The organism is Gracilibacillus kekensis (assembly GCF_900143085.1).
GTDB classification, from domain to species: Bacteria; Bacillota; Bacilli; order Bacillales; family Amphibacillaceae; genus Gracilibacillus; species Gracilibacillus kekensis.
In genome coordinates this window covers 1-56,049 of record NZ_FRCZ01000012.1, presented here as the reverse complement: position 1 = coordinate 56,049, position 56,049 = coordinate 1, and the positions used below count along the sequence as shown (strand labels likewise).

At 36.9% G+C, this 56,049-nt stretch carries 54 protein-coding genes, 1 tRNA gene and 1 rRNA gene; 54 read left to right on the top strand and 2 right to left on the bottom strand.

Features of this window, described 5'->3' with window-relative positions:
- Positions 1–638 precede the first annotated feature (638 nt).
- The 12 genes from BUC25_RS18870 to rsmI all read left to right on the top strand — a co-directional run bounded on the left by BUC25_RS18870 (position 639) and on the right by rsmI (position 9,108).
- On the top strand, positions 639–1,394 hold the full coding sequence (locus tag BUC25_RS18870) for a class I SAM-dependent methyltransferase (RefSeq protein WP_073203411.1): 756 nt from the start codon (positions 639–641) through the stop codon (positions 1,392–1,394).
- A gap of 110 nt (positions 1,395–1,504) precedes the next feature.
- On the top strand, positions 1,505–1,693 hold the full coding sequence (locus tag BUC25_RS18865) for a sigma factor G inhibitor Gin (RefSeq protein ID WP_073203410.1): 189 nt from the start codon (positions 1,505–1,507) through the stop codon (positions 1,691–1,693).
- A 101-nt stretch (positions 1,694–1,794) separates the two neighbouring features.
- On the top strand, positions 1,795–3,249 hold the full coding sequence (locus tag BUC25_RS18860) for an aminotransferase class I/II-fold pyridoxal phosphate-dependent enzyme (RefSeq protein WP_073203409.1): 1,455 nt from the start codon (positions 1,795–1,797) through the stop codon (positions 3,247–3,249).
- Positions 3,246–3,866 (top strand): dTMP kinase, encoded by a 621-nt coding sequence (gene tmk / locus BUC25_RS18855; protein WP_073203408.1) that lies wholly within the window; start codon positions 3,246–3,248, stop codon positions 3,864–3,866. The genes BUC25_RS18860 and tmk overlap by 4 nt, the downstream gene beginning before the upstream one ends.
- A gap of 31 nt (positions 3,867–3,897) precedes the next feature.
- Positions 3,898–4,227, top strand: coding sequence for a cyclic-di-AMP receptor (locus BUC25_RS18850; RefSeq protein ID WP_073203407.1), 330 nt, complete (start codon positions 3,898–3,900; stop codon positions 4,225–4,227).
- 18 nt (positions 4,228–4,245) lie between these two features.
- Complete coding sequence (locus tag BUC25_RS18845; protein ID WP_073203406.1) at positions 4,246–4,686, top strand: YaaR family protein; 441 nt, start codon at positions 4,246–4,248, stop codon at positions 4,684–4,686.
- A gap of 93 nt (positions 4,687–4,779) precedes the next feature.
- Positions 4,780–5,769, top strand: a complete 990-nt coding sequence (gene holB, locus BUC25_RS18840; RefSeq protein ID WP_073203405.1) for a DNA polymerase III subunit delta' — start codon at positions 4,780–4,782, stop codon at positions 5,767–5,769.
- Between the two features lie 6 nt (positions 5,770–5,775).
- Positions 5,776–6,603, top strand: a complete 828-nt coding sequence (locus BUC25_RS18835; protein WP_073203404.1) for a PSP1 domain-containing protein — start codon at positions 5,776–5,778, stop codon at positions 6,601–6,603.
- A 15-nt stretch (positions 6,604–6,618) separates the two neighbouring features.
- Positions 6,619–6,960 (top strand): DNA replication initiation control protein YabA, encoded by a 342-nt coding sequence (gene yabA / locus BUC25_RS18830; RefSeq protein WP_073203403.1) that lies wholly within the window; start codon positions 6,619–6,621, stop codon positions 6,958–6,960.
- A gap of 274 nt (positions 6,961–7,234) precedes the next feature.
- Entirely contained in the window at positions 7,235–7,981 is a 747-nt protein-coding gene (locus tag BUC25_RS18825) for a tRNA1(Val) (adenine(37)-N6)-methyltransferase (protein ID WP_425292882.1), read from the top strand.
- Complete coding sequence (locus BUC25_RS18820) at positions 7,965–8,270, top strand: GIY-YIG nuclease family protein (RefSeq protein WP_073203401.1); 306 nt, start codon at positions 7,965–7,967, stop codon at positions 8,268–8,270. Before BUC25_RS18825 ends, BUC25_RS18820 begins: the two co-directional genes overlap by 17 nt.
- Complete coding sequence (gene rsmI / locus BUC25_RS18815) at positions 8,242–9,108, top strand: 16S rRNA (cytidine(1402)-2'-O)-methyltransferase (protein ID WP_073203400.1); 867 nt, start codon at positions 8,242–8,244, stop codon at positions 9,106–9,108. Before BUC25_RS18820 ends, rsmI begins: the two co-directional genes overlap by 29 nt.
- A 37-nt stretch (positions 9,109–9,145) precedes the next feature.
- Here the strand turns inward: rsmI and BUC25_RS18810 are convergent, their stop codons facing one another.
- Complete coding sequence (locus tag BUC25_RS18810) at positions 9,146–9,424, bottom strand: transition state genes transcriptional regulator AbrB (protein WP_058305635.1); 279 nt, start codon at positions 9,422–9,424, stop codon at positions 9,146–9,148.
- A gap of 402 nt (positions 9,425–9,826) precedes the next feature.
- Between BUC25_RS18810 and metG the strand changes: the two genes are divergently transcribed.
- From metG to BUC25_RS18675, 26 genes are all read left to right on the top strand, one after another.
- Positions 9,827–11,776, top strand: a complete 1,950-nt coding sequence (gene metG / locus BUC25_RS18805) for a methionine--tRNA ligase (RefSeq protein ID WP_073203399.1) — start codon at positions 9,827–9,829, stop codon at positions 11,774–11,776.
- 61 nt (positions 11,777–11,837) lie between these two features.
- The gene (locus tag BUC25_RS18800) at positions 11,838–12,605 is read left to right on the top strand and encodes a TatD family hydrolase (RefSeq protein WP_073203398.1); all 768 of its coding nucleotides are present in this window, start codon (positions 11,838–11,840) and stop codon (positions 12,603–12,605) included.
- A gap of 183 nt (positions 12,606–12,788) precedes the next feature.
- Positions 12,789–14,039 (top strand): resuscitation-promoting factor, encoded by a 1,251-nt coding sequence (locus BUC25_RS18795; RefSeq protein ID WP_084543537.1) that lies wholly within the window; start codon positions 12,789–12,791, stop codon positions 14,037–14,039.
- A gap of 365 nt (positions 14,040–14,404) precedes the next feature.
- Positions 14,405–14,965 (top strand): ribonuclease M5, encoded by a 561-nt coding sequence (gene rnmV, locus BUC25_RS18790; protein ID WP_073203397.1) that lies wholly within the window; start codon positions 14,405–14,407, stop codon positions 14,963–14,965.
- On the top strand, positions 14,965–15,858 hold the full coding sequence (gene rsmA, locus BUC25_RS18785; RefSeq protein ID WP_073203396.1) for a 16S rRNA (adenine(1518)-N(6)/adenine(1519)-N(6))-dimethyltransferase RsmA: 894 nt from the start codon (positions 14,965–14,967) through the stop codon (positions 15,856–15,858). The genes rnmV and rsmA overlap by 1 nt, the downstream gene beginning before the upstream one ends.
- A gap of 210 nt (positions 15,859–16,068) precedes the next feature.
- Complete coding sequence (veg, locus tag BUC25_RS18780; RefSeq protein ID WP_058305641.1) at positions 16,069–16,332, top strand: biofilm formation stimulator Veg; 264 nt, start codon at positions 16,069–16,071, stop codon at positions 16,330–16,332.
- Between the two features lie 327 nt (positions 16,333–16,659).
- A complete protein-coding gene (locus BUC25_RS18775) occupies positions 16,660–16,839 on the top strand; it encodes a small, acid-soluble spore protein, alpha/beta type (protein ID WP_073203395.1) in 180 nt (59 codons plus the stop codon).
- Positions 16,840–17,062: 223 nt separating this feature from the next.
- A complete protein-coding gene (gene ispE / locus BUC25_RS18770) occupies positions 17,063–17,932 on the top strand; it encodes a 4-(cytidine 5'-diphospho)-2-C-methyl-D-erythritol kinase (RefSeq protein ID WP_073203394.1) in 870 nt (289 codons plus the stop codon).
- 54 nt (positions 17,933–17,986) lie between these two features.
- Positions 17,987–18,805, top strand: coding sequence for a pur operon repressor (gene purR, locus BUC25_RS18765; protein WP_073203393.1), 819 nt, complete (start codon positions 17,987–17,989; stop codon positions 18,803–18,805).
- Positions 18,806–18,962: 157 nt separating this feature from the next.
- Positions 18,963–19,253, top strand: a complete 291-nt coding sequence (gene spoVG / locus BUC25_RS18760) for a septation regulator SpoVG (RefSeq protein WP_073203392.1) — start codon at positions 18,963–18,965, stop codon at positions 19,251–19,253.
- Between the two features lie 340 nt (positions 19,254–19,593).
- Positions 19,594–20,958: a bifunctional UDP-N-acetylglucosamine diphosphorylase/glucosamine-1-phosphate N-acetyltransferase GlmU gene (glmU, locus tag BUC25_RS18755; protein WP_073203391.1), complete on the top strand. Its 1,365-nt coding sequence runs from the start codon at positions 19,594–19,596 to the stop codon at positions 20,956–20,958.
- 18 nt (positions 20,959–20,976) lie between these two features.
- Positions 20,977–21,930, top strand: a complete 954-nt coding sequence (locus BUC25_RS18750) for a ribose-phosphate diphosphokinase (RefSeq protein ID WP_139251871.1) — start codon at positions 20,977–20,979, stop codon at positions 21,928–21,930.
- Positions 21,931–22,052: 122 nt separating this feature from the next.
- Positions 22,053–22,685 carry a 50S ribosomal protein L25/general stress protein Ctc gene (locus tag BUC25_RS18745; RefSeq protein ID WP_073203389.1) on the top strand — a complete coding sequence of 211 codons (633 nt, stop codon included), beginning with the start codon at positions 22,053–22,055 and terminating at the stop codon, positions 22,683–22,685.
- 612 nt (positions 22,686–23,297) lie between these two features.
- A complete protein-coding gene (pth, locus tag BUC25_RS18735; protein WP_073203387.1) occupies positions 23,298–23,858 on the top strand; it encodes an aminoacyl-tRNA hydrolase in 561 nt (186 codons plus the stop codon).
- Positions 23,859–23,942: 84 nt separating this feature from the next.
- Entirely contained in the window at positions 23,943–24,173 is a 231-nt protein-coding gene (fin, locus tag BUC25_RS18730) for an anti-sigma-F factor Fin (protein ID WP_073203386.1), read from the top strand.
- A gap of 268 nt (positions 24,174–24,441) precedes the next feature.
- Positions 24,442–27,975: a transcription-repair coupling factor gene (gene mfd, locus BUC25_RS18725; protein ID WP_073203385.1), complete on the top strand. Its 3,534-nt coding sequence runs from the start codon at positions 24,442–24,444 to the stop codon at positions 27,973–27,975.
- A gap of 136 nt (positions 27,976–28,111) precedes the next feature.
- Complete coding sequence (gene spoVT, locus BUC25_RS18720; protein ID WP_073203413.1) at positions 28,112–28,648, top strand: stage V sporulation protein T; 537 nt, start codon at positions 28,112–28,114, stop codon at positions 28,646–28,648.
- A 715-nt stretch (positions 28,649–29,363) separates the two neighbouring features.
- On the top strand, positions 29,364–30,203 hold the full coding sequence (gene glcT, locus BUC25_RS18715; protein WP_073203384.1) for a glucose PTS transporter transcription antiterminator GlcT: 840 nt from the start codon (positions 29,364–29,366) through the stop codon (positions 30,201–30,203).
- A gap of 175 nt (positions 30,204–30,378) precedes the next feature.
- Positions 30,379–32,409, top strand: a complete 2,031-nt coding sequence (gene ptsG, locus BUC25_RS18710; protein WP_073203383.1) for a glucose-specific PTS transporter subunit IIBC — start codon at positions 30,379–30,381, stop codon at positions 32,407–32,409.
- 603 nt (positions 32,410–33,012) lie between these two features.
- Positions 33,013–34,572: a putative polysaccharide biosynthesis protein gene (locus BUC25_RS18705; RefSeq protein WP_073203382.1), complete on the top strand. Its 1,560-nt coding sequence runs from the start codon at positions 33,013–33,015 to the stop codon at positions 34,570–34,572.
- Positions 34,573–34,579: 7 nt separating this feature from the next.
- Positions 34,580–36,034: a bifunctional methyltransferase/pyrophosphohydrolase YabN gene (yabN, locus tag BUC25_RS18700; protein ID WP_073203381.1), complete on the top strand. Its 1,455-nt coding sequence runs from the start codon at positions 34,580–34,582 to the stop codon at positions 36,032–36,034.
- A 26-nt stretch (positions 36,035–36,060) separates the two neighbouring features.
- Positions 36,061–36,321: an RNA-binding S4 domain-containing protein gene (locus BUC25_RS18695; RefSeq protein WP_073203380.1), complete on the top strand. Its 261-nt coding sequence runs from the start codon at positions 36,061–36,063 to the stop codon at positions 36,319–36,321.
- 72 nt (positions 36,322–36,393) lie between these two features.
- Entirely contained in the window at positions 36,394–36,693 is a 300-nt protein-coding gene (gene yabP / locus BUC25_RS18690; RefSeq protein WP_058305658.1) for a sporulation protein YabP, read from the top strand.
- A complete protein-coding gene (gene yabQ, locus BUC25_RS18685) occupies positions 36,690–37,253 on the top strand; it encodes a spore cortex biosynthesis protein YabQ (RefSeq protein ID WP_073203379.1) in 564 nt (187 codons plus the stop codon). Before yabP ends, yabQ begins: the two co-directional genes overlap by 4 nt.
- Before the next feature lie 27 nt (positions 37,254–37,280).
- Positions 37,281–37,658 (top strand): FtsB family cell division protein, encoded by a 378-nt coding sequence (locus tag BUC25_RS18680; protein ID WP_073203378.1) that lies wholly within the window; start codon positions 37,281–37,283, stop codon positions 37,656–37,658.
- 74 nt (positions 37,659–37,732) lie between these two features.
- Positions 37,733–38,143, top strand: coding sequence for a S1 domain-containing RNA-binding protein (locus BUC25_RS18675; protein WP_073203377.1), 411 nt, complete (start codon positions 37,733–37,735; stop codon positions 38,141–38,143).
- 537 nt (positions 38,144–38,680) lie between these two features.
- Here BUC25_RS18675 and BUC25_RS18670 read toward each other — a convergent pair.
- Positions 38,681–38,754 (bottom strand) — tRNA-Met (locus tag BUC25_RS18670).
- A gap of 331 nt (positions 38,755–39,085) precedes the next feature.
- Between BUC25_RS18670 and spoIIE the strand changes: the two genes are divergently transcribed.
- The 16 genes from spoIIE to BUC25_RS18590 all read left to right on the top strand — a co-directional run.
- Positions 39,086–41,542, top strand: a complete 2,457-nt coding sequence (spoIIE, locus tag BUC25_RS18665; RefSeq protein ID WP_073203376.1) for a stage II sporulation protein E — start codon at positions 39,086–39,088, stop codon at positions 41,540–41,542.
- Positions 41,543–41,630: 88 nt separating this feature from the next.
- Positions 41,631–42,365, top strand: a complete 735-nt coding sequence (locus BUC25_RS18660) for a vWA domain-containing protein (RefSeq protein ID WP_073203375.1) — start codon at positions 41,631–41,633, stop codon at positions 42,363–42,365.
- Positions 42,337–43,281 (top strand): serine/threonine protein kinase, encoded by a 945-nt coding sequence (locus tag BUC25_RS18655; RefSeq protein WP_073203374.1) that lies wholly within the window; start codon positions 42,337–42,339, stop codon positions 43,279–43,281. The genes BUC25_RS18660 and BUC25_RS18655 overlap by 29 nt, the downstream gene beginning before the upstream one ends.
- Before the next feature lie 65 nt (positions 43,282–43,346).
- Positions 43,347–44,750: a tRNA lysidine(34) synthetase TilS gene (tilS, locus tag BUC25_RS18650; RefSeq protein WP_170862732.1), complete on the top strand. Its 1,404-nt coding sequence runs from the start codon at positions 43,347–43,349 to the stop codon at positions 44,748–44,750.
- 14 nt (positions 44,751–44,764) lie between these two features.
- Entirely contained in the window at positions 44,765–45,310 is a 546-nt protein-coding gene (gene hpt, locus BUC25_RS18645; protein ID WP_073203372.1) for a hypoxanthine phosphoribosyltransferase, read from the top strand.
- Between the two features lie 98 nt (positions 45,311–45,408).
- Entirely contained in the window at positions 45,409–47,448 is a 2,040-nt protein-coding gene (ftsH, locus tag BUC25_RS18640; protein ID WP_073203371.1) for an ATP-dependent zinc metalloprotease FtsH, read from the top strand.
- 754 nt (positions 47,449–48,202) lie between these two features.
- Positions 48,203–48,982 (top strand): type III pantothenate kinase, encoded by a 780-nt coding sequence (locus tag BUC25_RS18635; protein WP_073203370.1) that lies wholly within the window; start codon positions 48,203–48,205, stop codon positions 48,980–48,982.
- A gap of 18 nt (positions 48,983–49,000) precedes the next feature.
- Positions 49,001–49,873, top strand: coding sequence for an Hsp33 family molecular chaperone HslO (gene hslO / locus BUC25_RS18630; RefSeq protein ID WP_073203369.1), 873 nt, complete (start codon positions 49,001–49,003; stop codon positions 49,871–49,873).
- 12 nt (positions 49,874–49,885) lie between these two features.
- Positions 49,886–50,797 carry a peptidylprolyl isomerase gene (locus BUC25_RS18625; RefSeq protein WP_084543536.1) on the top strand — a complete coding sequence of 304 codons (912 nt, stop codon included), beginning with the start codon at positions 49,886–49,888 and terminating at the stop codon, positions 50,795–50,797.
- A 106-nt stretch (positions 50,798–50,903) separates the two neighbouring features.
- Positions 50,904–51,830 carry a cysteine synthase A gene (gene cysK, locus BUC25_RS18620; protein WP_073203368.1) on the top strand — a complete coding sequence of 309 codons (927 nt, stop codon included), beginning with the start codon at positions 50,904–50,906 and terminating at the stop codon, positions 51,828–51,830.
- A 111-nt stretch (positions 51,831–51,941) separates the two neighbouring features.
- The gene (folP, locus tag BUC25_RS18615; RefSeq protein WP_073203367.1) at positions 51,942–52,778 is read left to right on the top strand and encodes a dihydropteroate synthase; all 837 of its coding nucleotides are present in this window, start codon (positions 51,942–51,944) and stop codon (positions 52,776–52,778) included.
- Positions 52,771–53,133: a dihydroneopterin aldolase gene (gene folB, locus BUC25_RS18610; RefSeq protein WP_073203366.1), complete on the top strand. Its 363-nt coding sequence runs from the start codon at positions 52,771–52,773 to the stop codon at positions 53,131–53,133. The genes folP and folB overlap by 8 nt, the downstream gene beginning before the upstream one ends.
- The gene (folK, locus tag BUC25_RS18605; RefSeq protein ID WP_073203365.1) at positions 53,130–53,663 is read left to right on the top strand and encodes a 2-amino-4-hydroxy-6-hydroxymethyldihydropteridine diphosphokinase; all 534 of its coding nucleotides are present in this window, start codon (positions 53,130–53,132) and stop codon (positions 53,661–53,663) included. The genes folB and folK overlap by 4 nt, the downstream gene beginning before the upstream one ends.
- Complete coding sequence (locus tag BUC25_RS18600; RefSeq protein WP_073203364.1) at positions 53,615–53,857, top strand: helix-turn-helix domain-containing protein; 243 nt, start codon at positions 53,615–53,617, stop codon at positions 53,855–53,857. Before folK ends, BUC25_RS18600 begins: the two co-directional genes overlap by 49 nt.
- A 157-nt stretch (positions 53,858–54,014) precedes the next feature.
- Positions 54,015–55,496 carry a lysine--tRNA ligase gene (lysS, locus tag BUC25_RS18595; protein ID WP_073203363.1) on the top strand — a complete coding sequence of 494 codons (1,482 nt, stop codon included), beginning with the start codon at positions 54,015–54,017 and terminating at the stop codon, positions 55,494–55,496.
- A gap of 358 nt (positions 55,497–55,854) precedes the next feature.
- Positions 55,855–56,049 (top strand): 16S ribosomal RNA (locus tag BUC25_RS18590); the annotation flags it as partial.

Below are 56,049 nucleotides of genomic sequence, written 5' to 3'. Positions count from 1 at the left end.
ACACAGCAGTTAAGCTCTCCAGCGCCCATGGTAGTTGGGGCTCGCGCCCCTGCAAGAGTAGGACGTTGCCAGGCACACTGAAAACACCTTAGTCTTAATTAGACTAAGGTGTTTTTTATGCGCGTATTAAAGGTAACCTAACACCTCCAACCATTTTAATCAAGCGTACGAAGCTATTCTTGTAAGGTAAGAAAGTATAAAGGTTCACAGATGTCTAGCTCCGAGCACCCAGAAACTAGGTGACTTCACTTATCGCCTTACGATAAAGAAGACTTGCCGATTGGTGAAACCAGAGGCTTAGTCGCACTTATACCTTTAGGTGAAAGTCATCATCGGTTCGAAATGTAGGTGCATCTGTTAAGTTCGCCTACGTCCTGTAGGCAACACAGATGTCAACACTTCCTGTGTAAGTTCGTGATTCCTTTATCTCAGTTGATGCCGAAGTTGCTACGTTTCTAAGAGGACGCTCTGCGCTTATCTTACGATTCAAAAATATGATTCCCAAATTCCAGAATATGGTTTAATATTTATCATAACGCTAAACGTGTTTATAAGTTTTACTAATAAGCAGTGGGGATTAAAAACCTCCACAGAAAACAGTCTTGCTTTATAATTAAACGGAGGGAGAGGATCAGAAGATGGTAGATGAATGGCAGTCAAACTTGTATGATGATAAGCATCACTTTGTTTCTAAATATGGTAAAGGCATATTGGAATTACTAGAACCAATAAAAGATGAAAAAATCCTTGATGTTGGATGTGGTACAGGAGACCTTGCTGCTGAAATATCAAAAAGCGGTGCAATAGTGAGAGGTATTGATAAATCAGAAAGTATGATACAAACAGCGAAGTCTAAATATTCGCATCTGAATTTTGACACTGTCGATATTCTAAAAATGAATTTTAACGAAGAGTTTGATGCTATTTTTTCAAATGCTGCATTACATTGGTTACTTCAACCAAAAGAAGGATTACAAAAAATCTATCAAAGTTTACGTAAGGGAGGAAGATTTGTAGCGGAATTTGGTGGCAAAAATAATGTGCTGGAGATTAGAAATGCGCTTCAAGAGGCATATAATGATTTATTTCGTGATTATCCTCCTCTAAAGAATCCATGGTATTTTCCTAGTATTGCAGAATACACAACATTAATGGAAGAAGTAGGGTTTACTGTCCATTATGCTAGATATTATAGTAGACCTACCCCCCTTGAAGGAGCAGATGGTTTAGCTAATTGGCTTTCAATGTTTGGAGAAGGAATGTTAAAGCATTTGCAAACAGATGAAAAAAGAAGACTGATAGAGAATGTAGAAAAAAGGCTTAAGTCTACGCTATATGTAAACCATCAGTGGATAGCTGATTATTGTCGTATTCAGGTTATCGGGAATAAATAAGCTTAATATGTTTCACGTGAAAAAACTATAAAAATGTCGAAAAAACAAATCTAGTATTCTTTGTATATTTATTGCTAGATTGGCCATACTAACTAATGGAGGTGTGGCAAATGGGGAATAGCAGTAAACATGTTTGTGGTATATGTAATCAAACTAAAGAAGACGGAATCCATATATACCAGCTTTATATTTGTCGAGTGTGTGAGGAAGAGATCCTTTCTATTCATCCTAAAGATGATAATTATCAATATTATGTAGAAAAAATGAGAGCTATTAATCAAATAACATATACTATATAATGGAGTCACTATTGGTGATTCCATTTATTTTTATACAAATGAAAAACTACAAAGAATAACAAAACTTCAGCATTTGCTAAAAGAAAAAGCGAGGAAAAAAAATGAAGGAAAAGCAAACTAAGACACCACTCTATCAAAAACTTATCCATTTTGCTCAAAGTCAGCATACATCGTTTCATGTCCCTGGTCACAAGAGTGGTGCCATCTTTCCAGAAAACTATTCAGAATTCTTTAGCGAGATTCTGAAAATTGATTTAACAGAATTAGAAGGTTTAGATGATTTGCACGCGCCTGTCGGGGTTATTAAGGAAGCGCAAGATATTGCATCAGAGTGGTTTGGTTCTCTTTATACTTATTTTTTAGTAAATGGCAGTACGGTAGGTAATTTAGCCATGATATTAGCCACTTGTCAACCTGGAGATCAAGTGTTGGTGCAGCGAAATTGTCATAAATCGATTCTACATGGTATTGAATTAGCAGGGGTGCATCCCATTTTTTTACCACCAATGTTTGACGATAAAAAAGAAATGTATACGAATCCCTCACTACTATTAATGAAAGAAGCTCTATATAACTATCATAATGCTAAAGCAATAATTCTTACGTATCCTGATTATTACGGAAATGCATTTAATTTGGAAGAAATAGTAGAGAGTGCTCATCACAACAACACATTAGTGCTAGTTGATGAAGCGCATGGCTGTCACTTTTCTCTACCATTTATCGAAACTCCATCAGCAGTTGCATTAGGTGCAGATGTTGTTGTACAGTCAGCACATAAAATGACACCTGCTTTAACAATGGCAGCATACCTACATATTCAATCTACAAATATTGATCGGGAAAAAATGAATTATTATTTACAGATGTTACAGTCTAGCAGTCCTTCCTATCCAATCTTAGCGAGTTTAGACCTAGCTCGTTATTACCTAGCTACATTTTCAGAAGAAAAAATGCAGCTTTTATCTTCTCATATTGATGAAGTTATTACTTGTTTTTCAGACAGTGATGTTTGGTCACCGGAAACAAAGGGACAAAATGATGATCCGTTAAAACTTACGCTGAAAGTAAATCAGAATGTAGAAATTCAACAAGTAAAGTCCTCGTTTGAACAAGAAAAGTTATATCCTGAACTAATTACAGACAGACATATATTATTTATCTTTGGGCTCGAACCTATTATTGATCCAGTGAACTTAAGAAAGAAATTAGCAAGAATACATCAGGAATTAAAATTTTCTTGTAATCGTGCTACAATAGAAATTAATACTAACACTTATTATCATGACAAGATCCTTCCTTTGGCTATATCGTATGCTGAGATGAAAGATTTGCAAGCAAAATGGTCAGATTGGGAGAATGCAATTGGAAAAATTGCTGCTGAAGCAATCATTCCTTATCCACCTGGGATACCATTAATAGCTAAAGGGGAAAGAATCGACTTTGCAACAGTAGAACAAATAAAAAAATTATTTCAACAACAAATAAATTTTCAACCGAGTAATCGACAAACAGGTTTATATATATATGTTGAGGATGATACTAGAGGAGAATGAGCGTGTTTATAACTTTTGAAGGAGGCGAAGGTGCTGGAAAGACGACAGTTCTAAATCGACTAGCACAACGCTTAACAGAAGAGGGCTATCAAGTGATGACAACGAGAGAGCCAGGAGGAATACCAATTGCCGAGAGCATACGGGCTATTATTCTGGATAATAACAATACGATGATGGATGCGAGAACGGAGGCTCTTTTATATGCGGCAGCAAGAAGGCAGCATTTAGTAGAGAAAGTACAACCTGCCTTGGCAGAAGGAAGAATTGTCCTTTGTGATCGTTTTGTTGATAGCAGTCTTGCCTATCAAGGTGCTGCAAGAGGATTAGGAATAGAAGAAGTATATCAAATCAATCAATTTGCTATTGCGGATCAAATGCCTGATTTAACATTATTTTTTGACATTCAACCAGAAGAAGGATTAGCAAGGATTCAGCAAAATCAAGAAAGAGAACAGAATAGACTGGACCTGGAATCACTGTCGTTTCACCAGCAAGTATACCAAGCATATCAGCAACTACTTAGTAAATTTCCGAAACGAATCGAGAGAATTCAGGCAAACTTTGGTATAATAGAAGTAGAAGCACAAGCATATAAGAAGATAAAAGCAAGATTATAATAGTGGTCCATTAAAAAAGGAGGCGGCAAATGTGAAATTGATTATGGCGGTGGTCCAGGATAAGGATAGTAATCGTTTAATTGACGCACTTAGTGATCAACAGTTTAAGACGACAAAGTTATCATCTACAGGTGGTTTTTTAAAAGAGGGTAACACGACTTTAATGATTGGTTGTGAAGATGAGCATGTGGATGAGGCATTAGAAGTTATCCGAGATAACTGTAGTCAAAGAGAACAAATGGTTTCACCTGTCTCTCCTATGGGTGGCAATGCGGATTCTTATATTCCTCGACCGATAAATGTAGAAGTTGGTGGGGCAACCGTATTTGTCGTTCCAGTCGAATCGTTTCATCAATTCTAAAAGGTGGTATAGCAAGATATGAAAATTAGCCAGGACATGCGTACACAGTTGGATGCATTAAATAAAAAAGATCAACAAGCAAGGCCGCCATCACAAAGATTTGATACGCTTGTAAAGCAGCAATCGACCCAAATGCAACAGGCAGAGTTACAAAAATTAATGAGTGAACTAACGGCGCAAGGTCAGAAGATCGCTCGTTTTCGCTCTTTTAAAGATCTTGCAACCTATAAAAGAATGGTTAAACGTTTTGTGAAGGAAGCCGTTGATTATGGATTATCCTTAAAACAATCACACAGTTTTATGCTTGATGGTGATAACAGGAAATTAACGATAGTGGAAGAAGTAGATCAGAAATTAGTGGAATTAACCGAATCAGTGATGGACCAGGAGCAAAATTCCATACAAATTTTGGACCTTATTGGCGAGATCAAAGGACTTCTCATTAACCTATATACGTAGCACTGCATGAAGAGGATAGATTAGAGATGGTAACTAATCCATCCTCTTATTTTTACAAATTAGCAAAGCATATTTTAGAAAGTAGGCAATTAAATGGATTTAGTGTGGGAAGATATGTTGGAAAAACAACCTATCGTGAGTAAAATGGTGATGAATAGTATTAATAAATCGAGAATATCTCATGCCTATCTATTTCATGGTGATAAAGGCACAGGAAAATTTGAGTTAGCTCAATTATTAGCGATGAGTATTTTTTGTAAAAAGAGAACAACGTTGGATCCTTGCCACGAATGTAGTGATTGTCGACGCATTAAAAGTGGCAATCATCCTGATTTACATAAGATCATCCCAGATGGTGCAAGTATAAAGAAAGAACAAATATTACATTTACAAAAGGAATTTACTTATACAGGGTTAGAATCTAACAAAAAGGTATATATTATCTCACAAGCTGAAAAAATGACAGATAATGCTTCCAACCGTCTTTTAAAATTTTTAGAAGAACCAAGCCAGCAAACGACTGCAATTTTATTAACCGAAAACAGTCATGCGATTCTTTCCACGATTCGATCAAGGTGTCAAATGATTGCTTTTAAACCTCTGAACCCATTACAACTAGAAAAAAGCCTTCAATCAGAAGGATTAACGGAGGCAAATGCTCGATTGATGACTGCCATTACCAATAATGTATCAGAGGCAATCGAAAAGAGTAAGGATACTTGGTTTGCACAGGCACGAAAATTAGTGGTACAATTAATTGAAATGCTTCAACATAATCGAGGTGAAGTTCCAATATTTGTGCATACTCAGTGGATGCCACATTTTAAAGAACGTTCGCAATTGCAAGAGGGACTAGATTTATTATTAATATGGTTTCGAGATGTGGTTCATTGTCATCTTGAAGAAACCTCTGCCATCGTTTTTGCTAATCACCAAGATAAATTAGAAGCAGCAAGCATGTTTTGGTCATTAGGCCATGCTACAGAATGCTTGCAATTTATTATGGAAGCAAAACGAAAGTTAGAACAGAATGTGCACCCACAATTAGTATTGGAGCAACTAACACTTCAAATACAGAGGTGAATTTTTGTGATAGAAGTAATTGGTGTCCGTTTCAAGAAAGCGGGTAAAATATATTATTTTGATCCAAGTGACTTAAAAATCGATAAAGATGATTATGTCATTGTGGAAACAGTAAGAGGGGTAGAGTTTGGCAAGGTGGTTGTTGCCAATAAACACGTAGATGATGAAGATGTCGTTCTTCCATTGAAAAAAGTCATTCGCATTGCAAATGATAAAGATAAGCTTATCGTAGTGGAAAATAAAGAAATTGCCGAAGAAGCTTATCAAACGTGTCAGGCGAAAATTAAAGAACATCAACTCGATATGAATTTAGTTGATGTTGAGTACACATTTGACCGAAATAAAGTAATTTTCTATTTTACGGCAGATGGTAGAGTTGATTTTCGTAATTTAGTAAAAGATCTTGCATCTGTATTTAAAACTCGGATTGAGTTGCGTCAAATTGGTGTAAGGGATGAGGCTAAATTATTAGGAGGCATCGGTCCTTGTGGTCGAATGCTTTGTTGCTCCACTTTCCTCGGAGATTTTGAACCAGTTTCGATTAAGATGGCAAAGGATCAAAACTTATCATTAAATCCTTCTAAAATATCTGGTTTATGTGGTCGTCTAATGTGTTGTTTAAAATATGAGAATGATGATTATGAAACAGCTAAAAGGGAATTGCCAGACCTTGGTGAGAAAATAACTACTAGTTATGGTCATGGTAAGGTAGTTGGCCTCAATATCTTAGAACGTCTCATTCAAGTAGAGATTCCTGAAAAGGAACGAATGATTGAATATACGTTAGATGAGTTGATTGATGAAGGAGTTATTAAAACCCAGGCCACAGAATAATGGGGTGTAGGTGACGTGAAGAAAAAAGAACTATTTGAACAAGTTTCTGATATGGAAGAACAAATCGGCCAATTATATCAGCAATTAGGTGATTTGAAACAACAGTTAGGTGAAATGCTAGAAGAAAATCATCGAATAGAAATGGAAAATCATCACCTCAGACAACGATTGGATAATGAAACAGAAGGTCAAGAAGGTCATCAGCACGATGAAGATGACCCTGCATTAGGGGAAGGTTATGACAACTTAGCAAGACTTTATGAAGAAGGATTTCATATTTGTAATGTCCATTTTGGAAGTCCAAGACAAGAAGGCGACTGTTTATTCTGTCTGCTCTTCCTGAACAAAACAAAATAGAAAAACTAAAGGCTGACGCAAACCAAGTGTCAGCCTTTTCTCTAGAAAGTAAGTTATTAAATCTTTACAATAAACCTAAACTACGAAATAAGAGAAGTGAAAATTTTGAAATGATTATCTATTTGTTATCCGCTCCGGCTGCCCACTTCCCTTTCCGTGGGCAAGCCGTAGCGGCTGTTACGCAATTGCGCAGTTTGTGTCTCTATTAAGGGTGATATGATGTTGCTTGGGTCTTATTTGATGAGAAATGAATGTGTAATGAAGGAGTAAAATCATGATGTTAAAAAAAGATGAAAGAATCGATGATTTGTTGGCAGACCAAACGATGCAAATCATCCAAAGCCCAACTGTATTTTCCTTTTCAATTGATGCAGTATTATTAGCCGACTTTGCTTCCGCTCCTAAAACAAGAGGGAAGATTTTAGATTTGTGTTCTGGTAATGGAGTTATTCCCTTATTATTATCCCAGCGATCCGCTGTTCCGATAACAGGAGTAGAGTTACAAGCAAGGTTATATGATATGGCATGTCGAAGCATAAAATTAAATGATGTAGCGGAACAAATTAAGATGATACACGGGGATCTAAAGGAAATGCCATCTTATTTTAAAAACGATAAATTTGATTTAGTCACGGTGAACCCGCCTTACTTTAAAACCGATAATAAGAAACATCAAAATGCTAATGATTATTTAACGATCGCACGACATGAAATTTATTGTACACTAGAAGAAGTGATACAGTCCTGCAGTAAGCTAGTTAAGTCCGGAGGAAAAGTAGCGATGGTCCATCGTCCTTCTCGGTTTGTAGATATTGTCAGCTTATTCCGACAATATAAAATAGAACCAAAAAGAATTCAATTTGTCTATCCAAAGGAAGGTAAAGAAGCGAATATATTATTAATAGAAGGTATTCGGGATGGGAGTCCAGATTTGAAGTTTTTATCACCTTTATATACATTTGACCAAAAAGGAAATTATACGAAAGAGTTAGAGGGCATATTATATGGTAGAAAAAATTAATCATTATGTCTACATACTGAAATGTAAAGATGAAACATTATACACAGGTTATACCACTAATATAAAAAGAAGATTAAACATGCATGAACAAGGAAAAGGTGCTAAATATACAAGAGGAAGAGCTCCTTTCCAATTACAATGTTACCAACGGTGTGAGACAAAATCAGAAGCATTAAAATTAGAAGCAAAAATCAAGAAGCTTCCGAGAGCAAAAAAAATGCTTTTTATCAAGAAAAAGCAAACAGAAGGGTATGGCGCAGATGAAAATACAAAAAAGCTACCAGAATGAACAAGATAAAGGGATGCTGTATGTTGTGCCGACACCAATCGGTAATTTGGAGGATATCACTCTTCGTGCATTAAAGGTATTAGAGGAAGCGGATGCAGTATTAGCTGAAGATACAAGAAACACCGGGAAGCTTCTTCAACATTTTGAGTTAAAGAAAAAAATGATCAGCTATCATGAACACAATAAAATGATGAGACAGGATCAAATAATAGAAATGTTAAAAGAAGGCCAAATGCTAGCCTTGGTTAGTGATGCAGGCATGCCCGGTATTTCTGATCCAGGTTATGAAGTGATTAATGCTGCCATCTCTGCAGATTTAACGGTGGTGGTATTACCAGGAGCAAACGCTGCATTGTCAGCCCTGGTTGCTTCGGGATTACCAACAGACCATTTTTATTTCTATGGTTTTCTACCCCGAAAGAAAAAAGATCGGGATCATGCAATAAACATACTAAAGTCTATTGATACTACAGTGATCTTATATGAATCACCACACCGGATTAAAGAAACGATTGAGTATTTAGCAGAACAACTTGGTGACAGGAAAGTTTCTATTGCTAGAGAAATAACGAAACGGTATGAAGAATACATAAGAGGTAACCTTCAAGAGGTTGCCGATTGGTTAAGCGACCATCCAATAAAAGGTGAGTGTTGTATTGTTGTGGAAGGGATAAAAGAAGAGAATACATCCCAGTGGTGGACAAACCTTACACTAAAAGAACATGTAGAAAAAGTCATGGACTTAGAAAGTAATTCAAGCAAAGAGGCTATTAAACAAGTAGCTCAAAAAAGGAATTTGTCAAAACGAGAAGTCTATAGCGCCTATCATGTCGAATAAATAATAAAAAACGCGATCATTGGATCGCGTTTTTTTATTATTTATTCATTTTTTGTTGAATCTCATCAATTAGTGCTTGCGCGCCTTCTGGGCTAAGTACTAATTTGCCATCTGCTAACGTAAAGTTATCGTCAGAGATATCACCAGTAACGTGACATGTCATGTTTGGCTTATATTTTTGTAAGATGATACGCTCATCATCAACATAAATTTCAAGTGCGTCTTTTTCGTTAATTCCTAGTGTACGACGAAGTTCGATCGGAATTACAACTCGACCTAGCTCGTCTACCTTTCTTACAATACCTGTTGATTTCATTATTTATTCTCCCCTTTGATAAATAAATTCGGCAATATTCGACAACTATAGCGTTATAATACCATTAGTTGCCATTAATGTCAAACAAGAAATATCTATTTTTTTCAAACATTTATAAAAAAATTGAAAAAAAACAGGACTTTTTGATATTATGTTTTTTTGGTCTATGTAGTGTTTTAAGTGGTAGAAATTTAGGCGAAAATGTATAATCAGGACGTAGCTCGTTGGTAATACCTCAAAATCAAGATTCGAGTATCAGTTTAGATATTAAGTAAATTTACCATCCTGATAAGTTTCGTTAGCATTCCAAATTCTATCTTAATGATGGAAAAATGTTCGAAAAATCGCTACAATAAAAACAGACTGTTTATAAGTAAGAAAATTGCGTTGAGGAGGTATAACATGATAGAACAAAATAAAACTTTTTATATAACGACGCCTATCTACTATCCAAGTGGCAATCTACATATTGGCCATGCTTATAGCACGGTTGCAGGTGATGCAATGGCGCGATATAAACGACTGCGTGGATACGATGTTCGTTATTTGACAGGGACTGACGAACATGGCCAAAAAATACAAAAGAAAGCTGATGCAGCTGGAGTAACCCCACAAGCATATGTCGATGAGATCGTAAGTGGTATTAAAGATTTGTGGGAGAAGTTAGATATTTCCTATAGTGATTTTATTCGTACAACGGAAGATCGTCACAAACAAGTTGTCGAAAAGATCTTTGCGAAATTACTAGAACAAGGTGATATTTATTTAGATGAATATGAAGGCAGTTATTGTACATCTTGTGAGTCTTTCTTTACAGAACGTCAATTAGAAAACGGGCGGTGTCCTGATTGCGGTGGCCCGGTAGATCATGTGAAAGAAGAATCTTATTTCTTTAAAATGAGTAAGTATGTGGATCGTTTGCTTGCTTTTTATGAAGAAAATCCTTCATTTATCCAACCAGAAAGCCGTAAAAATGAAATGATCAATAATTTCATTAAGCCAGGATTAGAGGATTTAGCGGTATCCCGTACTACTTTTGATTGGGGGATTCAAGTTCCAGGTGATCCAAAGCACGTCATTTACGTATGGATTGATGCATTGTCGAATTATATTACCGCATTAGGATATGGAACAGATGATGATGAATTGTATCAAAAATATTGGCCAGCAGATGTCCACCTTATGAGTAAAGAGATTGTTCGTTTCCATACCATTTATTGGCCAATTATGTTGATGGCTCTGGATTTACCTTTGCCGAAGAAAGTATTTGCTCATGGTTGGATTTTAATGAAAGATGGAAAAATGTCGAAATCAAAAGGTAATGTCGTGAATCCAACTGATTTAACAGAGCGATATGGTCTGGATGCTTTACGTTATTACTTATTAAGAGAAGTACCGTTCGGTTCAGATGGTGTCTTTACACCTGAGGGATTTGTCGATCGAACGAATTATGACCTTGCAAACGACTTAGGGAATCTGTTGAACAGAACAGTGGCAATGATTAATAAATATTTTGATGGTCAAGTTCCTGCTTTTCGTGCTGCAGAGGATCAATATGATCAACAGCTAGAGAACTTAGCCGAAGAAACAGTGAACAATGTCGAAGAAGCACTTGATGAAATGGGCTTCTCTGTAGCATTGACACATATATGGAAATACGTAAGTAGAAACAACAAATATATTGATGAAACCGAACCATGGGTTTTAGCAAAGGACGATAGTAAAAAAGAGCGTTTAGGAAATGTAATGGCACACTTAGTAGATAGTTTACGTCGTATTGCGATTCTGTTACGTCCTTTCTTAACACAAACACCAGATCGTATTTTTGAACAAATAGGTGTTACAGATGAATCGAAACATACTTGGGAAAGTTTATTAGATTCTGGAAGTATAGAAGCTGGTACCAAAGTGGTGAAAAAAGACCCTATTTTTCCACGTTTAGATGTTGAGAAGGAAGTACAAATTATTAAAGACATGATGACCACACCGGAACCAGAAAAAAAAGCAAATAACAACGAGAAGTCTGAAGAAATTTCTTATGATGATTTTATGAAACTAGATTTACGAGTAGCAGAAGTGACACATGCTGAAAAAATGAAAAAAGCGGATAAATTATTACGTATTCAACTAGACTTGGGATCAGAAAAAAGACAAGTGGTATCTGGCATTGCCCAATACTATTCCCCGGAAGAGTTAGTTGGTAAAAAGGTGATCTGTGTGACGAACCTAAAACCGGTAAAATTACGTGGCCAACTTTCTGAAGGAATGATTCTATCAGGAGAAGATGAAGAAGGTTCTTTATCTTTAGCAACCGTAGAATCCGACCTGCCAAATGGGTCTGTAGTAAAATAACAAAGCAGAAAACGCTTATCATCTAACCCGTGATAAGCGTTTCCGTATTAGGAGGATAATTATGTTATTTGATACACATGTACATTTAAACGTTTCTCATTTTGATGATGATCGGGAAGAAGTGTTACAAAGAGCAAAAGATGCTGGTGTCGAAAAAATGGTGATTGTAGGGTTTGATCATGAAACAATACCTAAAGCAATCGAAATGGCAGAAAAATATGACTATATGTATGCAGCTGTTGGCTGGCATCCAGTAGATGCTATTGATATGACGGATAAAGAACTAGAATGGTTAGAGAAGCTTTCTTCGCATCCAAAAGTAGTCGCATTAGGTGAAATGGGACTTGATTATCATTGGGACAAGTCACCAAAGAATATTCAAATAGAAGTATTTCGTAAGCAAATTCAATTAGCTAAAAAAGTAAATCTCCCAATTATTATTCATAATCGGGAAGCAACAGAAGATATTATACAAGTATTACAGGAGGAAAAAGCAGAAGAAGTCGGAGGCATTATGCATTGTTACAATGACTCTGTCGATTACGTTGATGCATGTTTAGCGATGAACTTTTATATATCACTTGGAGGTCCTGTAACCTTTAAAAATGCAACATTACCAAAAGAAGTAGCTAAATATGTACCAGATGATCGTTTACTTATTGAGACAGACTGTCCCTTTTTAGCACCTCATCCTAATCGAGGCAAAAGAAATGAACCAGCTTATGTAAAATTGGTTGCGGAAAAAATTGCGGAACTACGAGAGCAAAGTTATGAAGAAATCAGTACAAAAACAACAGAAAATGCCAAAAGATTTTTTGGGATTAAATAGCGCTAAACACAGCTTATAATCAAATGTTACTGTATTGTAATCTATTTGAAATATTCATCAATAAAAAGCGGGAGAACTCTTGAACTCAAAGGATTCTCTCGCTTTTTTATTTATAATTTGAAGTTTGACACAAGAAAAGGATCTTTATATAATACAACGGCGAGTAAAAAGGAGGGGAAGTTCATGAAACGTCTCAAATTTAGTCGCCTTTTGAGTAATAAAGACTTCATTTATGCTTTGACATTATTAGCATTTATCGGATTTATCAGTTTCTCTTTTTATGAATTATCAAAAGCAGAAGTTACATATGCTCAGGACGACGAAATAACAACAGTTCGCACACATGCTAAGACTGTTGAAGATGTACTAAATGAACTAGAAATTAGTGTGGGGGAACATGATGATCTTTCACATCGTCTAGATGATCTCGTTACATCAGATATGGAAATTGAACATACAATTGCAAATCAAATCATTGTCAGCATAGATGGTGAAGAAGAAACATATTATACAACAACAAATACTGTAGAAGCTTTTTTAGAAGATCAAGGGATTGAATTAACCGACAACGATCAAGTTTCGGTAGCATTAGATACTAAGGTGGACGAAAATCTTCAAATTGGTATCGAAAAAGCATTTAAAGTAACGATTAATGATGCTGGTGAGAAAAAGCAAGTTTGGACAACAGGTGGATCTGTCGAAGATTTGTTAAATGAGCACAATATCAAAATGAATGAACTTGATAAGGTTGAACCTAAAACTACTACCTTATTAAGTGAAAATGCTGATATAAATATCACCAGAATAGAAAAAATTACAGACGTAGTTGAAGAGGAACAGGATTTTCCTGTAGTGAAACGAAATGATGATTCTCTTGACAAAGGGAAAGAAGAAGTCGTTTCCTCAGGTGAGCCAGGTCTTATTGAAAAACACTACGAAGTTGTCTTAGAAAATGGTGAAGAAGTATCAAGAGAGCTAGTTAAAGAAGAAGTGAAAAAGGAAAGTAAAGAAAAGATAGTAGCTATAGGTACAAAGGAAAATCAACCACAACCAACTAAACCAAATACGAAATCGAATAGTTCATCAAATACATCGAGTAGTTCAGAAGTAGTTTCACGTAGTGGTGGGAATGAAACTGAAGGCAAAACACTTTACATGAAAGCAACAGCTTATAACTGGGATTGTGCCACATGTGATGGTAGAGGATTGACAGCAACCGGTTACAATCTGAAGGCAAATCCAAACGGTGTAGTAGCAGTAGATCCTAGTGTCATACCGTTAGGAACAAAGGTGTGGGTGGAAGGATACGGATATGCTATTGCACGTGATACAGGTGGTAATATTAAAGGCAATAAAATTGACCTTCATATGCCTACAAGGCAAAAAGCAGCAAGTTATGGGATGAAAACAGTTCAAGTAAAGATTATTGAATAATTATAGAAGCTTACCTTTCAACGAGGTAAGCTTTTTTGTTTTGTCAAAGAAAGTATATAAGCGGCGTCATGTCTAGCTCCGAGCGCCAGAAATTAGGCGACTTCACGAAATCGCCCTACAATAAAGAAGACTTGCCGATTGGTGAAACCAGGAGGCTTAGTCGCCCTTATGCCTTTAGGTGAAAGTCATCATCGGCTCGCTTTTCTCAGTGATTCCTTTATCTCAGTTGATTCTGAAGTCGCTACGTTTCTAAGCGGGCGCTCTGCGCTTTTCTTTTGTCAGCTTTGTACGTTTTCTAAGTGAAATGTAGGGGCGTAAATGTTAAAATAAACAAAGCTATGGCAAAAAGAATGGAGGAGCCTTTTTTGAAGGTAAAAGAAATTATTGTAGTAGAAGGTAAAGATGATACTGCAAAATTAAAGCAAGTATTAGATGTAGATACGATTGAAACGAATGGATCTGCGATAAATAAAGATATTTTAGAACAAATTGCACACGCTAAAGATAAAAGAGGGGTTATTGTCTTTACGGATCCCGATTATCCAGGACAACGTATAAGGCAAATAATTAACCAACATATACCAGGATGTAAACATGCTTTTCTTACAAAGGATGAGGCGAAAGCAAAGGGGAAACAGCATGCGAGCCTGGGCATTGAACACGCTTCTGGTGATGTGTTAAAAGAAGCCCTCCGTCAAGTATACCATTTGTCAGAAAACGGGAAATCAGATATTACCAAATCAGACTTAATGAGTTATGGTCTGATAGGTGGAAAAGGTTCCAAAGAAAAAAGAACAAAATTAGGACGACAGTTAAGAATAGGTCAAATAAATGGAAAGCAGTTATTAAAAAGGTTACAAATGTTTGAGATCACCAAAGAGGAGTTTGAAAGGGTCATGCATACCATTAATCAGGAGGAAAATTGATGAAAGAACAAAAGGCGATAGCAACCCCTATACGCACAAAAGAAATCATGAAGAAATATGGCTTTACTTTTAAAAAAAGTTTGGGTCAAAACTTTATCATTGATGTTAATATACTCCGTAACATTATTACAAAAGCAAACATCACCAAAGAGATGGACGCTATAGAGATTGGTCCCGGAATTGGAGCGCTAACAGAACAATTAGCGATTGCCGCAAATAAAGTTATTGCTTTTGAAATTGACGGTCGTTTGTTGCCTATATTAGAAGATACATTAGAACCATATAACAATATAAATATCGTTAATCAAGACATTTTAAAAGCGGATATGATGGAAGTGTGGGACAAATATTCTCTGGGAGAACGTCCGATTAATGTTGTAGCGAACCTCCCTTACTATATTACAACACCAATTTTAATGCAGTTGCTGATGGCTAAACTTCCGATTTCGAGCATTACCGTAATGATTCAAAAGGAAGTTGCAGAAAGAATGGCAGCGAAAGAAAGTACCAAAGAATATGGCTCATTATCAATAGCTATTCAATATTACACGGAAGCGAGCGTGGAGATGATTGTACCAAAAACGGTATTTATGCCTCAACCGCGAGTTGATTCTGCTGTATTACACTTAAAAATGAGAGAGAAGCCACCAGTCAATGTAGAAAATGAACCATTTTTCTTTAACTTTGTTCAGTCCAGTTTCCAACAAAGGAGAAAAACGCTTAGAAATAACTTATCAAGACATTTTACAGATACCTTATCAAAGTCTGAAATAGAAGAAGGTTTTGAAAAAATTGGTATAGACGGGACAAGACGAGGTGAATCACTTACCATCGAAGAATTCGCTTCACTATCTAATTATTTCTACCAACAGATCAAAGAAACACTTAGCTAAAAAATTTTCATTTTGTGATTTCTTTAAATTGGATTAAAACCAGACTATTCCTAAATATTATACATAAATTTTATAAATTAAGGTAAGCTATATACAAGAATTCCAAATTTTTTTATTGACAGCTCTCAATTAATATTGATATAATAGAATATTTTTGATTGACGGTTGGACAAGAATGTGGTATACTAATATTTAGTGAGGTGGAGTGTATTGGCTAAAACATTGGTTGAAATCAAACAAGGTTTAGATGGAAATGTCGGCAGACGTCTACGAATTAAAGCGAATGGTGGTCGAAAGAAAACCATTGAGCGTTACGGAACTTTATCAGAAACATATCCTTCCGTATTCATTGTTGAACTTGATCAAGATGAGAATGCATTTGAGCGTGTGTCATACAGTTATGCAGATATTCTCACGGAAACAGTTGAACTAAGTTTTTCGGAAGAATTAGAAGCAGTAGCAGGGGAGCAGTAAACCATGTTTACTGCTTTTTTATTGTCCTTAACAAAAAACCAAACTGTGCAGTTATTATGTTCTTCACAGGATATCGACTTGTCTTGACGGGATATCCCAAGCGCTTCACGAGATATGTTGACTTATCCCGTGAACAGATCATTATCCCGTTAAGAGAAGGTATTATCCCGTCTACAATACTTGTTTTCAGTGAAGTTAAGAGTGATTCTAATTTCGCAGGATCATTCTGTTTTTGTACCAGTTAATCCTAATATTCCCTAGCATTAATTTATAACTTCAACACAAACTATGATTGTCGTAAGAGGCGACAGAAAGGGAGTATCTTCTATGTCTAGAAGACGAGGGATTATGTCCAGTCGTTTTAAAGAAGAGCTTGCTAAAGAATTAGGTTTTTACGACAAGGTACAGCAAGATGGTTGGGGTGGAATTACGGCAAGGGATGCCGGTAATATGGTGAAAAGAGCAGTACAAATGGCAGAAGAGAATTTAAACAAGGACAAAGTCTAAGTTAGACTTTGTCCTTTTTGCGCTATTCTTTGTTTTTATGGTATCTTTACATAAAGTAAGACTTCAATCAGAGAGAGTATACCAATGCCACTGATTGTTAGCGACCTTATCAGAAAGTACCTTGTATCTCCAATTAATAGTAACTTAAAGAGGAATATTACAGACGGTTGATACTATGATAAAATCAAATTCTGAATATAAAAAGTCAGTAGGTGAACGAAGAATGTATGTTTTGGAAAAGGCACCAGCTAAGATAAATTTAACACTTGATGTCTTATATAAAAGACCTGATCAATATCATGAAATAGAAATGATCATGACCACGGTAGATCTAGCAGATCGTTTAGAATTTTTCTTATTACAAGAAGACAAAGTAGAAATTGTTTCAGAAAACCGCTTTGTTCCAAATGATGAGCGTAACTTAGCATACCGTGCCGCAAAGCTGTTAAAAGAAAGATTTCAAATAGAGCATGGCGTAAAAATTAAAATTGATAAGCAAATTCCAGTAGCTGCAGGTCTTGCTGGAGGAAGTAGTGATGCTGCTGCTACATTTAGAGGATTAAATCGATTGTGGGAACTAAATTTATCTACTGAAGAACTAGCAAATCTTGGAGCAGAAGTGGGGTCAGATGTATCTTTTTGTGTTTATAACTCCACTGCTTTAGCTAAAGGTCGAGGTGAAACGATTGTAGAGTTACCTGCTCCTCCAAAGTGTTGGGTAGTTTTAGCTAAGCCTGTCCAAGGAGTATCCACACAATCTGTTTATCAATCCTTAGTATTGGATGATATAGATCATCCGGATACGAAAGGAATGGTGAATGCGATTAAGCAGTCGGATTACCTTGGGGTATGCAATAGACTAAAGAATGTTTTAGAAACTGTTACATTATCGATGAATCCTGAAGTAGCTCAAATCAAAGAACAAATGATACGATCCGGAGCAGATGCTGTATTGATGAGTGGTAGTGGACCTACAGTATTCGGCTTGGTACAACAAGAGAGTAGAGCAGATCGTATTTATAACAGCTTGAGAGGCTTTTGTGAGGAAGTTTATGTGGTGAGGTTATTAGGATCACATCAAAAACTTGATTAAACACGTATAAAATGTTATATTTACCTCAAATTATTCGGATTTCGGGGTGTAGTGATGAAAAGAAGTGATCGTCTTGTTGCGATGACCAATTATTTAGTAGAACATCCAATGGAATTAATTTCCCTTCCATTTTTCTCAGAGACGTATGGTGCTGCAAAATCCTCGATTAGTGAGGATTTAGCTATAATCAATAAAATGTTTAAGACTGACGGTATAGGTTATTTAGAGTCGATTTCAGGAGCGTCAGGTGGAGTGAAATATATTCCAAACGTATCAATGGCAAAAAGCGAAAAGATTATGGATCAATTATGTCAGGAATTAGAAGATCCAACACGTATTTTACCCGGCGGTTATTTATTTATGAGCGACATTTTAGGAAATCCAGGTACAGTGAGAAATATCGGTCGACTTTTTGCTTCCAGGTTTGCAGGGTTAAATATTGATTCTGTTGTTACAGTTGCCACCAAGGGAATTCCGTTAGCCTATGCGGTAGGTGACTTTTTAAATGTACCAGTCATTATTGTTCGTCGTGACCCTAAAGTAACGGAAGGATCTACAGTTAGTATTAATTATGTTTCTGGTTCTTCTAAGAAGATTCAAACAATGGTATTGTCAAAACGAAGCTTAAATCCAGGAGAGAATGTTTGTATCATAGATGATTTTATGAAAGCAGGCGGGACAATTAATGGCATGAGAAATCTGTTGCAGGAATTTGATGCCAATGTTAAAGCTATAGGGGTCTTAGCAGAAGCAGAGGATGATGAGGAAGATCGGGTAGTGGAAGACTACACATCCTTATTACAAATTAAAAATGTAGACTCTAATAAAAAACATATCGAAGTTGTCAAAGGAAATTACTTCCTAAATAATTAAAAAGCAGTAGGTCATTCCGAAAAAACGATGTTCACCACCACTTAATAAGAAAAATTTCTAAAAAAAATAAATTTTTTTAAAATTTTGGCAGGAATTTTGGAAAATTTGTTGAATTTAGTTAGTAAGTTCTTAATTAGGGAAAAGGTGGTGAAACATAATGGAAGTTACTGACGTGAGATTACGCCGCGTGAATACCGATGGAAGAATGCGAGCTATCGCATCCATTACATTAGACCATGAATTTGTAGTGCATGATATCCGTGTAATTGATGGAAATAATGGGATGTTTGTAGCAATGCCTTCTAAGCGTACACCGGATGGTGAATTTAGGGATATTGCGCACCCAATTAACTCTGGCACAAGGTCGAAAATTCAAGATGCAGTTCTTGAAGAGTATCAGCGTGCTGGTGAAACTGAAGTAGAATACGAAGAAGCTGGAGCTTCTTAAGAAGAGTAAAAAAAGTCTAATCATTTTTGGTTGGACTTTTTATTTTTGTCCGGAATTAAAATATAGTGGTAAAAGTGTCCAGTACTGAACGCTCAGGAACTAGTCGATTACGCGGATAGCCTAATGATAAATTAACATTGCTTCGGTTTTTTCAGAGATTCCATTATCTCAGTTGTTTCGCTCAAGGCGCTACGATTCTTATGGGCATTCTCGCTTTTCCAACCTTTCCTTATTGAAAATATTGTGTTTTTCATATATATTCATAATTGGGATATTATTGTGCAAAATTAAAATAATTCAATCATACATAATTTGTTTTTAAATGAACGGAGGAAATCACTTGTCAAATCGTTATGCAATTGTACTAGCTGCAGGTAAAGGTACAAGAATGAAGTCTACTTTATATAAAGTTCTTCACCCTGTATTAGGAAAGCCGATGGTACAACATGTGGTAGATCAATTAAAGATGTTAAACCTAGCCAGTATTACTACCGTGGTTGGCTTTGGAGCGGAAAAAGTACAGGAGCAACTGGGAGAAGATTCTCAATTTGTCATTCAGGAAGAGCAATTAGGAACAGGCCATGCTGTACAACAAGCAGAAAAATACTTGGCAAATAAACAAGGAACAACCATTGTCGTGTGTGGAGATACACCACTCCTAACTAAGCAAACACTCGAGTCCGTATTAGATCATCATGAAGAACAGAAAGCTGGTGTAACGATCTTAACTGCGCATGCTGAAGATCCAACGGGTTATGGCAGGATTGTAAGAAATGCAGACAATCAGGTTAGTAAAATTGTCGAGCAAAAAGATGCTTCAAAAGAAGAACAAATGATTCAGGAAATCAATACTGGAACCTACTGCTTTAATAATGAATTGCTATTCGAAGCTTTAAAGAAAGTATCAAATGACAATGCTCAAGGTGAATATTACTTACCAGATGTAATCCAAATTGCACAAGAAGAAAGGCAAAAGGTAGTCGCATATCAAACAGAAGCGTTTGAAGAAACAATCGGGGTAAATGATCGGGTGGCATTATCACAGGCTGAAACCTTCATGAAAAAAAGAATTAACGAGCAGCATATGAAAAACGGTGTAACGCTTATCGATCCAAACAACACTTATATTGGAGCAGATGTGCAAATCGGGACAGATGTCATTATCGAACCGGGAACGGTCATTAAAGGCAATACAACCATAGAAAATGAAGCTATTATTGGGCCTCATTCTGAAATTCGAGATTGTCATATTGGACAGGGAACGGTGTTACGCCACAGTGTAGCAACCTCTAGTTATATTGGTAAAAGAGTGCAAGCGGGGCCATTTGCTCACATTCGTCCAGAGGCTTCAATTGGTGACGATGCAAAAGTAGGTAATTTTGTTGAAATTAAAAAATCAAAGATAGATAATGGAAGTAAGGTTCCGCATTTAAGTTACATTGGTGATGCTGAAATTGGTAGTGGCGTAAATATTGGATGTGGAACAATTACAGTCAATTACGATGGAAAAAACAAGTTTAAAACAACGATAGAAGACGATGCATTCATCGGTTGTAATGCAAACTTAATAGCGCCAGTGCATATAGGTAAAGGGGCGTTAATAGCAGCAGGTTCGACCATTCATCAGGATGTGCCGGGTGATGCACTATCAATTGGCCGAGCGAAACAGGTTAATAAAGAGGAATACGCAAAAAAATATAAATAATCAAGAATACATGGAGGTATACAAATGTCCTATAAGGATTCATCCTTAAAAGTATTTACATTAAATTCGAATCCAAGATTAGCAGAAGAGATAGCAGCGAATATTGGGGTGGAATTAGGAAAAAGCTCGGTAACTAAATTTAGTGATGGCGAGATTCAGATTAATATCGAAGAAAGTATTCGTGGTTGTGACGTATATGTAGTCCAATCGACTTGTGAGCCGGGAAATCAACATATTATGGAACTGTTAATTATGATTGATGCTTTAAAAAGAGCTTCGGCCAAGTCTATTAATATCGTGATGCCTTATTATGGATACGCAAGACAGGATCGTAAAGCTCGTGCTCGTGAACCAATTACCGCTAAACTAATTGCGGATTTATTGCAAACGGCAGGAGCTACAAGGGTTATTACCCTGGATCTACATGCACCACAAATTCAAGGCTTTTTTGATATCCCGGTAGACCAATTAGTAGGTGTGCCAATTCTTTCTAGTTATTGGAGCAAAAAAGGACTTGAGGACATCGTTGTCGTATCTCCAGACCATGGGGGAGTAACACGTGCTCGACAGTTGGCCGATCGATTGAAGGCACCTATTGCTATCATTGATAAGCGTAGGCCGAAACCAAATGTAGCTGAGGTAATGAATATTGTAGGTAAGATTGAAGGGAAGACCGCTATTCTAATCGATGATATAATCGATACTGCAGGAACAATAACACTTGGCGCCAATGCTTTAATCGAAAATGGTGCAACGGGCGTTTATGCATGTTGTACGCATCCCGTATTATCAGGACCAGCAATCGAGAGAATCGAAAATTCAACGATTAAAGAACTTGTTGTAACTAACAGTATCCCTTTACATGAAGAAAAACAATCAGACAAGATTACACAATTATCAGTAGCACCATTGATAAGTGAAGCAATTATTCGTGTTCACGAACGCCAGTCTGTGAGTATATTATTTGATTAATGAGAGTATGTTAGTTTGTAAAGATGTCAATTTGAGTAAGTATTTAAAAAAAGAGGTTTAGCCTATCTCACTCAAGGGAAATATACTGTATAGTAGTAATTTTTAAATGGAGGGTGATTTTAGTGGCAGTAACTTTAGAAGCAAAGAAAAGAGAAAACTTAAAAACATCGACTACAAAAGCAATACGATTAGCTGGGGATGTACCTGGTATCATTTATGGATATCAAGTAGATCCAAAAACAGTAACTGTAAACAGCATAGAATTATTAAAAACGGTAAGAGATGAAGGGAAAAACGCAATTATCTCTTTACAAATAGATGGAGAAGCAGTTGATGTAATGCTCCATGAATACCAAGTTGATCCATTAAGAGATGAACTAGTACATGCAGACTTTTATGCGGTAAATATGAAAGAAGAGCTAGATGTACAAGTACCAATCTCATTAGAAGGAGAAGCAAAAGGTGCAAAAGAAGGTGGCGTACTTCAACAGCCATTGTATGAACTTGCTTTAAGAGCAAAACCGAAAGATATTCCTGAACAAATCACGATCAATGTTTCTGATCTGGAAGTCGGTAACAGTATCCTGGTGTCAGATCTAAAAGATGGTAAAAATTACGAAATTTTAGAAGATGAGACAGCCACAATCGTGACCATTCTCGTTCCTGACGAAGAACCAGCGGAAGAGTCAGCAGAAGAAGAGGAAGAAACAGAACCAGAAGTAATCAATGAAAAATCAGAAGAAGAACAAGAATAAATTCAACAGACGCAACCAAAAAAGTTGCGTCTTTTCATATACCTCAACCGTACAGAAAAACTAAACTGCGAAGTAGCTGTCGTAGTAATTTTGAACGAGAATATGTGCGTAACAGTCGCTCCGGCTTGCCCAATTTGCTTTCCAGGGAGCGCGTCTTCAGCTAACTTTGTAAAGAAGATCACTTTACAAAGTGGATCTTCAGATCGCGCTAATCCCCTTGGAGTCGAAGTGGACGCCTCCGCTAGGTGAAATTCTACAATGAATGCGAGCATTGAAATAATGACTTTTAAATCATTATCCAAATTAAATTCCTATAGACAATTCAGAATGATCACTGTTGCAACCGTTGTTGAATATATTCATAGCGTAGGCCGCCCACTTTCACTCCTGTGGGAAAACCCCACGGAAAGGGAAGTGGGCAGCCGAAGCGGAGGTTTAGTTATTAAACTTTTCAAAATTACCACTTGCATCCATAAGTGACCATCAGTTACTTCGCAGTTTGTGTCATCTTTGCTTATGTCGTTATGAAAAATGGTAGGGGTTGTTCGTTTTTTCTTATGTTTTTGTGTTAGACTATAGAGAAGAAATAATAGTAAAAGGAAGACTAGAAAAATGAAATGTATTGTAGGTTTAGGAAACCCGGGTAATAAATATAGGGACACACGCCATAATGTCGGCTTCATGGTAATTGATGAACTATTAAATCGACACAACTGGACCTTAAACAAAAATAAATTTAAAGGTCACTTCGCCTTAGAATCAATAGGTGGTGAAAAAGTGATTTTACTACAGCCACAAACATATATGAACTTATCAGGTGAATCACTTCGTCCATTGATGGATTTTTATAATCTTACACCAGAAGATGTAACCGTTATTTATGACGATTTAGATTTACCATTGGGAAAGGTGCGCTTACGACAAACTGGTGGGCATGGGGGGCATAATGGAGTCCGTTCCATTATAGACCAATTAGGAACCAAACAATTTAATCGTCTGCGATTCGGTATTGGCAGGCCCGAAACCCCAATGGCAGTGATTGATTATGTATTAGGGAAGTTTGAAAAATCAAATCAATCTCTATTAGAAGAATCAATTCATCATTCAGCAGATGCCATGGAAGCTTGGCTAGATCAACCTTTTCCAAAAGTAATGAACGACTATAATAAATAAAATGCCTTATTCGCGTATAGTTGACTATTCTCCCGGTTAGAATATCAATAAATGACTCTCTTTGGACATTAAGGAGGCGCGAATATGACGTTATTATATACCTGCAAACATTGTGGGAGTGAAGTAGGCAGGTTACAACCCGCGATGCTTGATCTCGAAAAGATTGGTTGGAATGTCTTATCGATGGAGGAAAAAATGAAATTAATAAATTATCGTCAGGATCAGACGATTACTCTTCATTCCATTTGTGAAAATTGCCAACAACTATTAGATCAACATCCACAATATCATGAGTTAGATTATTTTATTCAATAAAGTGAGACTTCAATTAGTGAGAGTCTTAGCCTCTGGCTGATTGCTAGCGAAACTTATCAGGAAGTTAGAGTTAGCGTCCGTTTTTCCCCCATTGATCTTCACTGATAACGCTCTATTATTGAATTGGGGGATATTACGGATGTTTAATACCGTGATAAATAATAAGGGCGAAGATCAGCTTTGGTTTAAACCAAAGCATTTTTGCGCGGTTTGGCAATATTAAAATAAATCATCATATATTAGTTTTAAGGAATTTAGGGGGAGCATTATGTATGAAATAAAACAATATCTACAAAACCGCGATGACGTGTATTCCATTATTGACGGCGTAGAATCCGGTCTTAAAGAACAATTAGTATCCGGTTTATCTGGATCTGCCAGAAGTATGTTTACCTCAATGGTGCAACAAGCATCTAATAAAAAAACCATTATTGTCACCCATCAACTAACACAAGCACAGCAATTGTATGACGACATGTTAGAGTTTACAGATCAACAAGAGGTCCATCTCTATCCTGTAAATGAATTACTGGCATCGGAACTGGCAATAGCGAGTCCAGAATTGTTAAGTCAGCGAATTGCAGCTTTAACGAACTGGTTAAATGCAAAAAGTGGTATTTTAATTGCTCCGGTTGCAGCTTTAAAACGAATGTTACCACCAGTGGAATATTGGCAAGAATACCAACTTGCATTTCAATTAGATGGGGTAATTAACATAGAGACTACTGTACAAAAATTAGTTGACATGGGCTACGTTAGACAAGATATGACAGCAAGCCCGGGTGAATTTAGTTTGCGTGGCGGTATATTAGATATCTTTCCGCTAACGGAGGAACAACCAATTCGAGTAGAACTATTTGATGATGAAATTGATTCGATACGTTATTTTGATTCGGAATCACAGAGATCGCTAGATAAAGTAAAGCAAGTAACCGTGGTACCAGCAACAGAATTACTATTAAAAGATAGCGACCTTGTGGCAGCAGCTCAGAAGTTAGAAAAATCATTAGCAGATACATTGAAGAAAATTAAAAATAAATCAGACCAACAAGTTCTTACAGAGACGATCTATGCAGACATAGACCGTTTACACCAATGCGAGCGTTTTCAGGAAATTAGAAAGTATGCTTCTTTCTTCTATAAAAAAACCTATAGTTTACTAGATTACCTATCAAGTGACGGACTAATTGTTCTTGATGAAATGAGTAGAATTCAAGAAACAGCGAACCATTTAGATGATGAAGAACAGGAATGGTTAAAAGATAATTTGCAACGTGGTAAAGCCGTGAGGGATATGAAGCTATCCTATGACTGGTTAGAAGTTTGGAACAACATGGAGCAGCAAAAATTATTTTTGTCTGTGTTTTTAAGACATATTCCAAATACAAATCCCGTAAATATTGTCAACGTATCTTGTAGAGCAATGCAACAATTTCACGGGCAGATGAACTTACTTCAAAACGAAATGGATCGTTGGCATAAAGGTGATTTTTCTGTCATTATTTTAGCTCCAAATCAAAGTCGAATGGAAAAAATTCAATCTGTATTAGAAGATTATCAAATGGCAACCACCATCAGTGAGTCGTTACCTGAGTTACCACTAGCCCAAACGGTAATAACTCAAGGCAACATAAGTGGTGGATTTGAGCTGCCAATGCACAAGATTGCTGTTATTACAGAAAATGAATTATTTAAGCAAAAAGTACCGAGAAAGAAACGAAAACAAAAAATATCGAATGCAGAGCGAATCAAAAGTTATCAGGAGCTTCAAATTGGTGATTATGTCGTTCATGCCAATCATGGGATTGGACGTTATATTGGTATCGAAACGTTAGAAGTAAACGGTTTGCATAAAGATTTTATGCTAGTGCGATATTCGGGTGATGATAAGTTATTTGTCCCGATCGATCAAATTGACCTTGTGCAAAAGTATGTTGGTTCAGAGGGTAAAGAACCAAAATTATACCGTTTAGGCGGAAATGATTGGAAAAAGGTAAAAAGTAAAGTACAGTCAAGAGTAGAGGATATTGCAGACGACTTAATGAAACTATATGCGGAAAGAGAAGCGGCAAAAGGTTTTGCTTTTGCACCTGATTCTGAAATGCAACGTGACTTCGAAGCATCGTTTCCATATCAGGAAACAGAAGATCAACTGCGCTGTATCGAAGAGATTAAGCAGGACATGGAACAGGAAAGGCCGATGGATCGTTTGCTTTGTGGTGATGTGGGTTATGGTAAGACAGAGGTAGCTATTCGGGCAGCTTTTAAAGCAATTGCTGAGGGGAAACAGGTGGCAATATTAGTTCCCACAACGATATTAGCACAACAACATTATGAAACAGTGTTGGAAAGGTTTCAGGATTATCCGATCAACATTGGTCTGTTAAGTCGTTTTCGCACAAGGAAACAACAAACAGAAACATTAAAAGGATTAAAAACTGGAACGGTGGATCTTGTGATTGGAACCCATCGTTTACTTTCAAAGGATGTCATATACAAGGACCTTGGGTTACTAGTTGTCGATGAAGAGCAACGATTTGGAGTAAAACACAAAGAAAAAATTAAGCAACTAAAAACAAATGTGGATGTACTAACATTAACGGCAACGCCAATACCAAGAACATTACATATGTCGATGCTAGGAGTACGGGACTTGTCTGTTATTGAGACACCACCGGAAAATCGTTTTCCAATTCAAACCTATGTAATGGAATATAATGGACCATTGGTGAGAGAGGCAATTGAGCGAGAAATTGCTCGAGGTGGCCAGGTATTCTTTTTATATAATCGAGTAGATTCGATTGATCGAATTGCTCAAGAAATTCAAGCACTGGTGGAAGATGCCCGTGTGGCAGTTGCTCACGGTCAAATGAATGAATCTGAATTAGAAAATGTTATGTTTTCCTTTTTGGATGGAGAAGCGGATGTCTTAGTTAGTACGACAATTATAGAAACAGGTGTAGATATTCCGAATGTTAATACATTGATTGTATATGATGCTGATCGCATGGGATTAAGTCAACTATACCAATTACGTGGTAGAGTGGGACGATCTAACCGTGTGGCATATGCTTACTTCACATACCAAAAAGATAAAATTCTAACAGAAGTATCAGAAAAAAGGTTGCAAGCGATAAAAGAATTTACCGAGCTTGGCTCAGGGTTTAAAATTGCAATGCGTGATCTATCCATACGTGGAGCCGGTAATATCTTAGGATCACAGCAACACGGATTTATCGATTCCGTTGGCTTTGATATGTACTCTCAGATGCTAAATGAAGCAGTAGAAGCTAAGAAACAAGGTAAACCGGTAGAAGAGGTTAAACCATTTGAAGTGGAATTAGATTTAAAAATTGATGCCTATATTCCTGATGAATACATTCCAGATGAAAAGCAAAAAATTGATATGTATAAGCGATTTCAGGCTGTTTATTCACAGGAAGATATTCATGATTTACGTGAGGAGCTAATTGACCGATTTGGGGACTATCCAGAAGAAGTTGAGAATCTCTTTCATGTTTCTACTTTGAAAATGATGTCAAAACATGAACGGATTGAATCGATAACGGAACGCAAACAGAAAATTGAAGTGATGGTCGAAGATGAGAGAAGCCAAGAATTAGATGGAGCAAAACTTTTTGAATTTGCTAATCAATACGGAAGATTAATTCAGTTAGGAACTGAAGATAGAAAATTAAAAGTAACATTTAAATTCGAAAAACAGCAATATATCAAGCGTTATGACATACTTGAGAAGTTTATTTTAACCCTTCAGGATATGAAACAAACTTCTGTAGTATAGATTATTGAAATTATCATCCTGGAAAAGGTATAGTTTCCAATTTAATTAATCATACTAACCTTACAACATAATTATTTCAATTGAAGAAATAATTGTATGTGATGTTCTATTATAGAAAGTGAGGTAAATGATTAATATGAAAGCTACAGGTATTGTACGTCGTATTGATGATTTAGGAAGGGTAGTTATACCAAAAGAAATTCGTCGAACGTTACGGATTAGAGAAGGGGATCCCCTCGAAATTTTTGTGGACCGTGATGGGGAAGTTATTTTAAAGAAATATTCCCCGATTAGTGAATTAGGTGATTTTGCAACAGAGTATGCTGAGGCATTATTTGATTCTTTAGATTTATCAGTCCTCATTAGTGATCGAGATGAATATATCGCAGTTGCTGGTGAGTCTAAAAAGGATTATTTGGGTAAACATATTTCCAAGAAAATTGATAAATTAATGGATAGCCGTGAATCTGTTATCGAAACAAGCAAAAGTACCATAGAAATAATCGAAAATAAAGAGGAAGAATTAGAGGCATACTTATTACAGCCAATCGTAGCTGGAGGAGATCCAATTGGTTGTATGGTGTTGTTCACTAAGGAAAAAAGAGAATTTGGCGATGCGGAGAAAAAGTCTGCCCAAACCGCAGCCACCTTTCTAGCAAAACAAATGGAATAAGGGCCAGTGTTGCCACAGGAGAAAAATCCGAACGATTACGAGAATTATACCCATAACTCGCAATCATTCGGATTTTTTAATTGCAGATAAGACGGGATTTTACGACACTATTGAAGTGGTAATTATGAGATATTATTACTGTGTGACACTCGCTCCGGCTTGTCCGCTTCCCTTTCCGCGGGTTTTTCTCCTCAGCTAACTTTTTAAGCAAAATGCGCTTAAAAAGTGGATCTTCGGATAAAAACTTTCCGCAGGAGTGGAAGCGAACGCCTGCGCTTTTTAATGCTCTACAACTAAAGTAAGAATAATCATAATAGCGTTATTCCATATCGCTTATGAATTTGTCTTTAGATCACTTATCATATTTAACAGAATATGTTCATATTTGTAACAATCCAAAATACTAGCATTTGCAATATTTGTAGAGTTTCATTCAGCGTAGGCGGCCACTTCCACTCCTGTGGGATCGTTTTCCCTGAAGATCCACTTTTTCAAGCGGTTTTTGCTTGGAAAAGTTAGCTGAAGGGAAAACCCCACGGAAAGGGAAGAGGGCAAGCCGGAGCGGATACCACTCACATATACTATTTCAAAATTGCTACCAGAATTATGGAACAAATTTCTTTGGCTGACAGACTCGAATTAAACAGGTGATATCTTGGTTATTTTTTAGTACAATGGGTTAATAGCTGTTGAATTCGAACTGAGGTGGAGTGTTATGGAAGAGCAGATGAAGGTAAAGAAAGCACTTAATAATAATGTCTTAATAGCAACGCATCCGCTCTATCATGAAGTTATTTTAATTGGAAAGGGTATCGGCTTTGGTAAGTCAAAAGGTGATATCGTACCAACAGATCAAGCAGAGAAAACATTTTTGTTGAAAAATGAACAGGAACAAGCGCAATATAAACAATTAATATCTTATATAGATCCACTCCTAATGGAAATGTTAAATGACATTATTCATTTAATTGAGGATAGAATGGGAGAAACATTGCATGAACATATCCACGTAGCGTTAACGGATCACTTATCCTTTGCTATAAATCGTGCACATCAACAAGTACAATTCTCAAATCCTTTTTTATTTGAAATTGAATCCTTGTATCCAAAAGAATATCGAATAGCACATGAAGTGGTTTCAATAATTAAGGACAAAGTCGGTGTTGAATTTCCAGAGGGCGAAACTGGGTTCATTGCATTACATATTCATAGTTCCGTTACAAATAAAACGATCCATGATATGAACCGTCATCATCAATTGATATCAAAATTAGTAGATATTATTGAGCAGACTTTGCATTTAAAGCTAGAACGACATAATATTAATTATAACCGGCTTATTCAACATCTACACCGTGCAATTGAAAGGGTATACCTGGGGGAACAACTAGGAGAACAAACAAATTTAGCTAAAGTGTTGAAATCTACTTATCCAGTATGCTATAATCTTGCTTGGAAATTAATTAAGGTCATGCAACAACAATTACATACACGTGTAGACGAATCAGAAGTGCTCTATTTAACGATTCACCTGCAACGTTTAACGCAATCATAAACGTGTTACTGATACGATCAGGCATGAGTAAAAAGGTTGTTTTAGGAAAAGATATGGGAGAAGTGTATACTCCTATCCTTTTCTAAAACATTTATAACCTTTTACTCATGCCTTTTTTTATTGAATAAAATTGCGTTGCATGAACCTATATTGAAAAATAAGAGGAGGAATAAATATGTCCAATTTATTTGGTACGCTACAAAAAGTAGGGAAAGCATTAATGCTACCCGTAGCATTGTTACCAGCTGCTGGGATTTTATTAGCGTTTGGTACAAGCTTTGCCCAAGATCAATGGGTAGAGAAGTTTCCTTGGTTTGGAAATGACGTTGTTCAAAAAATATTAGAGGTAATGGCCGAAGCAGGTGGAATTGTTTTTGATAACTTACCATTACTTTTTGCAGTAGGTGTAGCCATAGGTCTAGCAAAAGGTGACGGTGTAGCAGGGCTTGCTGCTATTATAGGTTACTTAATTATGAATGTGACCATGGGTGTATTTGGTGATATAACGCAGGAAATGACGTCAGAACCTGCCTATGAAAGTGTGCTCGGTATACCGACCTTAGGAACAGGTGTGTTTGGTGGTATTATCGTCGGTATACTGGCGGCCTTTATGTATAATCGATATTTTAATATTGAATTACCACAATTTCTAGGTTTCTTTGCAGGAAAACGATTTGTTCCAATTATTACAGCTTTTACGTCCTTAATTTTAGGGATTGTTATGTATTTGGTGTGGCCATTTGCTCAAGATGGTTTAAATGCAGTATCACATTTAATGTTGGAAACAAATAGAACGATTTCGACTTTTATATTTGGTGTAATCGAACGGGCATTAATTCCATTTGGACTACATCATATCTTCTATTCGCCGTTCTGGTTTGAATTTGGATCGTATACAAATGCAGCGGGAGAATTAGTTCGTGGCGACCAAGCAATCTTCTTTGAACAATTAAAAGATGGTGTCGATTTTACAGCAGGTAACTTTATGACAGGTAAATTTCCGTTCATGATGTTCGGTTTGCCAGCTGCAGCACTAGCAATATACCATACTGCAAGACCTGAGAAAAAGAAAGTGGTTGGAGGTATTATGTTCTCTGCTGCCCTAACTTCTTTTTTAACAGGTATTACAGAGCCACTTGAATTCTCATTCTTATTTGTGGCACCATTGTTGTTTGCAATTCACACTATTTTTGCAGGTTTGTCTTTTATGACGATGTATTTATTAGATGTTAAAATTGGGATGACGTTTTCAGGTGGTTTAATTGACTTTATCTTATTTGGAGTTATGCCCAACCGGACGGACTGGTGGTGGGTCATCATCGTTGGTTTAATTTTAGCTGTGATTTATTACTTCGGTTTCCGTTTTGCTATTCAGAAATTCAATTTAGCGACACCAGGTCGTGAAGATGAGGCAGAAGACTCTGAGGATGACGGAGAAGTAGATGATCGTCCATATGAGATCTTGTCTGCGATGGGTGGACAAGAAAATATTACAAACTTGGATGCTTGTATTACTCGTTTACGTGTTAGTGTGGATGATAAAAATAAAGTAGATAAGAAACGCTTGAAACAGTTAGGTGCTTCAGGTGTTATGGAAGTTGGGAATAATATTCAGGCCATTTACGGTCCGGTATCGGATACAATAAGAGGTCAAATGCAAGATATTATCGATGGTAAAACCCCAACTAAAAAAGCAGATGCGAAAGAGGGAGATCAAGATGCAGCTTCTGGCGGAAGTGTAGTAGCAGCTGATCTTGAGTTCGTAAGCCCGATGCAAGGGGAAGTTATGCTATTGTCAGAGGTTCCTGACCAAGTTTTTTCACAAAAAATGATGGGTGATGGCTTTGCAGTTAAACCAACAGATGGAGAGATTGTATCACCTGTTGATGGCAAGATCATTAATATTTTCCCGACAAAGCATGCCATTGGTATGGAAGCGGAAAACGGTACAGAGATATTAATTCATATCGGTATTGATACGGTGAATTTGAAAGGTGAAGGTTTCACTGCAAAAGTTGCAGAAGGTGATCAAATTAAAAAAGGTCAGGCGTTGATGCAAGTAGACCTTGATTATATTAGCAAAAATGCACCTTCAACCGTAACACCAATCATTTTTACCAATTTAGAAGAAGGTCAATCGATCCAACTAAACGCAACAGGTAATATAAACAAAGAAGACAAAGACATTTTCCAAATCAATCAATAATAACCAAAACCTCTAGCCCAACAGCTAGAGGTTTTTTAACAACCATTAACAATAAAACTAAACTGCGAAATAAGAAACGTGATAATTTTGAATTGATTATCTATCAGTTATCCGCTCCGGCTGCCCACTTCCCTTTCCGTGGGGTTTTATCTTCAGCTAACTTCTTTAAGCAAAGAACGCTTAAAAAAGTGGATCTTCAGATAAAACCTTCCCACAGGAGTGAAAGTGGGCGGCCTCCGCTATAAATAGATTCTACAATGGTTTTAACAGTTATAAACTTGGCCTTTCTAGAAATAATGAGATAGTATTCATTATTTCAACTCTTACATCCATTGTAGAACTTTATCTAGCGCAGGCGTCAACTTCGACTCCTGGGGGATTAGCATGATCTGAAGATCCACTTTGAAAAGTGTCTTTCTTTTCAAAGTTAGCTGAAGAGCATGCCCCCCGGAAAGCGAAGTGGGCATGCCGTAGCGGCTGTTACGAACATACTTTTATTCAAGATTACCACTCTGTTTATTGTGAGGTTTGTGTCTACTTAGTTCTTATTCTGATTGGCTGTGGTATAATGGCTAGGAATTTAGATGTTGAAGGAAGTTTTCGATGAAAGAGACCAAATATGTTTATAAAGGTGCCTTTGCTTTATTATTAGCAGGCATATTTAGTAAAGTGATTAGTGCGTTTTACCGGATACCGTTACAAAATTTAACGGGAGATGTCGGTTTTTATATTTATCAGCAAGTGTATCCTATCTTAGGAATAGCCTTTATGCTCGCTTTATATGGATTCCCGGCAGCGATTTCCAAATATCTGGCGGAACATAACAGACATAGACAACAAAAAGGCATTTATCTCCAATTATTCACTACGTTAATGAGTGTTTCCATTTTAATATTTCTAGCGATTTTTTTATTAAGTCCTGTGATTGCAGAATGGATGGGTGATAACAATTTGAGAGACCCCATTAGACATACGGCATGGGTGTTTCTATTTGTCCCCTTTGTTGCACTGTTAAGGGGAGGTTTTCAATCCTTACAGTGGATGCAACCGACCGCTTATTCGCAAATGATTGAACAAATCGTAAGAGCGTCTATTATTATTATTACCGCGATTTTTATTTATCAAGGAAAGATTTCCGTCTATCAGATAGCGGACGGAGCTGTAATAGCAAGTATACTAGCTCTAAGTATGTCCTTTGCTTTTTTATATCTGTATAGCAAAAAACACCTTAACCTTTCAGCAGTGAGTCAAGTACCTGAAATTTCGCTAAGAAATCTATTTCGTTCGATCGTTTTAGCAGGTATTATTATTAGCTTAAATCACATGTTGTTGCTTTTGATGCAATTGGCGGATGCTTTCACAGTAGTACCGGGGTTGTTGAGTTACGGAAATTCTCTAGCGGAAGCGACTTCTTGGAAGGGTATTTTTGATAGGGGGCAGCCTCTATTACAGTTGGTCACCATTGTAGGATCCTCTTTTGCAATGGCTTTCGTACCACAAGTAACAAAAATGAATTGGCAAATGAACCGGCAGGAGACGCTCGAAAACATTCGCTTAACGACAAAGATTTGTCTATTGATCTCGGTCGGAGCAACTGTTGGATTAATCGCACTGATGCCGGAAATCAATCAATTATTTTTTAAAAATGAGATGGGTACGTTCAGCTTAAGGATACTCACTATATCCTTATTGTTTACTTCGTTATCTGTTACTTTGGCTTCTACTTTACAAGGATTTGGGTATATGAAGTGGACAGCATTTGTTTTGTTTTCTGGTTTATGGATAAAAACTGGACTTAATCAATGGTTGGTTCCTTGGTTGGGAATTTCAGGTGGCGCGATTGCTACTGTAATAACAGTAGCTTTTATCTTCGTAAGTAATTACTTTTTATTACGACACGTTATAAAAAACGCCCGTATTTTTGTTATACCATGGCTAAAAGTTGTCATTGCTAGTTTTTTGATGGTTATATCTGTAATTGGTTTAAAGCAAGCGGGGAATTACCTATTACAAGTGGATAATCGAATCGCATTATTCTTTGTTGTAATAGCAAGTGTGATTGCAGGATTTATTGTCTATGCTATAGCTATTATTTATGGAAGAGTATTATCGTCCAAAGAATTAGCCACATTGCCACTACCTAGTAAATGGAAGAAAGGATAGAGTATTTATGAAACCATTAATCGAAATAATCGGACTTGGAGCAGGAGACTTTAACCAATTGCCAATCGGAATTTACCGTAAATTAATGAATGATAACAGCAACTGCTTCGTCCGGACAAAAGACCATCCAGTTATTAAAGCATTAGAAGAGGAATCAATTACCATCTTCGCGTTTGATGATGTTTATGAAAAACATGATCAATTTGAATCTGTCTACCAAGAAATTTCTGACACACTAGTAGAGACAGCTAAAACTGAGGGTAACATTATATATGCTGTACCTGGACACCCGATGTTAGCAGAACAATCGGTACAATTATTATTAAGAAATCCAGAAGTTACAGTAAATATTGTAGGGGGGCAAAGTTTTTTAGACGATTTATTCTCTGCATTAAAAATTGACCCGATTGAAGGATTTCAATTTGTTGATGCGACATCATTTGAACGTCAACAATTACAATATCAACAACACCTTGTTTTTTGCCAGGTCTATGATGCTCTTATTGCCTCTGAAGTGAAATTAAGCTTATTAGAGGATCTACCTGCTGATTATCTTGTCTATATCGTTGAAGCGGTGGGAAGTGAATCAGAAATGATTAAGGAAATCCCTCTGGTAGAATTAGATCAACAAACCACATTGAGTAATTTAACAAGTGTCTACATTCCACCGATAAAAAAAGAAAGCTTAAATCATCAGTTTTTCCGTCTTAAGGAGGTTATCTCCACATTACGCGGACCAGGAGGATGCCCGTGGGATCAAAAACAGACCCATGGATCATTAAAGAAATATTTGGTGGAAGAAACCTATGAGGTATTGGAAGCTATTGATAGAGAAGACGATGATGGACTAGCAGAGGAATTAGGAGACGTTCTTTTACAAGTGATGTTACATAGTCAAATTGGAGAAGAAGCAGGATTTTTTACCATCGATGACGTAATATATAGTATTACAGAAAAAATGATTCGTCGTCACCCGCATGTCTTTGGAGATGTAGAGGTGGAGAACGAATCAGATGTTATAAAAAATTGGGAAGAAATTAAACAAGAGGAAAAAGGAAAAGACCCCAAGACATTAATGGATCAGTTAACCAGTGGGCTACCAGCACCGCTTCTTGCGGAGGAAATTCAGAAAGCAGCAGCAAAAGTAGGGTTTGATTGGCTGGAGATCGAACCGATCTGGGAAAAGGTTTATGAAGAAATAAACGAGTTTAAAGAAGCAAGTAAACGAGGAAATTCAGAAGAGCAAGAAAAAGAATTCGGAGATATACTATTTGCAATGATTAACCTGGGAAGATATTATAAAATTAACCCAGAAATTGCTTTAATGCGTACAAATCATAAATTTAAACAACGTTTTCAATTTGTGGAGCAAAAAGTTAAGCAAACAAAACGAGATTGGAAGACGTTTACGTTAGAAGAACTCGATACTTTTTGGGATGAGGCAAAGCAATTTGACAGTTAATTATTTTTAGAGGAAGGGAATTATCTATGCGACTAGATAAATTTTTGAAAGTCTCGCGTTTAATAAAACGCAGAACTTTAGCGAAGGAAATTGCAGATCAAGGAAGAATAATTGTAAATGGTAATGTTGCCAAAGCGGCTACAAACGTAGAAGTTGGTGACGAATTGAAAATTCAATTCGGTCAAAAGCTACTAACAATTACAATTGATCTTTTAAAAGAAACAGTAAAAAAAGAGGAAGCAAGTGATTTATATACCATTAAACAAGAAGAATATATCAATCAATAGATTTCTATCATCCTTGTTCTAAACTTGTCCTTTTATTCATATATTAGTGATGGATAAAAGGGAGGGAATAAGATGAATTACTATGATAAAAAAACAATGCCAGCACCGCAAATGGAACACCATGTAAAAATGACAAACCGTCGCTTGTTGGAAATAGATGGTGTAAAAGAAGTAGATAGCTTTGATAGTGAAGAATTTCTCCTGCAAACAGTTATGGGTTACCTTGTTATCCGTGGTGATAATTTACAGATGAAGAACTTGGATGTAGAAGCAGGCCATGTTTCTATTAAAGGTAAAATATACGAGCTTTCCTATTTGGACGAGCAACACGGGGAGAAAGCTAAAGGGCTGTTTAGCAAGCTTTTTAAATGACACTTAGCACACAGTTTATCACGATGATTACTATGATATTATCTGGGGTCTACCTCGGAGCCAGTTATCACACCTTTAAGCGTCTGGAACGATTATGGTTAACCAGCATAACATGGAAGTATCTGCTAGAAATATTATTTTGGCTTTTACAAGCAGTGGTACTTTATGTTATTCTTTTTTTAATCAATGAAGGTATTTTAAGGTTTTATGTATTTTTAGCAGTAATATGCGGCTATGCAATGTTTAAAAGCTTATTTGAACAGGTCTTTAGTCGCGTGATAGGTGTTGTCTTTCGAATCCTTCATGATATTTATCGCTTCATCTATCGTACGATTGAACTCTTGATTGTAAAACCTGTAGTTTTTATTATTACCGTGCTCTTCGTCTGTATTACAAGACTTTTTACTATAATAATAACTATTCTGGTCTCAATTTTAAAGGCGATTAGTTGGCCATTTAAAATGATATTTACTGCACTTGCTAAGCTAATACCTAAAAATGCGCAAAAATATCTACATCCATTTTATCGAATTTATAGTAAAATAAAAAATAAAGATTAATGCTCGTACAAGGAGGCAATGGTGAATATGTCAAAACGCAGTAAAGTATCTCGTATAAATGATGCATATATAAAGCAACATGATGCCCAAATGGAACGTCAGAAGCGTAGAAAAAAGAAGCTGCATCGTCGTTTAATGTTATTTGGGATGATTGTTGCGCTTACCATGATCAGCCTCATTACTTTTCACTTGGATCAACGAGCGGAATACCAAGGTATGAAACAAGAATACTCAGAGCTATCAACTGAGTTAACAAGTCTGCAAAAGGAAGAAAAGCAGTTAACCGAAGAAATAGAGCTATTAAATGATGAAGAGTATCTTTTGCAAATCGCAAAAACAAATTACTTCTTTACGGAAGAAGGAGAGATCGTCTTTAAATTACCGGAAGAGGATCCATCTTATTGACACCGTTTTAATTGCTTGGCTATAATATAGTAGTAGTATATTTTTTTAAAATTTTAAGGAGGAGCAATTTTTTTATGTCAATCGAAGTAGGCAGCAAGTTGCAGGGTAAGGTAACAGGTATCACTAATTTCGGAGCTTTTATTGAGTTACCTGGAGGAAAGACAGGTCTCGTTCACATTAGTGAGGTTGCCGATAATTATGTAAAAGACATTAATGAACACTTAACTGTGGGTGATGAAGTCACAGTAAAAGTTCTTAATGTAGAGGACGATGGAAAGATTGGTTTATCTATCAAGAAAGCAAAGGACAACCCACCGCCTGCCAATCGTCGTAAAAATCAAGGCAATCCAAAAAATAACCGTGATCGCGGCGAATCATTTGAACAAAAAATGAATCGCTTCTTAAAAGATTCTGAAGATCGCTTAGCTACACTTAAAAAGCAAACAGAATCTAAACGCGGAGGACGAGGGGCGAGAAAAGGCTAAACACTTGCTGTCTATGTAATTGAGAGAAGACGGATGTGACTCGTAATTATATATAAGTAAACAAAAAGCTACCGACCATCGGTAGCTTTTTTTGCTTCAACATAGAAAAACCCAGCCATCAATAGCATTTGAGTATGACAATGCGTAGGAATGTTTGAAATGTTGAATATAAGTAGGATTATGCGACATAATCTTTGAGATCTGATAACTGCGTAAAAATCGCTCCGGCTTGACCACTTCCCTTTCCGTGGGGTTTTCCCCTCAGCTAACTTTTCCAAGCACAAACCGCATGGAAAAGTGGATCTTCAGAGAAAAACCCGCGGAAAGGAAAGCAGACAAGCCGGAGCGAGTGTCACGCAGTCATAATATCTCATAATTACCACTACAATAGTGTCGTATAATCATTCTTAAGCGTCGTGATTGGTTGGATGGGTGTTTATTACGGGGGAATCATCCGTAATACCCATGCTGATAACAGTCTCACATTATTGCTTCTAATAGAAAAAGACTTGACGGTTGCCAAGTCTTTTTTTGGTATAGCGGCGGAGGGGATCGAACCCCCGACCTCACGGGTATGAACCGTACGCTCTAGCCAGCTGAGCTACACCGCCATCATATTTAATTAAATGTGTCTTCCTTTGAAAGACACAAAAAATATAATACATCAGCCAGTCTTATCTGTCAACAAGCAATTAGAAATTTCCCTATATTTAAACATGTTTTTCGCTTCAGCTTTTCACAAGGTATAACCAATATCATTATGAAATATATGGGATTGTTGATGAATGGTAAGTCACGATAACAAAAGAGAAGGTAATTTCGGGGGTGTCGGATTATTTATCTTTAGAAGAATGGAGTCGAACTTTTTAGAACGGCAACTTCCTTGTTTTGACAAAATATAAATAAGAGTTGTGATTTAATGTGAAAAGAGGAGTGATATATATGAATACATATACGGAAAATAAACCAAAATCTATTCTTTCTAGTAATGCTTCAACTTTTATGAACTTCCGAAAAAAAATTTCTCAAACCATCACCAAATTGATGTTTGAGAAAGGCTTGCTTCTTTGCATCATTGGCTTTTTATTAGGACGAGCAGTTATTTTATCTACCCTGTCCCCTTTTGTGATTGCGTTTGTCGCAGCAGTATGGTTTTTACGCAGAGACAAGCTATTGCCTCTAATTACTTTTTCATTATTAGGAGCATTCACCTATAATGTTTCACACAGCTTCTATATCTTCTTATCGATTGCTGTCTTAATGGTACTGTCCCTTTTTATTTCCCGGTCAAAAGCAATCGAAAAAATATTACCTTTATTTGTTTTTGTTGCTGCTGCTGTCCCGCGATTAAGTTTATATGCCATGACAGTGGAGTTAACTTATATTGAATGGTTGATCGCACTAGTCGAAGGTGTATTAGCAGCAGTTCTCTTACTTATCTTTATGCAAAGTATTCCACTATTATCACCAAAAAGATATAAACCTCTATTAAAAAATGAAGAAATCGTCTGTTTTATTATCTTATTGGCTTCAATCCTGACTGGATTAATAGGTGTCGAGATCTATGAGGCGCAAATGGAGCAAGTACTCGCACGATACCTTGTTTTAGTACTTTCGTTAGTTGGTGGAGCAGCTATAGGATCCACTGTTGGGGTCGTGGCTGGTTTAATACTGAGTCTAGCGAATATTGCGAATATGTATCAGATGAGCTTGTTGGCGTTTTCCGGTTTGTTAGGTGGCTTATTAAAAGAAGGAAATAAATTAGCTGTTAGTGTTGGGCTGTTGATCAGTACCTTGTTAATCAGCCTGTATGGTGATTCTGTGACTACACTAACTATAGCCTTATTGGAATCTATATTTGCCATTCTTATCTTTTTAGTAACACCAAGTAAATGGATTAAGCAAATTGCCAAATATATCCCCGGAACAGTAGAACATTCAAGAGAACAGGAACAATATTTACAAAAGGTGCGTAATGTAACTGCACATAGAGTGGAACGATTTTCCAATGTATTCAAGGCATTGTCTCGCAGTTTTCAAACAGAATCCCATCACTTACAGGAACAGGATTTAGAGGTTGATTATTATTTAAGCAACGTAACAGAAAAAACATGTCAAACCTGCTTCAAAAAAGAAACGTGTTGGGTTCAACAATTCGATAATACTTACCAACTCATGCGTGACGTAAAAGAGCAATTAGAAGTGGATGATCAGTTAAATAATATTACTAATAGACAGTTTGAAAATCATTGCATTAAATCAAAAAAAGTCATTGATACAATGCAACAAGAATTGTCGTTTTTCCAAGCAAACCAGAAATTAAAGAAACAGGTGTTAGAAAGCAGACGTTTTGTCGCTGACCAATTACAAGGTGTGTCAGAGGTTATGGAAAATTTTGCGATGGAAATTTTAAAAGAGAAAGAAAATCATGAACAACAAGAAATTGAACTTGTAGCAGCATTAAAACATGTGGGTATTGAACTGGAGAAGTTGGATATTTATAGTTTAGAAAAAGGAAACGTGGATATAGAAATGGTGATTTTATTTCAGGATTATCACGGAGAAGCAACAAAAATAATTGCACCTATCTTATCCGATATATTAGATGAAACCGTTATTGTCGTAACAGAGGATCTGTCACCACTTGCTAAAGGACACAGCTTTTTTACTTTTGGTTCTGCTCGTAAGTATGTCATTGATTCAGGTGTGGCCCATGCCGCAAAAGGTGGAGGACTTGTCTCCGGAGATTGTTATAAAGCAATGGATCTAGGAGCTGGAAAATATGCTTTAGCTATTAGTGACGGCATGGGAAATGGAGATAGAGCGCACGAAGAAAGTACAGAAACATTGAGGCTCCTGCAACAAATATTAGAATCTGGTTTACATGAACAAGTGGCGATTAAGTCGATTAATTCGATCTTAGCTCTAAGAACAAATGATGAAATTTACGCAACATTGGATTTGGCAATGATCGACCTGCATCATGCCGCTGTTCGTTTCTTGAAGGTCGGTTCTACGCCTAGTTTTATATTACGACATGATTCGGTCGAACAAATAGAAGCTAGCAATTTACCGATAGGGATTATACAAGAAGTAGAAGTAGATGTGGTTAGCTCGCAATTAAGGGATGGAGATTTCCTGGTGATGATGAGTGATGGAATTTTTGAAGGGCCAAAAGAAATTGAGAATGTTGATATGTGGTTGAAGCGAAAACTTTTGGAAATGGAAACAAGAGAACCGCAAGAAATGGCAGATCTATTATTAGAAGAGGTAATTCGTACACAAAGTGGAGAGATAGAAGATGATATGACCGTGCTCGTCGCTCAAATAAAGGAAAACCAGCCACAATGGGCACCGATTCGGTCATTTCGTCAGTTTGAAAGGGAAAATATTAGCTGAACTCAACCTTCAATAGGTATATTTCTCCCATTTATTGGCGAACCTTACTAAAAAACTGAAAGACCAATAATTAGGAGGAAAAAATACAATGAAGACAGGGACTCTTAAACAAATACTTTTAATTACTGATGGCTGTTCTAATCAGGGAGAAGATCCGGCACACATCGCAAGTTTAGTGGCAGAACAAGGGATTACCGTGAATGTTATTGGAATTTTAGAAGATCATCATTCGGAACAACCAGAAGGGTTAGAAGAAGTGGAAGAGATTGCAAGTTGTGGGCGAGGTGTAAGTCAAATTGTGTATCAGGAAACACTCTCTCAGACCGTTCAAACCGTTACCAAACAGGCAATGACCGAAACCTTGCAGGGGGTTGTAAATAAGGAGTTAACGCAAATATTAGGTAATGAAAAAACAATGGAAGAATTGCCTCCTGACCAACGCGGAGAAGTGATGGAAGTGGTGGACGAGCTAGGAGAAACATGTGATCTTGAAGTATTGGTTTTGGTAGATACGAGTGCGAGTATGACAAATAAGCTACCAACAGTTCAAGAAGCTTTAATAGATCTTTCGATTAGTATGAATGCACGTATTGGACGAAGTCGTTTTGCGGTATATCAATTTCCAGCAAGAAAGAAAGCGATTCAGCAATTGGTAGATTGGACATCGAAACTTGAATCTATCTCAAGCATTTTTGCCAAAATATCAAGTGGAGGGATTACTCCTACTGGTCCAGCTCTGAAAGAAGCGATGTATCAATTTGGAAAAAGCTCGCTACGAAGGAGATTTATCAAAGATGATTACACAAACATCGAAGAAGCCTGAAATTCATATTAAAAAAGGACAGATAATTAAAGGGAAATGGCATCGACATCGCTACCATATCGTGAAAAAACTTGGTAATGGGGCGATTGGTTCTGTCTATTTGTGTGTGAATGGTAATAAACAAGTAGCACTGAAGTTGAGTAAACAAAGTGCATCGATTAGCTCAGAGGTAAATGTGTTAAAAGCTTTTCAAGCGGTTCAAGGATATCACCTTGGACCTTCTTTAATAGATGTCGATGATTATGAAGCAACGAATGGATTTCAGTATTCCTTCTATGTGATGGAGTATATTTCGGGAGATACTTTACATGATTTTATTAGACAGAATGGGCACGAATGGCTAGTGTCTTTACTGATTGGTTTTGCAAAGGATTTACAGGTGTTGCATAAAGAAGGATATGTATTTGGAGATTTGAAGATAGAGAATCTAATTGTTTCCAGAAAGCCTGCCAAGTTAAAATGGGTAGATGTAGGTGGTACCACTCTACAAGGCAGAGCGATTAAAGAATATACAGAATTTTACGATCGAGCCTATTGGCAATGTGGTTCACGAAAAGCAGATCCAGGCTATGATTTATTCGCATTAGCAATGGTGATCGTACGAATCTACTATCCCAACGGGTTTTCAAGGGGAAACAATCCAAAAAAGACGTTACAGCTTAAAATAAATCAAGCAGTCGATGTTGATCCGCTAAGGCGCTTATTACTAATGCTTATTCATGGTTCCATTAAAGATGCGGAACAGGTAAAGGATTTTTTATTAACGTATTTTATTCATCAGAAGAACAAAAGAGACCAAAGAAGTGCTTCACATAAAAGAAGTAAGAAGCAAGATAGTGTATACCCACTATTAGAAGTGGGTAGCATTCTCACCATTGGAGGAGTTTGTTATCTTTATGTTACATTATTTATGTGATAAAAAGTTTTTTAGATCATAGTATGTTAAAATAGTGTAAAAGAAACTGGATGGGGTGGTGGTGTTTGAAAAAGTCAACCCTTGATCATACCGTGTTATCATTTATCAATAGACATCAATTATTACATAACGGTGCAACCGTATTAATTGGAGTTTCAGGTGGGGCAGACTCCCTTTTATTGTTACGATATTTACAAACGTTACAAAGCACATGGCAATTAAATTTAGTGGTACTGTCGATTGATCATGGTTTACGGGGTGTTGAGTCTGCAGATGATGTGAAATATGTGGAGAGCATATGTCGGCAATGGGGTGTTCCTTTTATTGCCAGACAAGTAGATGTAAAAAGCCGTAAGAGCGTACATAAGGAAGGGACGCAACTAGCAGCCCGTAAGTTGCGTTATCAAGTCTTTGAAGAGACGATGAAGGAAGTAAATGCAGACCTCTTAGCGTTAGCACATCATGGAGATGATCAAATCGAGACAGTACTAATGCGAATGGTTCGTCAATCTAATCCATCGTTATTACAAGGAATACCTGTAAAACGGAGCTTTGCTAATGGATCTATTATTAGACCTTTTTTATGTTTATCGAAACATGAAATCTATCAATATTGCCAGGAATATCAGATTGTTCCAAGGGAAGATCCTTCCAATCAGTCCACTACATATACGCGTAATTTTTTCAGGTTAAAGGTATTGCCGTTACTTAAACAACAAAATGACCAGATTCATCAACATATCCAAGCAATGACAGAACGTGCTGCTGAAGATCAGATCTATCTGGAATCAAAAGCAAACGATTTAATAAATAAAATGGTAAGCATGAAAGATAACGCCGTTTATTTTAACATCGAATCATTCAAAGCATACCCAATAGCTTTACAAAGACGAGCCTTTCATCTAATATTAAACTATCTTTATCAAGAGGTGCCAGTAGATCTATCCTATCAACATGAAGCAGATTTTTTTGCTTTATTGAATCAAGAAAAAAGTAATGTATCGTTAGATTTTCCAGCATCCTTAAAAGTAGCTAAAAATTATCAGGAGATTCGATTCCATTTCCTTAATAAGATACATAAGGAGTGGGAAGACTGCCAAACCATAAAAGTTCCGAGTACCGTATCATTAGCAAATGGTGCCACTTTATCAATAAATTATACCTCGAGAACTAGCCACGAAGATCATCATACGTTACATATTCCGAAAGAAAACGAGTCACTGCTGCCTTTAAATATGAGAGTACGAAAGCCAGGTGATCGGATGATGGTCAGAGGATTAAAGGGGCATAAAAAGGTGAAAGATATTTTTATTGATGAGAAAGTACCTGTATACAAAAGGGATCGCTGGCCACTGATTTTTGGTGCAGATGGAACATTGTTGTGGATCATTGGCCTAAAAAAAGCAGAAATAAAGCAAAGCAGTTCAAGTAACGAATATATTGTGCTAACATACACAGATTCAAGATAATAGGAGGCAGCATGATGCATAACGAAATTAAAGAAGTGCTCATATCAGAAGAACAAATTCAATTAAAATGCCGAGAACTCGGTGATCAACTAACAAAAGAATATGAGGGGAAATTTCCATTAGCAATTGGAGTATTAAAAGGAGCTTTGCCTTTTATGTCTGATATTTTACGCTCCATTAATACCCATTTAGAAATGGATTTTATGGATGTTTCCAGTTATGGGAATGAGATGCGCTCTTCTGGTGAAGTTAAAATCGTTAAGGATTTAGATACAAAAGTAGAAGGTCGGGACATTTTAATTATTGAAGATATCATTGATAGTGGTTTAACCCTTAGTTATTTAGTAGATCTTTTCAAGTATCGAAAAGCGAAATCGATTAAGATCGTGACCTTACTAGATAAACCAGAAGGCAGAACGGTAGATATAAAAGCAGATATTGTTGGTTTTGAAGTGCCAAATGAATTTGTTGTAGGCTATGGGTTAGATTATCAAGAGAAATATCGTAATTTGCCATATATTGGTATTTTAAAACCGGAAATATACGGTGGAGAAGAATAATTAAAAATTAAACATGTATCAGTTGTAATTAGTTGTCATAAAGTCTTTCAATATGATACTATTTACTATAGTTTTCTCGTTTCGGGAGGAGGTAGGCAATGAATCGGATTATACGTAATGTGATCCTTTATTTCTTAATATTTTTGGTGGTAATAGGGATCATATCAGTATTCTCAAGCCAAAACAACCAGGCTGAAGAATTAAAAGTTAATGAGTTTATGCAAGCTTTAGAAAATAATGAAATCAAGGAAATGGTCATGCGCCCTTCCAATGGTGTGATACGCGTTGTTGGTGAGTTAGAAGCAGATGACCAAAGTTTTGTTACCAATATCCTCAATAGTCCAGGTATTGTAGAAAGTGTGGAACAGACTGCCGAAGACCAAGGGATATTAAATGTGAAAGAAGAGGAACAACCAAGTGGATGGGTTACATTTTTAACAACAATGATTCCATTTGTTATTATATTCATTCTGTTTTTCTTCTTACTGAACCAGGCTCAAGGTGGCGGAAGCCGTGTGATGAACTTTGGTAAAAGTAAGGCGAAAATGTACAATGAAGAAAAGAAAAAGGTTCGTTTCCGTGATGTAGCAGGTGCAGATGAAGAGAAACAGGAATTAGTGGAAGTAGTAGACTTCTTAAAAGATCCTCGCAAATTCGCTGCAATTGGTGCCAAGATTCCAAAAGGGGTTTTATTAGTAGGACCTCCAGGTACTGGTAAAACTTTACTTGCAAGAGCGGTTGCGGGTGAAGCTGGGGTTCCATTCTTCTCTATAAGTGGTTCAGACTTCGTTGAAATGTTTGTAGGTGTAGGGGCATCCCGTGTACGTGATTTATTTGAAAATGCAAAGAAGAATGCACCATGTATCATCTTTATTGATGAAATTGATGCAGTTGGTCGTCAACGTGGCGCTGGTGTTGGTGGTGGACATGATGAACGTGAACAAACCTTAAACCAGTTACTGGTTGAAATGGATGGTTTCGGTGAAAATGAAGGGATTATCATTATCGCAGCGACAAACAGACCAGATATTTTAGACCCTGCCTTGTTACGTCCAGGACGTTTTGACCGTCAAATTACGGTAGATCGCCCAGACTTACGAGGACGTGAGGATGTTCTTAAAGTACATGCTCGTGATAAACCTCTGGCAGATGATGTAGAATTAAAAACAATTGCAATGCGTACTCCAGGTTTTTCGGGTGCGGATTTAGAGAACTTGCTAAATGAGGCTGCGCTTGTAGCGGCTAGGCATGATAAAGAGAAAATTGGCATGGAAGATGTCGATGAAGCGATTGATCGTGTCATTGCCGGGCCAGCTAAGAAAAGCAGGGTTATTTCTAAGAAAGAAAGAAATATTGTCGCCTATCACGAGAGTGGACATACCATTATTGGTATGGTATTAGATGATGCAGACATGGTACATAAGGTAACGATTGTACCTCGTGGGCAAGCTGGTGGTTATGCTGTCATGCTTCCGCGTGAGGATCGCTATTTTATGACAAAACCAGAATTGTTTGATAAAATCACAGGTCTATTAGGTGGACGTGTAGCAGAAGAAGTTATTTTTGGTGAGGTAAGTACAGGCGCTCACAATGATTTTCAACGTGCGACAGGAATTGCTCGTAAGATGGTAATGGAATATGGTATGAGTGAAAAAATTGGTCCATTACAATTTGGTAACAGTAACGGTCAAGTGTTCTTAGGTCGAGATATGCAGAATGAACAGAACTATAGTGATGCTATCGCCTATGAAATTGATCAGGAAGTGCAAAACTTTATCCAAATGTCTTACGACCGTGCCAAGCAGATCCTAACAGAAAATCAAGATAAGTTAGAGCTTGTTGCAAAGACATTGTTAGAAATTGAAACATTGGATGCAAAGCAAATCAAATCATTATTTGAAGAAGGTAAATTACCGGATCCGGTCGTTTCTGAACAAAATGGAGAAGAAAAAACCTCCAAAGATACAGAAGCGGATAAGGAAGTAAATGAAGATAGTGATGAGGAAAAATCATCTGATGTAAAAGTAAACATTCAATCAAAATCGGAGGATGAGCCTGGTTATTTTGATCAGGAATCGGAAAGCTATTTCGATAAAGACAAAAAAACCGACGAATCCGACGACAAAGATAAACAATAAAACCAAAGGCAGTTCCTAACAAACAGGAACTGCCTTTCTTTTATCACAAAAAGAATAACTAGCCAAAAGATATTCAAACCCATCAAAAATAAGCATCAACCCAATGCATAATAGGAAGATACTACACAATAAGTAGTGTGTATCTAATAGAAAACATGGTAATTTTGAAATGTTTGATTTACCAGGTATCCGCTGCGGCTGTCCACTTCCCTTTCCGCGGGTTTTTCTCCTCAGCTAACTTTTTAAGCAAAGTACGCTTAAAAAGTGGATCTTCGGATAAAAACATCCCGCAGGAGTGAAAGTGGACGCCTTCGCTATAAATAGATGCTACAACCAATGTGAAAGTTATCATATTGAGTTTTCTAGAAGTATTTCATTTAAATGATGATATAGAAGTCATTATTTCAACTTTTGAATCCATTGTAGAACTTTAACTAGCGTAGGCGTTCGCTTCAACTCCTATGGGACTCGTTTTCCCTGAAGATCCACTTTTCCATGCGGTTTTTGCTTGGAAAAGTTAGCTGAAGGGAAAACCCCATGGAAAGGGAAGCGAACAAGCCGTAGCGATTTTTACGCACAAATTTACTGTCAAAATGACTGCATTATTTATCGCTTAGCATTCCTTATTAGGCACAGGAAGGGAAGATGTTTGGTTTTTCTTATGATAATTAATCAATTAACTTGCGGGGAGTGTCCTGCTAAATATACAATATGAAAGTAAGTATACTAATAAAAGAAATACGTGGAGGATATTATGATTTTTGTATTAGACGTAGGAAATACAAATACGGTTTTAGGCGTTTTTCGCGACGGACAATTAACCTATCAATGGCGAATGCAAACCGATAAAAATAAAACAGAAGACGAATATGCAATGTTTATTAAGTCCTTGCTCGAACATGAAGGATTGACTTTTCAAGATATTAATGGAATCGTCATCTCATCCGTTGTGCCACCCATACTATTCGCCCTTCAACGAATGGCAGATAAATACTTTCATTGTCGTGCAATGATAATTGGTGACGAAAAAGTGAATCCCTACTTGAAAATGAAGTATCCTAATCCTAAGGAATTAGGGGCGGACCGTGTTGTTAATGCAGTAGGTGTGATTAAAGAATACGGTGCACCAAGTATTATTATTGATTTTGGAACAGCAACTACGTATTGTTATATCAATGAAAATGAAGAATATGTTAGTGGTGTTATCACCCCGGGTATTAACATATCTCTGGAAGCACTTTATCAAAATGCAGCGAAACTGCCTAAGATTGAACTAAAGAAACCGAATAAAGTCTTAGGTCAATCGACAGTAGAAGCGATGCAATCAGGGGTATACTTTGGCTATGTAGGACAAGTAGATGCTGTGGTAAATCGGATAAAACAAGAAACTGCAGGGTCACCGCAAGTAATTGCAACTGGTGGATTAGCAACATTAATTGCAAAAGATTCGTCAGTGATTGATATTGTTGACCCATATTTAACATTAAAAGGTTTATATGAAATCCATCTAAAGAACGAGCGAGATTTTGGTTAAAAGAAAGGAAGTTTAAATATGAATGATTATTTATTGAAAGCAACTGCGTACGAAGGGGAAGTGAGAGCTTACGCTATTTGTTCCACTGATACAGTAGAAGAAGCTAGAAGAAGACAGGATACATGGGCAACAGCATCTGCTGCATTGGGAAGAACGATCACCATTACGACAATGCTGGGAGCCATGCTTAAAGGTGAGAATAAATTAACCGTAAAAGTAGAAGGGAAAGGACCAATAGGAGCGATCGTAACGGATGCTAATGCAAAGGGTGAAGTACGAGGTTATGTTAGTAACCCCCACGTGGATTTTGAATCAAATGAGCAAGGGAAATTAGATGTTAAAAGAGCGGTGGGTACTGAGGGCACACTAAGTATTGTCAAAGACCTAGGGTTAAAAAATCATTTTACCGGTCAGGTTCCCATTGTTTCAGGTGAAATAAGTGAGGACTTTACTTATTATTTAGCTAATTCAGAGCAGGTGCCTTCTGCGGTGGGTGCAGGAGTATTAGTAAATCCAGATCATAGCATTTTAGCTGCAGGTGGATTTATAGTGCAAATGATGCCAGGTGCTTCAGAGGATACAATAAATAAAATCGAAGAGAGCATTGCAAGTATGCCACCAATATCTGCGATGGTTCAAGACGGAAAAACTCCTGAGGAGATATTGAATATCATTTTAGGAACGGACAATTTAAAAATACTTGAGCAATTACCAGTGACTTTCTCGTGTGGTTGTTCAAAAGAAAGGTTAGAAACAGCGATCCAAAGTTTAGGGAATGAAGAAATCGACGCAATGATCCGTGAGGACCACGGTGCAACAGCATCTTGTCATTTTTGTAATGAAAAGTATTCATTTAATATTGATGAATTAAGAGCCTTAAAGACAAAGTAGGGGGAGTAATAGTTGAGAATATCACGTCTTGTGTTATGGTCTATTATTTTACTATTACTCATTACAAACATTACAACATTCTTGATTTTTTCTGGTGACAACAGTAAAGAAGAATATAGATTAGATGAAAATACTAAAATAGATCGTAATAAACCATTAGCAGAAATAGAAAATGAGGAGATTTTGTATCAAGATTGGATGGACCAGCTGGTTAGACTATATGGTGAAAAAGTTTTAACAGACTTGATTGATCAGGAAGTTGTTTTCCAATTAGCGGAGAAAGAGGATATAGACATTCATCCCAAGATCATCGAACGTGAGCTATCGCGAATGATGATTATGCAAGGACTGCAAACACCGGAAGAAAGAGAACAACAAATAACAAAATGGACAGAGCAAATCAAATTCCGATATTTTTTACAATACTTGTTGACTGAAGATATATCAATACCAGAATCTGAAATTGAAGAGTATTATAATACCTTTCAAAATCAATACCAATTTGATGACATGATTCAGTTATCCCATATACTGGTTTCCAATCAACAGGAAGCGGAACTTGTTATTGCTAAGCTCGAAGAGGGAATGTCATTCGCCCAAGTAGCGAATGAGTATTCGTCGGATACAGAGACTGCGGGTCAAGGTGGTTATCTGGGTTATTATTCTGAAACAAGCAGTTTTATTCCGGATCAATATTATGAAGAGGCAATTTCCATAGATGAAGGTACGTATAGTGAGCCACTATCGGTAGGGAGTGGTTACGCGATAATTTTTCACCATCAACACCTATCTGCTATACAGCTTAGCTATGATGAAGCGTATCAGGAGGTAAGACAGGACATAGCATTAGATAGAATGGAAACGGACGTCGATCCATCCATTTTAAGAGAACAACTCGAGGTAGATTTAATTTACAAAGAGTAAAAACGTAGCCTATTATTTTCCAATTTATGGGTTGACAAATACATGTAGTTTCATGTACATTGTATATAAAACCAATTATATTACTTGGAATTGAGGAGGAACTGGAATGAGAGTGGCTCAAAATATTGCGGAACTGATTGGAAATACACCGATTGTGAAATTAAACCGTACAGCGGATCCAGCAGATGCAGAGATATACTTAAAGCTTGAATTTATGAACCCGGGTAGCTCAGTAAAAGATCGTATTGCATTAGCTATGGTGGAAGCGGCTGAGGACGAAGGTATTCTAAAAGACGGTGATACTATTATTGAACCTACTAGTGGTAATACGGGTATCGGTTTAGCGTTAGTAGCAGCAATTAAAGGGTATAAAGCTATTCTGGTTATGCCAGATACGATGAGTATGGAAAGACGCAATCTATTACGAGCATATGGTGCCGAGTTAGTACTTACTCCAGGTGCTGATGGAATGAAAGGTGCTATTGCAAAAGCAACTGAGTTACAGAAAGAAAACGGTTATTTCATGCCTCAACAATTTAATAATGTTGCAAACCCTGCTGTTCACGCACGTACAACAGGTAAAGAAATTGTAGAGCAAATGGGTGACCAGCTAGATGCCTTTGTTTCTGGAATCGGCACAGGTGGAACGATTACAGGTGCAGGGAAGGTGCTAAAAAGCCATTATAGTAACATAAAAATTTATGCAGTAGAACCTACAGATTCAGCTATTTTATCTGGAGGTCAACCAGGTCCTCACAAAATCCAAGGTATTGGTGCCGGATTTGTACCAGAAGTTTTAGATACAGATGTCTATGATGAAGTGATTACAGTCTCAAACGACCAGGCGTATGAAACAGCTAGAGAAGCTGCCCGTAAAGATGGAGTTTTAGGCGGTGTATCTTCAGGTGCTGCCATTTACGCGGCGCAACAAGTAGCGAAAAAACTGGGTAAAGGGAAGAAAGTACTAGCGGTACTACCAAGTAATGGTGAACGTTACTTATCGACACCGCTTTATCAATTTGATGATGAATAGAAATCAACGGCCACCTATAAAAAAAGGTGGTCGTTTTTTTAGTGGCAAATGTGCTATAATGTTTTGTTATGAATAGCATTTAATTTTTAAAAACCATAAGGACGGATATTTATGCAAAAGTGGCTACGAACGAAAGTAAAAGATTATTACTATCCAGATAAAACATTAGTGATGGGCATTCTTAATGTTACACCGGATTCTTTTTCGGATGGCGGGAAATATAACAACATTAAAAAAGCAATTATTCAAGCAAAGAAAATGGAAGCAGATGGTGCGGATATTATCGATATCGGAGGAGAATCTACGCGTCCAGGGCATAAACCAGTATCAGAGCAAGAAGAAATTGAACGTGTTATTCCTGTGATTGAGGCACTGGCAAAGGAAATTAATATTCCGATATCGATCGATACCTTTAAGGCGAAAGTCGCAAGATTATCCCTTGAGGCAGGTGCTACTATTATAAATGATATTTGGGGAGCAAAAAGAGAACCAGATATTGCAAAAGTAGCGGCCGACTTTGATGCACCTATTATCTTAATGCATAATCGTGAAAAACCTGTTTATCAATCGTTAATGGAAGACATTGTAACGGATTTACAGGAAAGTATCCAAATTGCATTAGATGCAGGGGTAAAACAAGAGCATATTATTATTGACCCGGGAATTGGCTTTGCTAAAACCTATGAAGAAAATGTAGAGACTTTGCAAAAAATGGACAAACTCAGAGCATTAGATTATCCCGTGCTGCTGGGAACTTCAAGAAAATCAATTATTGCAAAGACCTTGGATTTACCTGTAGATGAACGTGATGAAGGTACTGGTGCAACCGTATGTTTTGGCATGACAAAAGGTTGTGAAATCGTGCGAGTGCATAATGTGAAAATGCATGTTCGCATGGTAAAAATGATGGATAAGCTTTTAGGTAAGGGTTGTGAAGTTAATGGATAAGATTTACTTAAACAAAATGGCGTTTTACGGATTTCATGGGGTATTCCCTGAAGAAAAAAAGTTAGGACAGCGTTTTTTGGTCGACTTAATATTAGAAGTCGATTTGAAAAATGCGGGAGAAACCGATGATATTTATCAATCGATTGACTACGGACTTGTATACCAAGTAACAAAACAAGTGGTAGAGGGACCTTCCAAAAATTTGGTAGAGGCTGTGGCTGAAGATCTATCAGCGGAACTATTCTCCCATTTTGGCTTATTAGCAGCGTGCACCGTTAAAGTGATTAAACCAGACCCTCCAATTCCAGGTCATTATCAGTCAGTGGCTATTGAAATTCACAGGGAGAAATCATGATGAGAGCGATATATATTGCGTTAGGTTCCAATATTCAACCACGTATAAATTATTTAGATCAAGCAATTAAACAACTTTCAAATCATCCAAATGTCAACATCATAAAACAGTCTTCCATTTATGAGACAGAGCCAGTAGGGCCAATTGAACAGGAACAATTTTTAAATATGGTGATAGAAGTAGAAACCGATTTGCAGCCTCACCATTTATTAGATGTATGCCAAAAGATCGAGTCGGAACTTGGAAGAAAGCGTGAAATCAAGTGGGGTCCTAGAACGATAGACCTTGACATTTTAGTGTATAATCAAGAAAATATAGAGACGGAGCGATTAATTTTACCACACCCTAGATTGCACGAAAGAGCATTTGTATTAATTCCGTTATCAGAGCTGAATGATGGATTAAATATAGTGCATAAAGATCGTGCTGTTTCTGAATTATTAGCAAATCTACCTGTACAAGATAAAGAAGGAGTAGTCAAATGGGAACAAACAAATGGGGTAAACGCATCAAAGCCTTTCGAAAATTAAAGGGGTATACACAGATTCAATTTGCAGATGAATTAGGAGTCTCTGTTTCACATTTAGGAGATATCGAAAGAGGAAAGAGAAAACCGACACAAGAAAACCTTGAAGAAATAGCCGATTGCCTGCAAATATCGGTAGAAGAATTACAACCTAATATAAACAATGAACATAACGAGAAGAGAGATTTGGAATATTAGTTAAAAGCAAGCATTTCTAAAAGGTGTAAACATTGACATGGAAAGATTCCTTTTCTATACTATTCATGAATGTGATACTGCCAGTACGATGCTGGCAGTTTTTTGATATATAACAATAAACAATAGTGAACTTAATTATTTAATAGAGGTGAATAAAATGAGCGAAGAACTTAATGAACATATGCGAGTACGTCTTGATAAAATGCAAAATTACCGTGAACAAGGTATCGATCCGTTTGGTGATAAATTTGTTCGTACTCATCTGGCAGAAGAAGTAATAGAGAAGTATGATCAGTTTTCTAAAGATGAGCTTGAAGAAAAAGCAATCGAAACAACAGTAGCAGGTAGAATAATGACCAAAAGAGGGAAAGGTAAGGCTGGTTTTTCTCATATTCAGGACTTAAGTGGTCAAGTACAACTATATGTACGGAAAGATATGATCGGCGAAGATGCTTATGACCTTTTTAAATCAGCTGACTTAGGAGATATTGTAGGTGTAACAGGAACGGTTTTTAAAACGAATGTTGGAGAACTTTCGGTAAAAGCTAGCGAGTTTACAATGTTGACAAAGTCGCTAAGGCCATTACCAGAGAAGTTTCATGGTCTAAAGGATGTCGAGCAACGCTACCGCCAACGTTATTTGGATTTAATCACTAATATGGAAAGTAAAAATACGTTTGTTCTTCGTAGTAAAATTATTCAGTCCATGAGACGTTATTTGGATGATAGAGGTTTCCTTGAAGTAGAGACTCCAATGATGCACGGTATTGCAGGTGGGGCATCAGCGCGCCCATTTGAAACACATCATAACGCTTTAGATATACCACTATATATGCGAATAGCAATTGAATTACATTTAAAACGCTTGATCATCGGTGGTATGGAAAAAGTTTATGAAATAGGAAGAGTCTTTCGTAACGAGGGTGTATCGACAAGACATAACCCTGAGTTTACAATGATTGAACTATATGAAGCATACGCAGATTATCATGATATTATGGAACTTGTAGAAAACCTGGTAGCACACATTGCAAAAGAAGTAACAGGATCTTCAAAAGTAATGTATGGAGATTATGAAGTAGATTTAGAGCCAAAATGGACAAGACTACATATGGTAGATGCCATCAAAGAAGAAACCGGCGTGGACTTTTGGAGAGAGATGTCCGACGAAGAAGCAAAACAATTAGCCAATGAGTATGGTATAAAAATAGAAGAAACGATGAAATACGGCCATATCGTAAACGAGTTTTTTGAACAAAAAGTAGAAGAAAAATTAATTCAACCTACTTTTGTGTATGGTCATCCTGTGGAAATCTCTCCTTTAGCTAAGAAGAATAAAGAGGACGAGCGCTTTACCGATCGTTTTGAATTATTTATTGTAGGTCGCGAACATGCAAATGCGTTCTCAGAATTGAATGATCCGATTGATCAAAGAGAGAGATTTGAAGCACAAGTGAAAGAAAAAGAACAAGGTAACGATGAAGCGCATGAAATGGATGAAGATTTCTTAGAAGCGCTAGAATATGGTATGCCACCAACTGGCGGTTTAGGCATTGGAATTGATAGATTAGTGATGCTGTTAACGAATTCACCATCAATCCGAGATGTATTGCTATTTCCGCAAATGCGTAACAAATAAGCTTAAAAGCACCTTTACTAGTAATTTAGCAAGGGTGCTTTCTACTATAGATAGAGATTATGGTAGAAAGAATAAGTTTAAATTTTAAAATGTCAAAATTGTTGTTGACATGGATTTTAAAAATATGATATATTATTAATCGTCGCTGAAAACGACACACCAAAAAATATTATCTAAAAAACGACAAAATGATCGAAAACTTCTTACAGAAAAGTTGTTGACATCAATTGCTGAGGATGATATGATATAAAAGCTGTCGCAAAAGACGACGCAACATTGATCTTTGAAAACTGAACAAAACAACCAGTATGATAGAAACATGAAACAAGCCAGTTTAACAACTGTGCGCAAGACAACTTTTATTGAGAGTTTGATCTTGGCTCAGGACGAACGCTGGCGGCGTGCCTAATACATGCAAGTCGAGCGCGGGAAGCGAACAGAATCCTTCGGGAGGAAGTTCGTGGAACGAGCGGCGGACGGGTGAGTAACACGTGGGCAACCTGCCTGTAAGACTGGGATAACCCCGGGAAACCGGGGCTAATACCGGATAATA

Coding starts and splice junctions, on each gene's coding strand:
- rsmI (WP_073203400.1), top strand. CDS start 8,242: ATGAAAATACAAAAAAGCTACCAGAATGAACAAGATAAAGGGATGCTG.
- pth (WP_073203387.1), top strand. CDS start 23,298: ATGAAATGTATTGTAGGTTTAGGAAACCCGGGTAATAAATATAGGGAC.
- hpt (WP_073203372.1), top strand. CDS start 44,765: ATGCATAACGAAATTAAAGAAGTGCTCATATCAGAAGAACAAATTCAA.
- purR (WP_073203393.1), top strand. CDS start 17,987: ATGAAAAGAAGTGATCGTCTTGTTGCGATGACCAATTATTTAGTAGAA.
- hslO (WP_073203369.1), top strand. CDS start 49,001: ATGAATGATTATTTATTGAAAGCAACTGCGTACGAAGGGGAAGTGAGA.
- BUC25_RS18680 (WP_073203378.1), top strand. CDS start 37,281: ATGTCAAAACGCAGTAAAGTATCTCGTATAAATGATGCATATATAAAG.
- BUC25_RS18775 (WP_073203395.1), top strand. CDS start 16,660: ATGTCTAGAAGACGAGGGATTATGTCCAGTCGTTTTAAAGAAGAGCTT.
- yabP (WP_058305658.1), top strand. CDS start 36,394: ATGAATTACTATGATAAAAAAACAATGCCAGCACCGCAAATGGAACAC.
- folK (WP_073203365.1), top strand. CDS start 53,130: ATGATGAGAGCGATATATATTGCGTTAGGTTCCAATATTCAACCACGT.
- BUC25_RS18695 (WP_073203380.1), top strand. CDS start 36,061: ATGCGACTAGATAAATTTTTGAAAGTCTCGCGTTTAATAAAACGCAGA.
- BUC25_RS18675 (WP_073203377.1), top strand. CDS start 37,733: ATGTCAATCGAAGTAGGCAGCAAGTTGCAGGGTAAGGTAACAGGTATC.
- BUC25_RS18800 (WP_073203398.1), top strand. CDS start 11,838: ATGTTATTTGATACACATGTACATTTAAACGTTTCTCATTTTGATGAT.
- spoVG (WP_073203392.1), top strand. CDS start 18,963: ATGGAAGTTACTGACGTGAGATTACGCCGCGTGAATACCGATGGAAGA.
- BUC25_RS18795 (WP_084543537.1), top strand. CDS start 12,789: ATGAAACGTCTCAAATTTAGTCGCCTTTTGAGTAATAAAGACTTCATT.
- folB (WP_073203366.1), top strand. CDS start 52,771: ATGGATAAGATTTACTTAAACAAAATGGCGTTTTACGGATTTCATGGG.
- BUC25_RS18860 (WP_073203409.1), top strand. CDS start 1,795: ATGAAGGAAAAGCAAACTAAGACACCACTCTATCAAAAACTTATCCAT.
- tmk (WP_073203408.1), top strand. CDS start 3,246: ATGAGCGTGTTTATAACTTTTGAAGGAGGCGAAGGTGCTGGAAAGACG.
- cysK (WP_073203368.1), top strand. CDS start 50,904: ATGAGAGTGGCTCAAAATATTGCGGAACTGATTGGAAATACACCGATT.
- BUC25_RS18845 (WP_073203406.1), top strand. CDS start 4,246: ATGAAAATTAGCCAGGACATGCGTACACAGTTGGATGCATTAAATAAA.
- spoVT (WP_073203413.1), top strand. CDS start 28,112: ATGAAAGCTACAGGTATTGTACGTCGTATTGATGATTTAGGAAGGGTA.
- BUC25_RS18865 (WP_073203410.1), top strand. CDS start 1,505: ATGGGGAATAGCAGTAAACATGTTTGTGGTATATGTAATCAAACTAAA.
- spoIIE (WP_073203376.1), top strand. CDS start 39,086: ATGAATACATATACGGAAAATAAACCAAAATCTATTCTTTCTAGTAAT.
- BUC25_RS18870 (WP_073203411.1), top strand. CDS start 639: ATGGTAGATGAATGGCAGTCAAACTTGTATGATGATAAGCATCACTTT.
- BUC25_RS18810 (WP_058305635.1), bottom strand. CDS start 9,424: ATGAAATCAACAGGTATTGTAAGAAAGGTAGACGAGCTAGGTCGAGTT.
- BUC25_RS18660 (WP_073203375.1), top strand. CDS start 41,631: ATGAAGACAGGGACTCTTAAACAAATACTTTTAATTACTGATGGCTGT.
- metG (WP_073203399.1), top strand. CDS start 9,827: ATGATAGAACAAAATAAAACTTTTTATATAACGACGCCTATCTACTAT.
- ftsH (WP_073203371.1), top strand. CDS start 45,409: ATGAATCGGATTATACGTAATGTGATCCTTTATTTCTTAATATTTTTG.
- glcT (WP_073203384.1), top strand. CDS start 29,364: ATGGAAGAGCAGATGAAGGTAAAGAAAGCACTTAATAATAATGTCTTA.
- ispE (WP_073203394.1), top strand. CDS start 17,063: ATGTATGTTTTGGAAAAGGCACCAGCTAAGATAAATTTAACACTTGAT.
- BUC25_RS18820 (WP_073203401.1), top strand. CDS start 7,965: ATGGTAGAAAAAATTAATCATTATGTCTACATACTGAAATGTAAAGAT.
- holB (WP_073203405.1), top strand. CDS start 4,780: ATGGATTTAGTGTGGGAAGATATGTTGGAAAAACAACCTATCGTGAGT.
- BUC25_RS18655 (WP_073203374.1), top strand. CDS start 42,337: ATGATTACACAAACATCGAAGAAGCCTGAAATTCATATTAAAAAAGGA.
- ptsG (WP_073203383.1), top strand. CDS start 30,379: ATGTCCAATTTATTTGGTACGCTACAAAAAGTAGGGAAAGCATTAATG.
- yabQ (WP_073203379.1), top strand. CDS start 36,690: ATGACACTTAGCACACAGTTTATCACGATGATTACTATGATATTATCT.
- BUC25_RS18600 (WP_073203364.1), top strand. CDS start 53,615: ATGGGAACAAACAAATGGGGTAAACGCATCAAAGCCTTTCGAAAATTA.
- BUC25_RS18825 (WP_425292882.1), top strand. CDS start 7,235: ATGATGTTAAAAAAAGATGAAAGAATCGATGATTTGTTGGCAGACCAA.
- lysS (WP_073203363.1), top strand. CDS start 54,015: ATGAGCGAAGAACTTAATGAACATATGCGAGTACGTCTTGATAAAATG.
- mfd (WP_073203385.1), top strand. CDS start 24,442: ATGTATGAAATAAAACAATATCTACAAAACCGCGATGACGTGTATTCC.
- BUC25_RS18705 (WP_073203382.1), top strand. CDS start 33,013: ATGAAAGAGACCAAATATGTTTATAAAGGTGCCTTTGCTTTATTATTA.
- BUC25_RS18635 (WP_073203370.1), top strand. CDS start 48,203: ATGATTTTTGTATTAGACGTAGGAAATACAAATACGGTTTTAGGCGTT.
- fin (WP_073203386.1), top strand. CDS start 23,943: ATGACGTTATTATATACCTGCAAACATTGTGGGAGTGAAGTAGGCAGG.
- yabN (WP_073203381.1), top strand. CDS start 34,580: ATGAAACCATTAATCGAAATAATCGGACTTGGAGCAGGAGACTTTAAC.
- folP (WP_073203367.1), top strand. CDS start 51,942: ATGCAAAAGTGGCTACGAACGAAAGTAAAAGATTATTACTATCCAGAT.
- rsmA (WP_073203396.1), top strand. CDS start 14,965: ATGAAAGAACAAAAGGCGATAGCAACCCCTATACGCACAAAAGAAATC.